At 68.9% G+C, this 46,307-nt stretch carries 40 protein-coding genes; 26 read left to right on the top strand and 14 right to left on the bottom strand.

Going from position 1 to position 46,307, the window contains the following annotated elements; translation table 11 throughout:
* Positions 1–161: 161 nt before the first annotated feature.
* A complete protein-coding gene (locus ACIOHP_RS46470) occupies positions 162–3,080 on the bottom strand; it encodes a glycoside hydrolase family 48 protein (protein ID WP_401897382.1) in 2,919 nt (972 codons plus the stop codon).
* Positions 3,081–3,753: 673 nt separating this feature from the next.
* Between ACIOHP_RS46470 and ACIOHP_RS46465 the strand changes: the two genes are divergently transcribed.
* From ACIOHP_RS46465 to ACIOHP_RS46415, 11 genes are all read left to right on the top strand, one after another.
* Positions 3,754–5,499 (top strand): glycoside hydrolase family 6 protein, encoded by a 1,746-nt coding sequence (locus tag ACIOHP_RS46465; protein WP_401897379.1) that lies wholly within the window; start codon positions 3,754–3,756, stop codon positions 5,497–5,499.
* A 203-nt stretch (positions 5,500–5,702) separates the two neighbouring features.
* Positions 5,703–6,626, top strand: coding sequence for a polyphosphate polymerase domain-containing protein (locus ACIOHP_RS46460; protein ID WP_401897376.1), 924 nt, complete (start codon positions 5,703–5,705; stop codon positions 6,624–6,626).
* The gene (locus tag ACIOHP_RS46455) at positions 6,623–7,300 is read left to right on the top strand and encodes a DUF4956 domain-containing protein (protein WP_361489896.1); all 678 of its coding nucleotides are present in this window, start codon (positions 6,623–6,625) and stop codon (positions 7,298–7,300) included. The genes ACIOHP_RS46460 and ACIOHP_RS46455 overlap by 4 nt, the downstream gene beginning before the upstream one ends.
* On the top strand, positions 7,300–9,012 hold the full coding sequence (locus ACIOHP_RS46450) for a CotH kinase family protein (protein ID WP_401897374.1): 1,713 nt from the start codon (positions 7,300–7,302) through the stop codon (positions 9,010–9,012). The genes ACIOHP_RS46455 and ACIOHP_RS46450 overlap by 1 nt, the downstream gene beginning before the upstream one ends.
* Positions 9,013–9,105: 93 nt before the next feature.
* Entirely contained in the window at positions 9,106–9,852 is a 747-nt protein-coding gene (locus ACIOHP_RS46445) for a response regulator transcription factor (RefSeq protein ID WP_401897371.1), read from the top strand.
* Entirely contained in the window at positions 9,849–11,453 is a 1,605-nt protein-coding gene (locus tag ACIOHP_RS46440) for a sensor histidine kinase (RefSeq protein WP_401897368.1), read from the top strand. Before ACIOHP_RS46445 ends, ACIOHP_RS46440 begins: the two co-directional genes overlap by 4 nt.
* A 44-nt stretch (positions 11,454–11,497) precedes the next feature.
* On the top strand, positions 11,498–12,325 hold the full coding sequence (locus ACIOHP_RS46435; RefSeq protein ID WP_401897365.1) for a fumarylacetoacetate hydrolase family protein: 828 nt from the start codon (positions 11,498–11,500) through the stop codon (positions 12,323–12,325).
* A gap of 153 nt (positions 12,326–12,478) precedes the next feature.
* Positions 12,479–13,768 carry a glycosyltransferase gene (locus ACIOHP_RS46430; RefSeq protein ID WP_401897363.1) on the top strand — a complete coding sequence of 430 codons (1,290 nt, stop codon included), beginning with the start codon at positions 12,479–12,481 and terminating at the stop codon, positions 13,766–13,768.
* Between the two features lie 17 nt (positions 13,769–13,785).
* Entirely contained in the window at positions 13,786–15,996 is a 2,211-nt protein-coding gene (locus ACIOHP_RS46425; RefSeq protein WP_401897361.1) for a glycosyltransferase family 39 protein, read from the top strand.
* A 50-nt stretch (positions 15,997–16,046) separates the two neighbouring features.
* Positions 16,047–16,790: a response regulator transcription factor gene (locus tag ACIOHP_RS46420; protein WP_401897359.1), complete on the top strand. Its 744-nt coding sequence runs from the start codon at positions 16,047–16,049 to the stop codon at positions 16,788–16,790.
* Entirely contained in the window at positions 16,787–18,325 is a 1,539-nt protein-coding gene (locus ACIOHP_RS46415) for a sensor histidine kinase (protein WP_401897357.1), read from the top strand. Before ACIOHP_RS46420 ends, ACIOHP_RS46415 begins: the two co-directional genes overlap by 4 nt.
* A gap of 33 nt (positions 18,326–18,358) precedes the next feature.
* Here the strand turns inward: ACIOHP_RS46415 and ACIOHP_RS46410 are convergent, their stop codons facing one another.
* Both ACIOHP_RS46410 and ACIOHP_RS46405 read right to left on the bottom strand, forming a co-directional pair.
* Positions 18,359–19,990 (bottom strand): hypothetical protein, encoded by a 1,632-nt coding sequence (locus ACIOHP_RS46410; RefSeq protein ID WP_401897356.1) that lies wholly within the window; start codon positions 19,988–19,990, stop codon positions 18,359–18,361.
* Positions 19,987–20,349 carry a hypothetical protein gene (locus tag ACIOHP_RS46405; RefSeq protein ID WP_401897353.1) on the bottom strand — a complete coding sequence of 121 codons (363 nt, stop codon included), beginning with the start codon at positions 20,347–20,349 and terminating at the stop codon, positions 19,987–19,989. The genes ACIOHP_RS46410 and ACIOHP_RS46405 overlap by 4 nt, the downstream gene beginning before the upstream one ends.
* A gap of 680 nt (positions 20,350–21,029) precedes the next feature.
* On the opposite strand from ACIOHP_RS46405, the gene ACIOHP_RS46400 reads away from it, so the two are divergent.
* On the top strand, positions 21,030–21,860 hold the full coding sequence (locus tag ACIOHP_RS46400) for a hypothetical protein (RefSeq protein WP_401897351.1): 831 nt from the start codon (positions 21,030–21,032) through the stop codon (positions 21,858–21,860).
* Positions 21,861–22,027: 167 nt separating this feature from the next.
* Here the strand turns inward: ACIOHP_RS46400 and ACIOHP_RS46395 are convergent, their stop codons facing one another.
* From ACIOHP_RS46395 to ACIOHP_RS46375, 5 genes are all read right to left on the bottom strand, one after another.
* Positions 22,028–22,816, bottom strand: coding sequence for an IclR family transcriptional regulator (locus tag ACIOHP_RS46395; protein ID WP_401897350.1), 789 nt, complete (start codon positions 22,814–22,816; stop codon positions 22,028–22,030).
* Between the two features lie 41 nt (positions 22,817–22,857).
* The gene (locus ACIOHP_RS46390; RefSeq protein ID WP_401897347.1) at positions 22,858–23,712 is read right to left on the bottom strand and encodes a fumarylacetoacetate hydrolase family protein; all 855 of its coding nucleotides are present in this window, start codon (positions 23,710–23,712) and stop codon (positions 22,858–22,860) included.
* Between the two features lie 196 nt (positions 23,713–23,908).
* Positions 23,909–24,403 carry a VOC family protein gene (locus tag ACIOHP_RS46385; protein ID WP_401897345.1) on the bottom strand — a complete coding sequence of 165 codons (495 nt, stop codon included), beginning with the start codon at positions 24,401–24,403 and terminating at the stop codon, positions 23,909–23,911.
* 39 nt (positions 24,404–24,442) lie between these two features.
* The gene (locus tag ACIOHP_RS46380; RefSeq protein WP_401897342.1) at positions 24,443–25,996 is read right to left on the bottom strand and encodes a carotenoid oxygenase family protein; all 1,554 of its coding nucleotides are present in this window, start codon (positions 25,994–25,996) and stop codon (positions 24,443–24,445) included.
* A gap of 49 nt (positions 25,997–26,045) precedes the next feature.
* Entirely contained in the window at positions 26,046–27,509 is a 1,464-nt protein-coding gene (locus ACIOHP_RS46375) for a benzaldehyde dehydrogenase (protein ID WP_401897339.1), read from the bottom strand.
* A gap of 148 nt (positions 27,510–27,657) precedes the next feature.
* On the opposite strand from ACIOHP_RS46375, the gene ACIOHP_RS46370 reads away from it, so the two are divergent.
* On the top strand, positions 27,658–28,542 hold the full coding sequence (locus ACIOHP_RS46370) for a nuclear transport factor 2 family protein (protein ID WP_401897338.1): 885 nt from the start codon (positions 27,658–27,660) through the stop codon (positions 28,540–28,542).
* Between the two features lie 63 nt (positions 28,543–28,605).
* The gene (locus tag ACIOHP_RS46365) at positions 28,606–29,223 is read left to right on the top strand and encodes an NADPH-dependent FMN reductase (protein ID WP_401897337.1); all 618 of its coding nucleotides are present in this window, start codon (positions 28,606–28,608) and stop codon (positions 29,221–29,223) included.
* A gap of 352 nt (positions 29,224–29,575) precedes the next feature.
* Here ACIOHP_RS46365 and ACIOHP_RS46360 read toward each other — a convergent pair whose 3' ends face one another.
* From ACIOHP_RS46360 to ACIOHP_RS46345, 4 genes are all read right to left on the bottom strand, one after another.
* On the bottom strand, positions 29,576–30,931 hold the full coding sequence (locus tag ACIOHP_RS46360) for an MFS transporter (protein ID WP_401897334.1): 1,356 nt from the start codon (positions 30,929–30,931) through the stop codon (positions 29,576–29,578).
* A gap of 248 nt (positions 30,932–31,179) precedes the next feature.
* The gene (locus tag ACIOHP_RS46355; protein WP_401897332.1) at positions 31,180–31,683 is read right to left on the bottom strand and encodes a hypothetical protein; all 504 of its coding nucleotides are present in this window, start codon (positions 31,681–31,683) and stop codon (positions 31,180–31,182) included.
* A 122-nt stretch (positions 31,684–31,805) separates the two neighbouring features.
* Positions 31,806–33,194: an MFS transporter gene (locus ACIOHP_RS46350; protein WP_401897329.1), complete on the bottom strand. Its 1,389-nt coding sequence runs from the start codon at positions 33,192–33,194 to the stop codon at positions 31,806–31,808.
* Positions 33,195–33,487: 293 nt separating this feature from the next.
* A complete protein-coding gene (locus ACIOHP_RS46345) occupies positions 33,488–34,189 on the bottom strand; it encodes a TetR/AcrR family transcriptional regulator (RefSeq protein WP_401897328.1) in 702 nt (233 codons plus the stop codon).
* A 129-nt stretch (positions 34,190–34,318) separates the two neighbouring features.
* On the opposite strand from ACIOHP_RS46345, the gene ACIOHP_RS46340 reads away from it, so the two are divergent.
* From ACIOHP_RS46340 to ACIOHP_RS46290, 11 genes are all read left to right on the top strand, one after another.
* A complete protein-coding gene (locus tag ACIOHP_RS46340) occupies positions 34,319–35,563 on the top strand; it encodes an acyl-CoA dehydrogenase family protein (RefSeq protein WP_401897326.1) in 1,245 nt (414 codons plus the stop codon).
* Positions 35,564–35,680: 117 nt separating this feature from the next.
* The gene (locus ACIOHP_RS46335; RefSeq protein WP_401897324.1) at positions 35,681–36,175 is read left to right on the top strand and encodes a flavin reductase family protein; all 495 of its coding nucleotides are present in this window, start codon (positions 35,681–35,683) and stop codon (positions 36,173–36,175) included.
* Positions 36,176–36,249: 74 nt separating this feature from the next.
* A complete protein-coding gene (locus ACIOHP_RS46330) occupies positions 36,250–37,548 on the top strand; it encodes an acyl-CoA dehydrogenase family protein (RefSeq protein WP_401897323.1) in 1,299 nt (432 codons plus the stop codon).
* 45 nt (positions 37,549–37,593) lie between these two features.
* Entirely contained in the window at positions 37,594–38,151 is a 558-nt protein-coding gene (locus ACIOHP_RS46325; RefSeq protein WP_401897385.1) for an acyl-CoA dehydrogenase family protein, read from the top strand.
* Positions 38,148–38,663, top strand: a complete 516-nt coding sequence (locus ACIOHP_RS46320) for a nuclear transport factor 2 family protein (protein WP_401897321.1) — start codon at positions 38,148–38,150, stop codon at positions 38,661–38,663. The genes ACIOHP_RS46325 and ACIOHP_RS46320 overlap by 4 nt, the downstream gene beginning before the upstream one ends.
* Positions 38,664–38,825: 162 nt before the next feature.
* Positions 38,826–40,157: an acyl-CoA dehydrogenase family protein gene (locus ACIOHP_RS46315; protein WP_401897320.1), complete on the top strand. Its 1,332-nt coding sequence runs from the start codon at positions 38,826–38,828 to the stop codon at positions 40,155–40,157.
* A 330-nt stretch (positions 40,158–40,487) separates the two neighbouring features.
* Positions 40,488–42,086, top strand: a complete 1,599-nt coding sequence (locus ACIOHP_RS46310; protein ID WP_401897318.1) for an MDR family MFS transporter — start codon at positions 40,488–40,490, stop codon at positions 42,084–42,086.
* 143 nt (positions 42,087–42,229) lie between these two features.
* On the top strand, positions 42,230–42,553 hold the full coding sequence (locus ACIOHP_RS46305) for a hypothetical protein (RefSeq protein WP_401897315.1): 324 nt from the start codon (positions 42,230–42,232) through the stop codon (positions 42,551–42,553).
* A 137-nt stretch (positions 42,554–42,690) separates the two neighbouring features.
* A complete protein-coding gene (locus ACIOHP_RS46300; RefSeq protein ID WP_361555983.1) occupies positions 42,691–42,840 on the top strand; it encodes a hypothetical protein in 150 nt (49 codons plus the stop codon).
* Between the two features lie 150 nt (positions 42,841–42,990).
* On the top strand, positions 42,991–43,410 hold the full coding sequence (locus ACIOHP_RS46295) for a hypothetical protein (RefSeq protein ID WP_361555986.1): 420 nt from the start codon (positions 42,991–42,993) through the stop codon (positions 43,408–43,410).
* 167 nt (positions 43,411–43,577) lie between these two features.
* Positions 43,578–44,543 (top strand): YihY/virulence factor BrkB family protein, encoded by a 966-nt coding sequence (locus ACIOHP_RS46290; RefSeq protein WP_401897313.1) that lies wholly within the window; start codon positions 43,578–43,580, stop codon positions 44,541–44,543.
* A 16-nt stretch (positions 44,544–44,559) separates the two neighbouring features.
* On the opposite strand, the gene ACIOHP_RS46285 is transcribed toward ACIOHP_RS46290, so the two are convergent.
* Both ACIOHP_RS46285 and ACIOHP_RS46280 read right to left on the bottom strand, forming a co-directional pair.
* Entirely contained in the window at positions 44,560–45,210 is a 651-nt protein-coding gene (locus tag ACIOHP_RS46285) for a uridine kinase (RefSeq protein ID WP_401897311.1), read from the bottom strand.
* A gap of 60 nt (positions 45,211–45,270) precedes the next feature.
* Positions 45,271–45,705 carry an ATP-binding protein gene (locus ACIOHP_RS46280; RefSeq protein ID WP_401897310.1) on the bottom strand — a complete coding sequence of 145 codons (435 nt, stop codon included), beginning with the start codon at positions 45,703–45,705 and terminating at the stop codon, positions 45,271–45,273.
* A gap of 207 nt (positions 45,706–45,912) precedes the next feature.
* Between ACIOHP_RS46280 and ACIOHP_RS46275 the strand changes: the two genes are divergently transcribed.
* Positions 45,913–46,278 (top strand): STAS domain-containing protein, encoded by a 366-nt coding sequence (locus ACIOHP_RS46275; protein ID WP_401897309.1) that lies wholly within the window; start codon positions 45,913–45,915, stop codon positions 46,276–46,278.
* The last annotated feature ends 29 nt before the right edge of the window (positions 46,279–46,307 follow it).

The raw sequence follows: 46,307 nt of genomic DNA, 5'->3' as shown, positions 1-46,307 counted from the left end.
CCACCCCCCAGGCCATGCGTTCGACAGGGGGAGAAAGTCATGCCAACTCCGGAGGCCGGGCGCCCCATTGCGGGGCCACGAAGAAGGTAATGGGGTGTGGGGCCGCCCGGCCGGGTGACCCGTCGCCGTGCGACGGGTCGTGTACGCGGAGCCCCGGGGGGCTACTCGAGGAGTTCCGCGTACGAGCCCATGGCCAGGGCGATGTCCGCCTGGGCCCAGAACCGGTGATAGGTGAAGACGGGCGCGGCGCCGCCCTTGAGGTAGGCCTCGATCTTCGAAAAGGCCGGGTCGTTCTTGTAGAAGGACCGGATCGAGGAGAACGTCGAGGACGAGTTGATGGCCTCGCCGTTGGGCATCGTGCCGGTCCAGCCGCTCGGCACGTAGACGCTGTCGTCGAACCGGCTGTAGTCGCTGCGGGTCTCGGGAACGGCGATGCCGAGGCTGTCCTGGTAGTTGCCCCACATGCCGTCCAGCAGCGCCTTCGCCGTCGACTTCGACGCCGCGTCACCGGACTTGGCGCCGTAGTACGCGAGTGTCTTGGCGTACGCGGCCGCCACGCCCACGTCGTTGGTGTAGTCGGCGACGGTGACGTGAAGTCCGCTGTTGGAGCCGGGACTTGATGCGTTCCAGGTGTCGGGCTGGCCCGACCACTGGAGGGTCGAGGGGATCTGGTAGCTGCCGTCCGGGTTGATCGTGGTCTTGGACAGCGCCCACTTCACCCACTTGTCGAGGACCGCCTTGGCCTGCGCGTTCCCGGTCTGCTGGTAGTACTCGGCGACCCGCTCCATCGACCATGCCTGGAAGCCGAACCACTGGTTGGACGGCGGGTCGTGGTAGACGGGCTGCTGGTCGTAGTACATGCCGTAGAAGGTGGACTTGCCGGCCGGCGGGGTCGCGTAACGGCCGGCCCAGCTGTTGGTCGAGCCGCCGGCGATCGCTCCCTCGTCCGACTGGAGCCATCGGTAGAACTCCATCTGCCGCTGGAGCGACTTGCTCCAGTCGGCCGCGCCGGTCGACGACTTGGGCTTCAGGTCGGCGTGCGAGCTGAGCGCGTACGCGGCCAGCGGGTTCTGGTAGCCGCTGTGGGCGTAGCTGGATCCGATGCGCCAGGCCCAGCCTCCACCGGTGTCGGTGGAGCCGCCCCAGGCGTAGTACCAGGACAGCAGGTAGTGCGAGGAGTCCTTGCCGGTGCCGGCCGGGCAGGACGAGGCCCCCACGCAGTTGCCGATCTTCTTGAAGTACTTGTCGTACATCGCGTATCGCAGGTAGTCGCCCATCTTGGCCGCCTTGGCGACCGTGCCTGACACGGCCGATCCCTTGCCCTGCTGCTTCGCCCACAGGTCCGCCCAGTAGGCGGCCTGCACCGCGCGGGCGTCGGCGTCCGGGGCGGTGGTGTACTTCCACTGCTTGGCGTACGACTTGTCCCCGGTGAACAGGTCCAGGTAGCCGTTCCTGCCGCCGTACTTGAAGGCGTCGCAGGTCGGCTGCGGCACCGTCTCCCACACCGATTCCTGCGGGCCGCGCTGGAAGGTGTTGATGTACGAGGGCCCGGTCTCCGTCGGGCCGGCCTCGCACTTGCCGCCCGGGGTGTTGCCGAAACCGTAGGTGTTGTCGACGTCCTGGATCCAGTGCATGCCGTAGACGTCGTCCGTGCTGTACGCCGACTTCAGCTCACCGGCGAGCGGGTCCGAGCCGACGGGTACGGACGGGTCGAGCGCGGTCGGATACTGGTTCGGCGTGTCCTCCTCGGGCCCGTATGTCGCCGGTTTGGACGCGCTGTAGAAGGAGTTGGTGGGCTGGTCGGCATGGGTGGGGATCATGTACTTCTCCATGATGTCCCAGGCACCGTTGAACTTGGTCCAGTCGCCGGTCACCTTGCCGTACATGGCCTGGAGCCAGAGCAGGTAGCTGTAGGCCTCCGACGTGGTCTCGTGACCGTGGTCCGGGGCCTCGACGATCAGTGTCTCCACCGAGTGATAGGGGATGCCCTCGGGTGAGAAGTAGCCGTTCGCCGGGTTGGTGATCTTGCCGTACAGCTCAAGGAAGCGGGCGTTGTACGTGCCCGTCGCCGCGATCTGGGTGACCGTCACCGTCGCCTTGCCGTGCCCGGCGGCTGTGGACTCGAAGGTCGCGGCGCCCGTGCCGGAGGAGTCCGCCGTGACGGTCACCTTCTGCGCGGTGTTCCAGTTCGACGGGGTGAAGGTGAGCGAGGCGCCGGCGGTCACGGACAGGCCCGTGTTGCCGCCGGTCCGGGTGGTTGCCACGGTCACCTCGGCCGATGGCTGGGTCGAGAGTGTGATGTCGTACGTCGCCGTCCTGCCCTGCTGGACCGCGAGTTGGGTGGTCGAGGCCACCACGGCGGGACCCGCGGCGACCGTGATGCCGACCGGGGTGGACTCCGCGGACGCGCCCAGGCTGTCGTACGCCTTCGCCAGCAGCGAATGACTGCCCACGGTCAAACTGGAGGCGGAGAGCGAGTACGGCGATGTCGTGTCGGTGCCGAGCAGCGTGGTGTCGTCGTAGAACTCCACCTTGCTGACCGTCGCGCCGTCCGCGGCCGCCGCGGTCGCCGCGAGGGGCACGGAGTCGCCGCGCGAGTAGACCGCGCCGGCGGCCGGACTGGTCAGCACGGTGATCGGCGGCTGGTGGGCGCCGGTGCAACTGGTGCCGTTGATCGCGAAGTCGGTCGGTGCGGCGTTGGTGCCGGTGTAGCTGAACTGCGCTCCCGAGGAGACGGCGCCGCCCGGGGCGATGGTGCCGTTGTACGGGGCGTTCTTGACGGTGACGGTCCGACCGGTCTGCGACCAGGTGCCGTTCCACCCGTTCGCGAGTTTCTGGTTGCCGCCATAGCCGTAGGTCAGGGTCCAGCCGTCGATCGCGGCGGTGCCGCGGTTGGTGAGGGTGAGGTCGGCGGTGAAGCCGGAACCCCAGTCGTTGGTCCTGTAGTCGACGCTGCACTGCACGGCCGCCGCGTTGGCGGTGGTCGTGCCGGTGGCGAGCATCGACAGGGGAAGGGCGAACGCGACGGCGACGGCGCTCCAAACCCGCCGTACGGATCTGCGTTTGCGTCCGGGATCCATGTGCTGTTCCTCCTTGCGTCATGCGACTCACGGAGAGGTGCCAAGGTCTGAATCCAGTGGGAGCGCTCCCATCGTGGGGATGGAGGCAAGTGCCGTCAAGACGTTGGGGAGTTCAAAGTTCGAACTGGGCCGACGGGGGCGAAAAGTTTCGCAAGGGCCCTATGAAAGCTCGTCGGCTGGCGCTAGCTTCCTCCTCACCAGTGGGAGCGCTTCCATCACTCGACGCGTCCGTAGCGACGCGCCAGGCTGTGAGGACTCGCTCATGAGACACCCCCCGCATTCAGTACTTTTAGCCAGCACCGCTCGCTGCCGCACTGCCGAGGTCCTGGCGGTCCGCGGCGAGACGTACGCCATGAAGCGCTCCGCTCGCCGCACCGGCCTCCGGGACTCCACGCTTGCCCAGGCGTGGCTCAAGTCCCCTTTGCAGCCGGGGAGTTCGCTGAATTCGCACGATCGCGCCTGATCGCCCTCCCTTGTCGCCCGGGGAGTGACGTGGCGCGACGACCGTGAGTTCGTCCTGCCCGGACAGACCTGGCACGCGCAGGAACGCTCGTCTGCTCCCTCCTTGATCTCCGCCCACGACGGCACTGCCCCCGCGTAGGCCGTCGACTCGCGCGACTGCTCGCGCTCCCTCCGTCTGTAAGTCCACTCCGAGAGAAGGAAACCCGCACTCATGAGTCACACCAGGACATCGCTGCTCGCCGCCCTGGCGCTGGTCGCCGGGGTGTCGGGGACGGCGCTCGTCGTCGGCCAGGCCGGGGCCGCCACCTCGGCCGTCCCCTGCACCGTCGACTACAAGGTGCAGAGCCAGTGGGACACCGGCTTCACCGCCGCCGTGACCATCACCAACAACGCCGCCGCCAAGTCGGGTTGGTCGGTGAAGTGGTCGTACGCCGGCAACCAGAAGGTCACGAACGCCTGGAACGCGAAGGTCAGTCAGAGCGGTGCCGACGTCACCGCCGCCAACGAGAGCTACAACGGCACGCTCGCGAGCGGTGGTTCGGTCAGCTTCGGCTTCAACGGCTCCTACAGCGGCAGCAACGGCGTGCCCGCCACGTTCACGCTCGACGGCGTCACCTGCAACGTCGGCGGCGGCCCCACCGACCCCGGACCCACCGATCCCGGACCCACCGACCCGGGACCGACCGACCCCGGCACCCCCTCCGGCAAGGCCAACAACCCCTACACCGGCGCAAAGGTGTACGTGAACCCCGAGTGGTCCGCCAAGGCCGCCGCCGAACCGGGTGGCAGCAAGATCGCCAACCAGCCCACCGCCGTCTGGCTCGACCGCATCGTCGCCATCAACGGCGTCAACGGCGGCATGGGCCTGCGCGCCCACCTCGACGAAGCACTGAAGCAGAAGGGCTCCGGCGACCTCGTCGTCCAGATCGTCATCTACGACCTGCCCGGCCGCGACTGTGCCGCACTCGCCTCCAACGGCGAGCTCGGACCCAACGACCTCGACAAGTACAAGTCCCAGTACATCGACCCCATCGCGTCGATCCTGTCCGAATCCAAGTACGCGGGCCTGCGGATCGCCACCGTCATCGAGCCCGACTCGCTGCCCAACCTGGTCACCAACGCCGGCGGCACACCCACCACCACCGACGCCTGCGTGACCATGAAGGCCAACGGCAACTACGAGAAGGGCGTCGGCTACGCCCTCGACAAGCTGGGTGCCATCCCCAATGTCTACAACTACATCGACGCCGCCCACCACGGCTGGCTCGGCTGGGACAGCAACCTCGGCCCCGCGGTCCAGCAGTTCCACAAGGTCGCGACGTCCAACGGGGCGAGCGTGAACGACGTGGCCGGCTTCATCGTCAACACCGCGAACTACAGCCCCACCAAGGAGCCGTATCTCAAGGTCACCGACACGGTGAACGGTCAGACCGTACGTCAGTCGAAGTGGGTGGACTGGAACCAGTACGTGGACGAGCAGTCCTTCGCCCAGGCACTGCGTGACAAGCTCGTCGCGGCCGGCTTCGACTCCGGGCTCGGCATGCTGATCGACACCTCGCGCAACGGCTGGGGCGGGTCCGCCCGGCCCACCGGTCCCGGAACGCAGACCACCGTGGACGGATACGTCGACGCCACCCGTATCGACCGGCGCATCCACGCCGGCAACTGGTGCAACCAGAGCGGCGCGGGCATCGGTGAACGGCCGACCGCGGCTCCGGCCGCCGGCATCGACGCCTATGTGTGGGTCAAGCCGCCGGGGGAGTCGGACGGCAACAGCGCCGCCATTCCCAACGACGAAGGCAAGGGCTTCGACCGGATGTGCGACCCGACGTACGGCGGCAACGCCCGCAACGGCAACAACCCCACGGGCGCGCTGTCGAACTCGCCGCTGGCCGGGCGCTGGTTCTCCGCCCAGTTCCAGCAGTTGGTCCAGAACGCGTACCCGCCGCTGTCATGACCTGCTGACGCGGTGCATGACCGCCGGGATCCGTCCCTCGGCCCGGCCGAGGGACGGATCCCGGCTGATCCCGTGCTCGGCCAGTTCACTTTCTGGACACCTCAAATACTCCTGGAATTACCCCGCAATTCTCAGCGGCTTCTCACGTCCCGCCGGTTTCGTGTGCGGTGTCGCCCGACCGGGCCGTACGACGAAGGAGGCGCATGGTGGTGCTACCGGTGACCACATGGCGGAAGTCCCCGAGCCGGGAGGAGGACCAGGACCCGGCGGGGGAACAGCCGTTGCACGTGGCCAGCAGGCTGCACGCGTTCAATCGGTTCGAGCTGAAGTACCTCGTTCCGGTCGAGGAGGCGGCCGAGATCCGGGACGAGCTGGCCGAGCGGATGGACCGCGATCTGAACAGCCCGGTCGGAGGCTACGGCGTCTGGAGTCTCTACTACGACACCCCGCAGCTGCGGTTCTACTGGGAGAAGATCGAGGGACTGAAGTTCCGGCGCAAGCTGCGCATCCGCCACTACGGGGACCTGGACGGCGTCACGGACGAGTCCCCGGTCTGCGTGGAGATCAAGCAGCGCGTCAACCGGGTCACACAGAAGCGCCGCATCACTCTCCCCTACGGCACCGCCAGGCAGCTGTGCGACGGCCGTGAGCTGGTGGAGCACTCACCCCGGGAACGTGCCTTCATCCACGAGGTGCTCGAACTGGTCGTACGGCTCAACCTCCAGCCCACCGCGATCACCGGCTACCAGCGCGAGGCCCTGGTCGGCCGCCACGCGGACACCGGACTGCGGGTCACGTTCGACCGGCGTATCCGCGGCCGGGACCGGGACTTCCACTTCGGCATCGCCACGCCCGAGAACCGGTTCACCATCCCACCCCACATGTCGGTGATGGAGATCAAGGTCAACGAGCGCACCCCGCACTGGATCACGGACCTCGCGGCCCGGCGGAACCTCAACCTCATCCGGGTCTCCAAGTACGTGCAGTCCGTCGAGGCGTTCGGGCTGGCGCCCCGGTCCGTCTTCCACGTCAACGAGGCGGACTGTCCGCCGCCCCACCCCACCGAACAGTCGCTGCCCCAGCAGCGGTCGGCGCCCGATGCGCCCTTGAAAGCAGGAGCACAGTGAACTTCGATCTGCAGGAACTCAGCGGTACGTTCAGCGTCACCGACGTGGTCGTGGCCATGGCGCTGTCGTTCATCCTGAGCACGATGATCGGTTACGTGTACCGGTACACGCACCGCAACGTCTCCTACAGCCAGTCCTACGTCCAGACCCTCGTCATCGTGGGCATGATCGTCGCGCTGATCATGCTGGTCGTCGGGTCCAACCTGGCCCGCGCGTTCTCCCTGGTCGGCGCACTGTCCGTGGTCCGGTTCCGGAACGCGGTCAAGGAGACCAGGGACGTCGGCTTCATCTTCCTGGCGATGGCCGTGGGCATGGCCGCCGGCGCCCGTTTCTACACCCTCGCCGCGGTCGCAGCGGTGGTCATCTGCGCCGTCATCATCGTGATGTTCAAGTTCAACTGGTTCGCGCTCAACGTCCAGCGCCAGGTCGTCAAGGTCCAGGTGCCGGCCGGGGAGGACTACTCGTCGGACATCCGCGACGTCCTCATCCGCTACACCAGTGAGTTCGAGCTGGTGAGCACGGAGACGATCCGGGGCGGGGCACTGACCGAGGTGTTCTACACAGTGCGCATGAAGAAGGGCACCGAACCCAGCGACCTGGTGACCGCGTTGCAGGAACGCACTTCGGGCCAGCGGGTGACCGTCCTGACCGGTTACGACACGACCGACCTGTGATGGGCGACGGCGCGACGGTACGCAGGCCGCGGCGTCTGCGGGACCGCGTCCCCGTACGGTTGCGGCACCACTGGAAGCCGGCCGCGGCCCTGTGTGCGGGTCTGGCGACGATGGTCTACTTCTTCGGCGACGCCCGCATATCGCCGTATGTCACCTCGTCCTCCGTCGTGGAGGCCGACGCGATCACGGACAACGTACAGGGGACGGTCGATCTGTACGACACGTCCGCGTCCCACTCCGTCCAACTCGAGTACGACCAGACCGAGTTCGACAAGATGATGAAGGAGTTCCGGGAGGACGGCACCAAGGAGTACATCGAGGCCGACCTCACCATCGACGGCGTGTATCTCGAGGACGTCGGGATCCGTCTCAAAGGGAACTCCACCCTGATGTCCCTGCGCGGAACCGGCCAGGGCATGGCCGGTGGCGGCCGGACCATGCCTGACGGAGCCGCGCAGGGCGACCCGGCCCCGTCGCAGGACGACGGGGCCGGGGGCCGGGACCGCGGCCAGGACAACGGCGGCGGTCCCGGCGGAGCCGGTGGCGCCATGGGCGGGATCACGCAGTACGACCTCTCCGAGAAGAAGCCCGAGGAACTGCCCTGGCTCATCAAGATCGACGAGTACGTCGAGGGCCGCGCCTACCAGGGTGAGCGGGAGATCTCACTGCGTCCCGGCAGCAACGGCCAGGTACCGGTGAACGAGGCCCTCTCGCTGAGCCTGGCGGACACCACCGGTCAGAAGAGCGAGCGGTACGCCTTCACGTCGGTGAAGGTCAACAACCGTCCGCTCGCCACCCGGTTGATGGTCGAGAGCCCGGACACGGAGTACGCCGAGTCCATCGGTGACGGCAACGGAATCCTGTACAAGGCGCGGGCCGGCGGCAGCTTCGCGTACAAGGGCGACGACCCGACCGACTACGAGGAGTCGTTCGAACAGCTCAACAAGGTCGGCAGCCAGGACCTGGAACCGGTCATGAAGCTCATCAAGTGGGCTGACGAGGCATCGGACGAGGAATTCGAGGAGGAACTCGGCCAGCACGTGGACGTCGAGTCGCTGGCCACGTACCTCGCGGCGCAGAACCTGCTGATGAACTTCGACGACATGGCCGGACCGGGCAAGAACTACCTGCTCTGGTACGACCTGGACACCAAGAAGTTCTCGGTCCTCGGATGGGACTACAACCTCACCTTCAGCGGCGACGCGACGGCGGGCCCGGACGACGACATGGGCATGGGTGGCGCCGTCGGTGGCGGTGGAGGAGGAGCCGGAATGCCGACCGGGATGCCCGAGGGAATGCCGTCGGGGATGCCCGAAGAGCTGCCCGACGGAATGCCGTCGGGAATGCCCGAAGAGCTGCCGGAGGGAATGCCGTCGGGAATGCCTTCAGGCATGCCGGGCGGTCAGGAGGGCCAAGGCGGTCAGGGCGGGGAGGGAGACGGCGGCGGGTTCGGCAGCATGATGGGCCACCCGCTCAAGGAGCGCTTCCTGGACTCGGACGCCTTCGATCCCGTCTACAAGGCGGCCTACAAGGAGCTGTACGAGAAGTTCTACGGCTCGGGGAAGGCCCTGAATGCGCTGAACGGCATCGCCGAACAGGCGGTGAAGGCCGGTGCCGACGGGAAAGAGCTGGACTCCGCCGTCGAGAAGTTGCGCACCACGGTCACCGAGCGCACCACGGCGCTGAGCAAGAACAAGGAGGTGACCGGCTGATCTCCGGCGCCCCGGACGGCAGTTCCTTCCCCCGTGGGACGCCGTCCGGGGCGTTCGGTGGAATCCGACCCCCGCACCGACGAAGGAAACACCATGCCCGTCGCGCCGTCGGCTCCCGCGCCGCCCCGACACAACGTGCTCGTCGTCGAGGACGACCCCAGCATCCGCACCCTGCTCACGTCCGCTCTGCACGCCGCCGGATACGCGGTGCACACCGCCGACACCGGCCGGACGGCCATGTTCGAGGCGGGCCGCCGTCAGCCGGACCTGATCCTGCTGGACGTGGGTCTCCCGGACATCGACGGCTTCACGGTGACCCGTCACCTGCGTGCGGAGGGCGTCTACACACCCGTGCTGTTCCTGACGGCCCGAACCGATGTCGAGGACCGCATCATCGGCCTCAGCGCCGGCGGGGACGACTACGTCACCAAGCCCTTCCACGTACAGGAGGTGCTGCTGCGCATCCGTGCCATCCTGCGGCGCAGTGACATGCCGCCGGGTGCCGGGGCCAGGCGGCCGCCCCTGCGGTACGCCGATCTGGTGCTGGACGAGCAGACGCACGAGGTGTCACGGGCGGGCCTGCCGGTCCAGCTGTCGCCCACCGAGTTCCGGCTGCTGGTCTGTCTGCTGACACAGCCGGAACGGGTGGTGGGCAAGAAGGAGATCCTGTCCGAGGTCTGGCACTACGACTTCGCGGGAGACGCCCGGATCGTCGACACCTACGTACGCAATCTGCGGCGCAAGATCGACCGGTTCGAGCCCCAGCTCATCCAGACGATCCGCGGTGTCGGCTACTGTCTGCGCGCCGCCCGTCCCGGACCGGGGGCGGCGGCGTCGTGAGGCAGCGGCTGAGGCGACTGCAACCGCGCTCTCTGCGCGCACGGTTGGTTCTCGGTGCCACTCTGCTGGCCACCTCGGCGGTTCTGCTCTGTCAGGCGGCGGGGCTGGTCGTGCTCCATACCTGGCTCACGGACCAGGTCGACGGGCGGCTCGGCCGTTTCCAGCCGGTGGCCGAGGTGGGCCAGGACATCGTTGACGGACGGGCGCCGGCGGGGGCGCCCGGCGGGAACAGCGATGTTCTTCCCTCGGACTACCGGGTGTACTTCTACGACAGTGACGGACACCGACTGGCCAGGTCCCTGGGCGGTGAAGAGGGCGGTGCCGGGCCGCGGTTGCCCTCGTCGGAGTCGGCTCTCGGCCTGCACGACGGCCGGCCCGCCACGCTCGCCGCGACCGACGGTGGCAGCGCCTGGCGGGTGATCGCCCGATCCGGAGCCGACGGCACGAGGGTCGTGGTGGCGCTGCCCCTGGACGAGGTGGACGCCGCGACCGTCAGAATGCTGTGGTTCAGCCTTGCCGTGGGGGTGGCTGTCGCGGTCGGTGTCATCCTCTTCGGCAGCGTCGTCGTGCGCGTGGGGCTGCGGCCGCTGGCCGGGGTCGAGCGCACCGCCCGGCGCATCGCCGACGGCGAGTTGGAGCTGTGTGTTCCGGACCGGCAGGTGGTCACCGAGGTCGGCCACCTCAGTCGTGCCCTCAACACCATGCTGGATCGGCTGCGCACCGCGTTGCACCGCGCAGAGGCGTCCGAACAGCGATTGCGTCACTTCCTGGCGGACGCCGGTCATGAACTGCGCACGCCTCTGACCTCCTTGCAGGGGTTCGCCGAACTCCTCGTGCAGGAACCGGGGATGAGTCCGGAACGGCGCCATGAGGCGCAGCAGCTGATCGTGCGGAACGCGGAGCGGATGAGTCGCCTCGTCGACAGCCTGTCCCAGCTGGCCAAGCTGGGTGATGTGCCCGCGACGCAATGGCAGCCGGTCGACCTGCTGTCCCTGGCCGCGGACAGCGTCGCCGCCGTCGCCGTGCAGTACCCCGACCGGAGCATCGGCCTGGGCTCCCTCACCGACACCGAGGGCGATCCCCAGGAAGCCGAACTCGATGTCGTCGACGCCCTCGGTGATCCGCATCAGCTGACGCAGATCCTGTTCAACCTGCTGACCAACGCGTGTGTCCACACCCCGCCCGGGACGCACGTCCGGGTGCGCGTCGGCACCCTCCGCGTCCGCCCGGACGGTCAGGGCACGGACGGGGATGGCCGCACCAGTGGCAACCCTCCCTTTGCCCCCGGAACTCCGGTGTGTGCCATTGAGGTGGCCGATGACGGGATCGGCCTCGCCGCGTCGGACGCGCGGCGTGTGTTCGAACGCTTCTATCGCGCCGGTTCCGCTGAACGGGCGGCGGCTGGTTCCGGTCTGGGTCTGGCGATCGCCTCCAGCGCCGCGGAGGCCCACGGCGGGCGTCTGGAGCTCGACACCCGGCCGGGCGACGGCTGCACATTCCGCTTGCTTCTGCCGCACCGGCCCACTGGCGCAGCTACGGACCACCTCGAAAGACGGTCCCGTCCGCTGCTGTCCGCCCCGGCTGCCGGTGTCGGCGGATGACCTTTGCCCGACACGTTCTCAGCACTACCGAAGGAGTTTCGCCGGTGAAGCTCAGCACCGTACGACTGGGACAGCACCGTACGGCCGCCGCGCGTCTGCAGAAGAAGCACTGCGTGCTGCTGCCGTACCCGGACGTCGGGGCGCTGATCGCGTCCGGCGAAGACTGGTGGGAGCGGGCCGGTGCCGATACCGGTGAGCGTCACAGGCTGGACGACATCTCCTACGCACCACTGATCGTCCGGCCGGGCAAGATGGTTGCCGTCGGCCCCAACCATGCCGTCCGAGTAAGGGAGTTGGGGTGCGCCGTCCCTGCCGCGCCGGAGTTCTCCGTACGCGACGGCGGCCATGTCGTCGTCGGTGCCGAGGACGACATCCGGGTGCACGCCGAGGGGCAGGACGTGTTCTGGGGTGTGGAGTTGGGCGTGGTGATCGGGCGAAGGGCCCGGGATGTGACGGCCCGAACAGCCCTGAGGCATGTCGCGGGCTACACCGTGGTCAACGACATCGCTGTGCAAGACGGCCCTGAGGGCGTCCCCTCGGCTGCCGTCGCCACTGTGGTGGGGCCCGCCCTGGTCACCACCGACGAGGTGCCGATCGGCGCCCGCGGCCTGACGATGAACTGTGTCGTCGACGGACGCGTCCGGCAGAAGGCGAGCACCTCGGAACTGCTCTTCGACGTCGCCACCGTCATCGCGCATGTCAGCGGATCCGTCACCCTGCTGCCCGGCGACCTGATCACGACCGGAACGCCGACCGGAACGGGTACCGGCCACGAACGCGAGGTGCCCCCTCGGTCAAGAACGCAGGTGACCAGTGTGATCAGAGGCGTCGGCGAACTCCGCAACGCCGTGATACGGCCGAGCCCACAGTGAGTCGTGGGAGCGCTTTCGGCCATTGATCTGACTCCCCGTCAGTTCTCGGTATTCTCCCCCTACCCCCACAGGCGGGACGGCAACAGTGAGGCCGTGGCCCTGGACCAGGGCCTGTGAGCCGCAGTCTGCCGTCCCCTCATGCCTGAGGAAGCCATGACTCCCACCCCCCACCTCACCGACCACGCCGCCCGCCTGGCGCGGCCGGCCCCGTTCCAGCCCGTCGACCGCTCACTCCTCCCGGACGCCGGTACCGCGACGGTCGACATCGTCGTCCCGGTCTACAACGAGGAACGCGCCCTGCCCGGGTGCCTGCACACCCTCCACGCACGTCTGTCCGAGGGCTTCCCCTTCCCCTGGCGGATCACGGTCGCCGACAACGCCAGCACCGACCAGACCCTCGCCACCGCCCGCCGCCTCGCCGATGAACTGCCCGGGGTGGGCGTCGTCCACCTGGATCGCAAGGGGCGCGGGCTGGCCCTGCGCACCGTCTGGGGCGCCAGCGACGCGGACATCGTGGCGTACATGGACGTGGACCTGTCCACCGGTCTCGACGGACTGCTCCCGTTGGTGGCCCCGCTGGCCAGTGGCCACTCCGACCTCGCCATCGGCTCCCGGCTGGCGCCCGGCGCGCGTACGGTGCGCGGGCCGCGCCGCGAGTTCGTCTCCCGCTGCTACAACGGCATCATCCGGCTCACCCACGGCGTCCGCTTCACCGACGCCCAGTGCGGGTTCAAGGCGGCCCGCACGGAGGTGCTCCGGCCGCTGCTCGAGGTGACCCGCGACGACGCGTGGTTCTTCGACACCGAGCTGCTGCTGCTCGCCGAGCACAACGGACTGCGCGTCCACGAGGTGCCGGTCGACTGGGTCGAGGACGTCGACACCCGGGTGGACGTGGTGAGCACCGCCACCGACGACCTGCGCGGCCTGTGGCGCATGGCGCGCCTCAAGGCCTCCGGGGGTGCCCGCGTCGCCGTACGACCGCGCCCCGCACCGGCCGCCGAGCACCCCGACGCCGTCCTCGCACCCGCCACGCGACGCGGTGTGCTGTCGTGGGAGGTCGGCTGCTTCCTCGCGATCGGCGTCGTCTCCACGGTCGGACAGGCTTTGCTGTACTGGCTGTTGCGCGGCTGGTGGACGCCTGCCGTCGCCAACCTGGTCTCGCTGTTCGTCCTCACCGTCCTCAACACCGAGGCGAACCGGCGATTCACCTTCCGGTACTCCACCACCCCGCCCGCCCGTGCCCACCTCGGTGCCGGGGGCCTGTTCGTCCTCGGCTACCTGGTCACCTCCGGGGCGGTGCTGTGGTTCAAGTGGCTCGATCCCGGCGCCACACCGGCCGCCGAGACCGCGGTCCTGGCCGTGGCGTCCGTCGCCGTCACCGGCGTCCGCTTCGCCGTCCTGCGCCTGGCCGTCTTCGCCGACCGCCGCAGCCGTACCAGCTGACGAGAGCGAAACCAGACATGAGCAACTACGCGCACATCACGTCCGTACCGGCGGCGTCGACGAACACCGGGAGGCACACGTCCGCCCGCGCGCTGCCCACCTGGGCGGCACCCGCGGCACTCGGAGCCGTCCTGGTGCTCTCGGCAGTCCTGTACGGATGGGCACTCGGCTCCCTGGGCTGGGGCAACAGCTACTACTCGGCGGCCGTGAAGTCGATGGGGCAGAGCTGGACCAACTTCCTTTTCGGCTCCTTCGACCCGGCCGGCGTGGTCACGGTCGACAAGCCGCCGGCCGCGCTGTGGCCGCAGGTGATCAGCAGCAAGATCTTCGGCATGCACGGGTGGGCCCTGATCCTGCCGCAGGTGCTCGAAGGAGTGGCCACGGTGCTGGTGCTGCACCGCACCGTGCGTCGCTGGGCGGGGGAGGGCGCGGCGCTGGTCGCCGCCCTGGTCCTCACCCTCACGCCCATCACCGTGGCCATCAACCGGGACAACAACCCCGACACCCTGCTGGTCCTGCTGCTGGTGTCCGCGGCGTACGCGCTCACCCGCGCGCTGCAGGACGAGGGCAGGGCCGCGACCTGGTGGCTGTGTGCGAGCGGCTTCCTGATCGGGTGCGGATTCCTCACCAAAATGCTCGCCGCCTGGATGGTCGTCCCCGCGTTCGCTGTCGCCTGGCTCGTGGGAGGAAGCGGCGCCTGGATACCGCGAGTGCGGCGTCTGCTGGGCGCGGGAGCCATCCTGGCGGCGTCCTCCTTGTGGTGGGTCGCCATGGTCGCCCTGTGGCCGGGCGACCGCCCCTACATCGGAGGCAGTGAGGACGGCTCGGCCTGGGACCTCGTGATCGGCTACAACGGGCTGGGGCGGGTCTTCGGCTCCAGTGACGGAGCACCCCAGGGCATGGGAGGCGGAGGCGGATTCGCCGGCGGGTTCGGCGGTGAGTACGGCCTGACCCGGATGTTCGACACACAGGTGGGCGGTCAGATCAGCTGGCTGCTGCCGCTGTGCGCCGTGGCCATGGTCGTCGCCGTCGTCCTTGCGGTACTGCACCGGCGCGGGAAGCTGCCCGCCACCGCCCCGCTGCCGGCTTCCGGCTGGCTGCTGTGGGGATCCTGGCTGGTGGTCTGCGCCGCTGTGTACTCGTCGCAGAAGGGCATCTTCCACCCCTACTACACCACCCAACTCGCGCCCGCCATCGGCGCTCTGTGCGGTGGGCTGACGGCCGCCCTGGCCCGCGTGCACCGTGCGGGCCTGCGCTGGGCGCCCCTGGCCGGCGTGGCCGGGGTGGCGGTGAGCGTGGTCTGGGCGGTGGTGCTGATCCGCCGTGAACCCGACTGGAACGGCTGGCTGGTGTGGCCGGTGCTGCTCGTGGGCTGCGCCGCTGTCGCCCTGCTGGTGCTGTCTCGACGGCACGGCCGGTTGCTGACGGTCGCCGTGGGCGCGGCGCTGGCGTCGGTTCTGGTGGCCCCGGGAGCCTGGGCGGTGAGCGTGCCGGGCTCCACCAGCATGGGCGGTTCCAACCCGACGGCCGGTCCGCAGACGCTCGGCTTCGGCGGAGGCGGCGGCATGCCGCGGCAGAGCGGCAACGGCGGAGGCCTTCCGTCGGGTATGCCGTCCGGGATGCCGTCGAACATGCCGGGTCTCCCCGGTACCGGCGGGTCCTCGGGCCGGCCCGATGAACCCCCGTCCGGCGGGATGCCGTCCGGCATGCCCTCAGGGATGCCTTCCGGGATGCCCACGGGAGGAGCGAACGGCATGCCCGGTGCCGGCTCGGGAGGTGCCCCGGGCGGGCGCGCCGGTCTCGGCAGCGGGGAACTCACCGCCGACCAGCGCAAGATCCTCAAGTACGCCGTCGAGCACGCACCCGACGCACGCATCAAGCTCGCCGTCGAGGGCGGCGCCCTGTCCGCCAGCGGCTTCATCCTGGGCACCGACGAGACCGTCATCGGCATGGGCGGCTTCACGAACAGCGACAACGCGCCGTCGGTGGCCCAGTTGAAGGAGTGGACCGAGAACGGCGAACTACGCTACATCCTGGGTTCCGACACCAGCGGTGGCGGCCGGCCGGGGATGTCGGGCGGATACACCGAGCAGCGCTCCGACTGGATCGGCGACAACTGCACGAAGGTTCCGGCCTCGTCGTACGGCGGGACCTCCTCCCAGGCGGACGACGACGGTGCGACGGGACTCATGGGAGGCAACGTGCTCTACGACTGCGCCGCCAAGTAACCCCGGCCGGAGCAAGCGCCGCCAGATGGCAGAACGGATCAGCAGACGTCATGACCGAGCAGCCCGCAGCGGCGACGCCCGGATACCGGCTCCTCGTGGTCGAGGACGAGCCCAGCATCCGCACTCTGCTGGAGGCGACGCTTCGCCTGACCGGATACGAGGTGAGCAGCACCGACACCGGACAGTCGGCCCTCCTGGAGGTCGAACGCCTGGAACCGCATCTGGTGCTGCTCGACGTGATGCTGCCCGACCTGGACGGCTTCGAGGTGACCCGCAGACTGCGGGCGGCAGGCAACGACTGTCCCGTCCTGTTCCTGACCGCCCGCACCGGCACCGACGACCGCATCAGCGGGCTGCGTGTCGGCGGGGACGACTATGTCTCCAAACCGTTCGACATCGAGGAGGTGCTGCTGCGCATCGAGGCCATCCTGCGCCGAACGGCGCCGGCCATCACGCCGCAAGCGGTGCCGAGCGTCCTGAGCTACGCCGACCTGGAACTCGACGAGGGCGCCCACGAGGTGCGTCGCGCGGGGGAGTACATCGCGCTGTCACCCACCGAGTTCAAGCTCCTGGCCTACCTCCTGGCGAACGCCGGGCAGGTGGTGAGCAAGATCCAGATCCTCGACCATGTCTGGAGCTACGACTTCGCGGGCGACGTCCGGATCATCGAGACGTACGTCCGCTACCTGCGCAAGAAGATCGACCGCTTCGATCCGCCGCTCATCCAGACCGTGCGCGGGGTCGGCTACAGCCTCCGTCTTCCCCGCGACCACGGAGGGGTGCCGGAGCAGTGATCCGCCTTCTGACCCGGCAGCCCGGGTCACTGAGACGACGCCTTGTCCTCGGCGTCACCGTCCTCGCCACCGCGGCCGTCCTGGCCTCCCAGGCCATCGGCTACGTGGTGCTGCGATCCTGGCTGCTTGACCGCGTCGACGAGCAGCTCGTCGAGTTCCACCCCCCGGCACCGGCCTTCTACGACGCCCTCGCCGGAACACTCCCGGCGCCCGGGGAACGCCCGGACATGCTGCCCTCGGACTTCCACATCTACTTCTACGACGCCTCCGGGCAGCTACTGAACGACTCCCTCGGCTCCCGGACGAAGCCAGGACCCCGGCTGTCCGATGACGTCCAGGACCTCGGCCTACGGGACGGACATCCCGAGACCGTGCCCGCCACGAGTGGTGACGGACGCTGGCGAGTGATGCTCAACCCCGGCCCGCAGGGCATGACCGCGGTGGTCACGCTGCCGCTCGACACCGTCGACGGCGCCACCTCGAAGATCCTGTGGCTGAGCGCGGTCCTGCTCGTCGTCACGGTCGTCGCCCTGCTCGCCCTGGGCCGCTGGGTGGTCCGACTCGGCCTGTTGCCGCTGACCAGAATGGAGAGCACCGCCCAGGACATCACCGCGGGCCGGCTCAACCTGCGGTTGCCCGACACCGATCCGCGCACCGAGATCGGACGGCTCGGCAAGGTACTGAACTCCATGCTCGACCGTCTCCAGAAGGCGCTGCTGGCCCGCGAGGCCTCCGAGACCCGGCTGCGCCGGTTCGTCGCCGACGCGGGGCACGAACTGCGCACCCCGCTCACCGCGATCCAGGGCTACGCCCAACTCGCCCTGCGACCTGAGCAACGCCCGGCGCGGGAACTGCGCGACGCCAACCGATTCATCGTGCAGAACGCGGAGCGCATGAGCCTGCTCGTCGACGACCTTCAGCTGCTCGCCACCCTGGACAAGGAGCCCTCGTACCTGAGGGAACGGGTAGACCTGCTGTCCCTCGCGGCCGACGCCGTCAGCGCGGCTGCCGTCCACAGCGCGTCCCACCCCGTCGACCTCGGCCCGTTGCACACCCTGGCCGATCCCATCGGAGCCCGGAAGCTCGACGTCGCGGAGACCGTCGGTGACCCGAACCGGCTGCGCCAGATCCTCGAGAACCTCCTCTCCAACGCCCGTATCCACACCCCGGAGGGCACCCGGGTCCACGTCCGCGTCGGCGGGACCGAGGCGGGACCGGAAACAGGCGGCACCGACCGACCCGGGCGCACCAGCGCCTCACCGGCCCTCTCGGAGCGCCTCCCGATCAGCGTGATCGAGGTGGCGGACGAAGGACCGGGCCTCGAACCCGTCGACGCCGAGCACGTCTTCGAGCGCTTCTACCGCGCCGACCCCGCCCGCTCCCGCCTCCACGGCGGCAGCGGCCTCGGCCTCGCCATCGCCGCGACCATCGCCGAGGGCCACGGCGGCCGCCTCGAACTCGACACGACCCCCGGCCGAGGCTGCATCTTCCGCCTGGTCCTGCCCGCGGCCGACTCCGGCCAGGAAGCCAGCTGATCCCGCCGTTACGGTGTTTCAGGTGTACGGCCCTCAGGGACCGAGCGGCCGACCGGCCAACAGGAGTGCTTCGACGGCGAGCGGATCCTCCTCCGGAGCCCCGGCCGGTCCGCTACGACGCCGCCCCACCAGGCTGCCCGCCCATCCCAGAAGGAATGCCGCGGGCACGGAGACCGCGGCGGGGCTGGTCCGGCCGAACCACGCGAAGTCGGCGGTAGGGATCAGTGCCGTCGGGCTGCCCGACACGGCAGTGGAGAACAGGTACAGGCCGATCGTCAGCGTTGTGCCGCCGTAGACCGTCCACAGCAGCCCCGTCCGGTTGAAGCGGCGCCAGTAGAAGGTGTACAGCAGGGCCGGTGTGACGGCCGACGCGGCTACGGCGGTGGCGAGTTGGGCCAGGAAGCCGGCGGAGTGGCCCTGGACGATCACCGCGAGCGCGATAGCAAGGGCGCCGAAGAGTGCCACGGCGACGCGGGCGGTGAACAGCTCGTCCGACGAGTCCGACCGCTTGTGCCGCGCGATGCAGTGGTAGGAATCCCGGGCCAGGGCGCCGGCGGCTGCCAGTGTGGTGCCGCCGACGACCGAGAGCACGGAAAGGAACAGGGCGCATGCCACAGCGGCGAACATCAGGTCGCCGAGCCCGTTCCCAGCACCTCCTGTCAGGCTCCGTGCCAGGAGCATCAGCGCGCCGTCGGAGTGAGCCTCCCCGCTGAAGATCTCACGCGTGCCGATCCGTGCCGCGGCCGTGAATCCCAGCAGTATCAGGGCGGCGCAAAGGAAGGCGACGATACCGGCCGCGTAGCGGATGGAACGTCGAGCGGTCGCCGGGTCCTTCATCGAGTAGACCCGGCTCAGGACGTGCGGCATGCAGGTGCTGCCCAGGACCAGCGCGAGCTGACCTCCGGCGAAGTCGAGGCGTGAGCTGCTCCCGATGCCGATCGTGCCGCCGGGGGACAGGTACTGGCGCGGATGGTCACTGCCCTGTGCGGCGGCACCGATCAGGGTGTCGACGTCGCCGTGGAAGGCCTGGATGGCGTAGATGCACATCACGAGGATTGCCGTGCTGATCACCGTGACCGCCAATACCTGCACCGAGGTGAGCCCCTTGGCGCCGCTGAGGACACCGCAGGCGACGACCAGACAGCCGATCAGTACCGTGCAGATCTTCTGGACGCCGATCCCGGTGAAACCGAGCAGGGAGGCGGTGATGTTGCCTGCTGCCATCAGCTGCACGACCAGGAACGGTCCTGCCATGGCGAGCGTGGCCACCGCGGCGGCGATCCGGGGAGCCGTTCCGGACACCCGCACGGACAGGAGCTCGCCCAGAGTGCAGGCGCCGCTCAGCTGGATCGGCCGGGCGAGGAGAAGGAGCACCCCGAGAGAGAGGAACATGCTGGTGGCCGTGGTGATGCCATCGAAGCCCGCGGTCGCCACCACTCCGGTGACGGTGAGCAGCAGGGCTGTCGATGTGAAGCTCCCGGCCAGCGCCATCCCGCTCTTCCACGCCGGCAGTGTTCGGTCGCCGGTGTAGAACTCCCGCGCGGAGTGCTCGTCCAGGCTGGAGAAGACCGTCAGGAACAGGGTCAGCATCATGAACAGCATGAAGCCGATCAGGACATGATTCGGGCTGGCGGAAACGGCCAGGTGCAATGTCCCACCGGTCATCTCGCGTCCGTCGCAATGCCGTTGGCCGCTCCAGCACCGGGCTGCCCGTACGCCTGCTGCCGGGGATCCAGCAGACGGGTGCAGCGCCGGTCGAACCGCCGGGCTGTCGCCAGCAGAAGGGCCACCTGGGCCAGGCAGAGCACCAGCCCCACGGTCACCTGCGTGCCGGGCAGCCTGAGGGCCAACAGATCGCCGGCCGTCGCGCCCAGACACAACGTGACGACGAGGCCGATCCCGTTGGACGTCAGAAAGGCCCGGTCCAGTCGCAGGGCCTGCTGCCGCGTGTATTGCAGAGCCGACGGACCTCTCTGTGCGTCGCGGTGAGCCGGGGACGCGGACGGGTCGGGTCTGTGGCGCATCGGGTCTTCTCCTGGTGGGTGAGCGAATCGCAGGGTCGAGGGACGCAGGGCGAGGGTGGTCATACGCAGACGGTGGGTTCTTCCGTCCGGTGTGCTGTCGGGGGGATCCGATCCAACTCCGGGGCAGCGGTGGGACTTTCGCCCTTGGGGCGGCCAGAGACATCGGCGTGCTTCGTAGGTTGAGCTGGGTGCCCGGCGCGGGGCGCGTCGAGTAGTGAACTGTACGGTTCAGTTTATGTTGCGCGTCAAGGTCTGTGCGTCATGGTTTTCGCGGGCCCTGACGAGGCGGTGCTCCCGGACCGCGCCCGCCGAACTCCCGGCCGCCCGCGGTCAGTCCGAGTCGCCGGTCCGACGCCGTAGCGCATCAAGGGTGCACTGTGGCGATATGGACTCCTTGTACGCAAGGAAAATCATGGCGAACTGGTGAAGGATTGACGGGAGTTGTGAAAGATCGCAAGAATGCAGCTCGCTTCGCTGCGTCTGCGGCGAGCGAAGTGACGCGAGCGGTCTGATCGCGCACGCCTTCGAACGTCCCCCCGCGTCCGCCCACCGCTCGCACACTGCCACCTCCCACACCTTCATCCCCACAGAGGCTCGTCTTGTCGCGTTCGCAACATCTCAGAAGTCTGCCCGCGCTCGCAGTAACCGTTCTTGCCGCCATCCCGGTTTTCGGAGCCGGCGTGGCCAGCGCAACACCCTCCGGCGGGTGTGAGTCCGCCACGGTGCAGTACCGCATCGTCGGTGCCGACGGGAACGTCGTCGGCGCCGACTGGACCTCCCAGGGTGGGCTCTACCTCTGGAAGACCGCTCCCGGAACCGTCGAGGTCCGACTCGCTCCCGGCCAGACCGTCGGTGATGGCTGTAAGTACCCTGTCTCCCTCGCCGAATACACCACCGAGGGGCCCGACTGGTACACCTCCGGTCGTCAGGCACTGGTCGACAAAGCCACTGTCTACCTCACTGCCGCCGACGTCGCGAGCACGGACGGCACCAAGCAGTCCTGGCAGAAGCTGAGCGTGAAGACGCCTGACTGCTACGGCCAGATCGACCTGTACGGCGACGACGTCACCTACGACGGCGGTACGGGTGAAGGCCACGGCCCGGCACCCTACGAGCCGGACGGCGTCGTCACCCCCTATCACCTGATAGCGGCGTGGAACGGAGGCGAGAAGGCGTGCACTCCCAGCACGCCCGACAGTCCCAGTCCGTCCCCGTCGGAGCCGACGGCGCCGAGCACCCCCACGACCCCCGCGGACAGTACTCCGCCCACCGGCACGACGGCCCCGCCGACGACCCCCAACCCGTCTTCGACGCCTCCCACGACACCTGACGTCCCTCCGCTGGAGTCGACGCCGCCCGCTACCCCGCAGCCGACGCCCAGCGACAGCACACCGCCGCTGGCCGAGACCGGTTCCAGCGCGCCCGTCGGTCTGATCGCGGGAGGTGCGGCTCTGGTGGTCGCCATCGGAGCCGGGGCGGTGTTCATGGCCGGCCGCGCGCGCCGCTCGTGACAAGGATGTGAGAGTCGCCGGCGGCACCAACGCGAACGAGGGCCGTCGGCGTCTCGATAAGTAGTGCAAAAGTCCTGAAAGAAGAGACCAGCCTGTGCCGGAAGGTGGCCGCAGTGCTCGCAGGGCGGACCATCGACCGGCTCCTCGGCATGGAGCGCCTGGGGTTCTCAGCCTCCGACGGCGATCAGGCGGTCAGTGATCTTCTGAGCCGTGGTCAGCACCTTCTGAGCCAGTTCCGCCTCCGCCTCGGGAAACACCCTGGAGGCGAGCGCGGCGACGCTCACGGCGGCGACCACCCTGTGCCGGTCGTCGTGGATCGGTGCGGCCACGCCCGTCACGTCGGGGTCGAGTTCGCCGCGCGTGACGGAATACCCGGCGCGACGGATATGCCTGAGCCGGTCCAAGAGTGTGTCCACGTCGGTGATCGTGGCCGGCGTGAAGCGCCTCAGCTCTGCTGCTTCCAGCAGTCGGCGCGCTTCGTCCTGCGGGATCCAGGCCAGCAGGACGAGCGCGGAGGCCCCGGCGTTGAGCGGGAGGGTGCTGCCACGCTCGTAGGCGATCCGCACGGCCCGTTCGCCGGCCTCCGCACGGTCCACACAGACGACCAGTTCCCCGGCACGACGGGTCAGGAGAACCGTCTCGCGCACGTCCTCGGACAGTTCGGTCATCGCCGGAACAGCGATCTCGGACAGTCCGTAGCTGCGCCGTGCCAGTCGGCCGATCTCCAGGACGCGCAGCCCGAGCCGGAAACCACCGCCCGGCGCCTCCTCCAGGAACCTGCTGCTCACCAGGGACTGCAGATATCGGTAGGCGGTCGAACGGGCGACCCCCAGACGCTCGGCGACCGCGCTACCGGAAATGACGAGTCGGGTGTCGTCGAACATCGTCAGGATGTCCAGGGCCCGATCGGCCGTGGAATTGCGCTCGCGATAGCTGGGGGACGCTGATCCTGACATAAGAGACACCCTACCGGGCGGATGCCTCCCGGCGACCGAGGTCACAGCCGGTCCTTGACGACGGTGTTGCGCAGTTCGCCGACCCCCTCTACGAAGGTGACCAGCTGCTGCCCGGGGCGCAGGAAGACCTTGGGGTCGCGTCCCGCCCCCACCCCGCCCGGTGTTCCGGTGGCGATCAGATCACCCGGCAGGAGCGTGATGATGGTGCTGATGTAGGCGATGGTCGTGGCAACGTCGAAGAGCAGGTCGGATGTGCTGGACTTCTGCATGGTGTGACCGTCCACACTGCATCCGACCGTCAACCCCGAGGCGCCCGCGGGGAGTTCGTCCGGAGTGACGAGAGACGGCCCGACCGGCGTGGTCGCCTCGAACGTCTTCCCGGAGAGGAACTCCCGGGTGCGATGCTGCCAGTCCCGTACGGTCACGTCGTTGACGACGGTGTATCCGCCCACACAGGCGAGCGCTTCGTCCCGGGCGACGTGCCTGGCCCGCCGTCCGATCACGACACCGAGCTCGGCCTCCCAGTCGAGGTCGTCGCTGACCGGCGGCATATGGATGTCGTCGTGGGCCCCGACCAAGGACCCGTCGTACTTGGCGAAGAGCGTCGGGTGGGCCGGAGTGGGCCTGCCCATCTCCTTGATGTGGGTGGCGTAGTTCAGGCCGAGGCACACGATCTTGTTGGGGTGCGGGACGACCGGGGCGAGGGACGCCCCCTGCGAAGGCACCCGCTTGCCGTCGGCCGCCGCGGCGCGCTGCTGCCAGTCCTCCCCGCTCGCCAGCAGCGCTCCGACGTCCGGGTACGGCAGCAGGACCAGCTCGTCGGCCTCATGGCGGGCGGCAGCACTGATCAGCCCGTCGGAATCGGGGACGGACAGACGGACGGTGCTCAGTCTCATGACGGTTCTCCGGAGGACGGGGACGAAACGGCGGCCGGCGCCGGCTCTTCGGCCCAAGTCGTAGGTGTGCAACTGAAGGTGGGGAGGGATCGGGGCACGGAGCGTTCGGCGACGAGAGCGGCGGCCCTAGGTGCCGACGCCGCAGGCCCGCGGCTGCGCCCCGGAATCCCGGGGCGCAGCCGTCGCGAGGACACCGTCACTGGACGGGCTGGTAGGCCGGGCCGCCCTCGGTCAGCAGCCGCTCGGCCTCGGCGAAGATCTCCTCCGGGGGCAGGTCGAGGTTGAGCGACTTGCGGAAGGGCTGGCGTACGTCGCGCTCCATCCGGAGGTAGACCTCGTTGCGGTTGCCCTCGGGATCGAAGAAGTAGATCCCGATCGCGTTGCCGTGGGTGACTTCCTGCTGGACCTCGATGCCTTCGGCACGGAACCGGTGATGGAAGTCGATGATTGCCTCCAGCGAGTCGACCCTCCACGACACCTGATGGGTGAGCTTGGCGCCGGGAGGGGCGGTGCGGCCGCGCTGGAGAACGAACTCGTGGTGCTCCTCCTCGGGACGCGAGGAGAAGAACACGATGCCCCGCTCCTCGTCCTCGTCGGTCACAGTCAGCTCCATGACCCGGGTGTAGAAGTCACGCATCGTCTCCAGGTCGTCCACCCAGAAGCCGGTGTGTCCGAGGCCGGTGATAGCCATGGACCTCTCCTTTCAGAACACGCAGTACAGGAAGCGGGGTCAGTTCGCGTCGCCGTGGGCGGCCACAGCTTGGTCGAGCGTGATGTGGTCGGCCCAGTTGCCGTGGAAGCCGAAGGGCACGCGGCTGGGCAGCTTCACCCTGGCCAGAGGCGTGCGTCGCAGATCGGCGGCATCGTGGATGAGCAGTTCGCTCAGGCCGGTCTCGCGGTTCCACCACAGAGTGAGCAGGTAGCCGTCGTCCTCGGCGACGGCGTTCTCGCGGGCGACGAAGACCGGCTCGCCGGGGTTGGTGAGGTGGTCCGGTCCCTCGACGACCGTGGTGGAGTCGCGCAAGGCGTCGTGCTTGGCGAGACCGTCACTCATGGTGTCGTCGGCCAGGTAGCGGGTGGTGACGAAATATCCGTAGCGATGACGCCGGCCGGTGAAGGCGTCATTGATCCTCGGGAACTCACCGGCGACGCCGCCGATCAGCTCCTCCGTCGCCCGGCCGGTGGCCAGGTCCACACGCCAGCGGTGGGGCACCGACGGCGGGAACCAGGAGTGGGACGTCACCGGAGTGTCCAGCCGGTCGGCCGGGGTGCCCAGGCGGGTGATGCGGTGGCCGTCGATGACGACGTGGCCGTTGTCCTCGTAGGCGTTGTAGAAGTGGGTGTTGGCCCAGTGGCCGCCCACCTCGTGCCAACTGACGGCGTGTGTCTGCCGGTTCATGAGTACGATCTGCACGCCGTGCGGCAGTGACGCCTCGTCCCAGACCACGCCCGGCTCGCCCCGCATGATGTGGTCGAGGCGGAACTGCGCCGGGGTGACGAAGAAGATCGCGTAGTTGTCGGTGACGGCGAAGTCGTGCATCAGCACCGGCACGTTGATGTCGAAGCTGTGGCTGTCGACGACGTGCCCGGTCTTCACGTCCGCCCGGTACCAGGTGATCGTCGGCCCGGTGGCGGCGAAGAAGAGCATGTCGCCGCTGCCGGGATCGGTCTTGTAGTGGGCGGTGCACAGGACGTCGATGCCGCCGTGGAAGTCGTAAGTGCCGTACGTCTCCAGGGTTTCCGGGTGCATCGAGTACGGCAGTCCGCCTTCGAAGTACACCAGCAGGTGGTCGTCAAAGATGCCGACGTTGGTGTTGGCGACGTTCTTCGCGGGCGGAGCGCCGTGGGGGAGTGGCGCCGTACTGCCGCCGTTGGCGAAGCCGCTGTAGACCGCCTCGCCCTGCTCGACCTCGAACTTCATGGAGTCGGTCATCACCCAGCGGGTCCGATAGGCGGCCCGGCCGTCGCGCAGGTAGATGCCGCAGACCATGCCGTCGCCTTCCCACCAGTGGTAGCGGTTGGGATCGCGCGGCTGGAAGCGGGGGTTGGAGGAGATACGGAACAGCGCCCCGGCGAGGTCACCCGGGATCTGCCCGTCCACCTCCAGGTCGTACGCGCCGCTCTCCTCGGTCCAGGGAGTGAACGGGCCTTCCAGGAATTTGTTGCCGGGCGCCCAGCCGGCAGCGTCCTGGGCGACCTGTGGGGTGGGTGGATGCGGGGTGGTGCGCGGCGCGATGGTCATGGGGTCGGGCAGGGGCGGGCCCTGCCGCGAAGGAAGTGTCATCTGCGTGCTCCAAGTGCTGGCGAAGCGGGGGAGAGAGACCAGAGCGGGGTCAGAAGGGGTAGTCGGGGATCTCGCCGCGGACGGTGACCCACTGCTGTTCGGTGAAGGCCTCGAGGTTGGCGACGGTCCCTCCGTGGCGGGAGCCGTTGCCGGACTCACCGACGCCGCCGAACGGGATGGTCGCCTCGTCGTTCACGGTCTGGTCGTTGATGTGGACCAGTCCGGTGGGGATACGGTCGGCCAGTGCCAGGCCCTTGGCCACGTCCCGGGTCATGATGCCCAGCGACAGTCCGTACTCGGTGTCGGTCGCCAGCCGAACGGCCTCGTCGAGGTCCTGGAAGGGCACGACCGGGGCGACCGGGCCGAAGATCTCCTCCGCGTAGGCGCGGGCGTCGAGCGGGACGTCGGTCAGCACCGTCGGCCGGTAGAACAGGCCCTCGTAGGTGCCGCCGGCCGCCAGTCGCGCACCGCTCGCCACGCTGTCGGTGACGATGGAGTGGGCGGCCTGGAGCTGCCGTTCGTCGATCATCGGACCGAGTGCGACCTGCCCGGTGGCCGGGTCGCCGACCGGGGCGGCGTCGGCGTGCTGGGCCAGCAGCTCGGTGTACTCCTCGACGACCGAGGCGTGCACCAGGTGGCGGCTGGAGGCCATGCAGACCTGTCCGGCGTGGTGGAAGGAGCCGAACGCGCCGGCGGAGACGGCCTTCTCCAGGTCCGCGTCGTCGAGGACTATCAGCGCCGAGTTGCCGCCGAGCTCCAGGTGGACGCGCTTGAGCCGCTGTGCCGCCACGGTGGCGATCGCCTTTCCGGCGCGGGTGGAGCCGGTGAACGCTATGACGGGCACGCGCGGGTCATCCACCAGCGCGGCACCGACGTCGGCGCCGCCCGGCAGCATGTGCAGCACGCCCGCGGGCAGGCCCGCCTCCTCGAAGACGCGGGCGATGGTGACGCCTGCGCAGATGGCGGTGCGCGGGTCGGGCTTGAGCACGACCGCGTTGCCCAGCGCCAGAGCGGGGGCGACGGCGCGCATGGCCAGCACCATCGGCGCGTTGAACGGGGCGATCACCCCGACCACGCCGACCGGGCGGCGCCGCGCGAACGACAGTCGGTCCTCGATGGACCGCAGCACTTCTCCGTACGGAGCCGCCGCCAGCGCCGCGGCCTCGTAGCACTCCTCGGCCGCCCCGTTCGAGGTCTGGAAGTCGGCGAACGGCCGCAGAGTACCGGCCTCCCGCACGATCCACTCCGCGATCTCGGCCTGGTGCTCCTCGAAAAGCCGCGCCGCTCGCCGCAGTACCTGAGCCCGCTCGATGTACGGCCGTGCCGCCCAGTCGCGCTGAGCCTGCGCCGCTCGCTCCACGGCCCGCTCCAGGTCGGCGGGGGTGGCGGCGCCGACTCGGCCGAGCGTCTTGCCGGTGGCCGGCTCGATGGAGTCGTACGTCTCTCCCGCCGCCTTGATCCATTCCCCGGAGAAGATCTGCTCCTGCCAGTCGCTGGCATCCAGGAAAGTCATGGTGTCGTGTCCCCTTCTCTGCGGGACAAGCTGTCAGCGTCCCGTTATTCCGAACAGGTTGTTCACTATCCAGGACACTCCCTTTTGGTCGAGGGAGATGTCAAGGGTCATGTTGACGTGCACTGTACGGTACAGTTTAGTTGAGCGCATGGCTACATCAACCGAGCAAGAGCCACGCATCAACAAGCTCCTGGTCGACCGGTTCCTCACTGATGTCTTCGGCGCGAGAAACGCCGACGCGGTCGCCGACCACGTCACCCCGGACCTGGTCCAGCACGGTGCCGACACCCCCAACGGGGCGCAGGCGTTCGCCGAACTCCTGCACCGCGAGTTCGACCGTGGACCGACAGGGGGCCAGGACGCGGCCGATGCCTCCGGGCCGCGGGAGCCGGTGTTCGTCGTGGGGGAGAACGACCTGGTCTGTGTCTGCCACTACATGCCGCAACCGGACCCGGACGCCCCCGGCTCCACCTTCGACTACTACGCGTTCACCACCTACCGGATCCGCGACGGACGGATCGCCGAACGGTGGCCGTCCCTCAACAAGATCGCCCCACCGCGGTCACCCGCACCGGGTACGCCGACACGGGCGACCACCGTCTCGTCATCGCCTTCGATCGACATCGAGGCGAACAAGCGCCTGGTGGGGGACTTCTACCGCTGCGTCTTCGACGCGCAGAACCCGGACGCGGTCAAGGACTTCGTCTCCGAGGACTACCTCCAACATGTCTCCCACTACCCGCCCGGCAGAGCGGGTCTGGAGGAGTTCGTGCGCAGCCGATTCCCCGACGGTCCTGTTCCCCCGCCCGCCGAGCCCCTCATCCCGCCCGCGCTGATCGTCGCCGAGGGCGACATCGTCGTCATCTCCGCACTGCTTCCGCAGGTCGAACCCGACGGAAGCGGCGCGCTCTACCCGTACTACGCCTACGACGCCTACCGCGTGCGCGGGCAGCTGCTCGTGGAGCACTGGAGCGGCATCACCAAGACCGCCCCGCCCAAGCCCCCCGGCCCGCCGCCCGCCGCCGGCACCTGATCGGCCGTCGGTTCCCTCGTCCTGCTCGTACTCGAACCCATACATACTCAGGAAGGCTCACCCATGCCGAAACTGCACGTTGTCATCGGAAGCACCCGTCCCGGCCGACTGGGACTGCCCATCGGTCAGTGGGCGGCCCAGTCCGCGAAGGAGCACGGGGGCTTCGACGTCGAACTCGTCGATCTCGCCGAGCTCGGCCTCCCGCTCCTCGACGAACCCGGTCATCCGCGTGCGGGTCGGTACGCCCACGAGCACACGCTCAGGTGGAGCGCCTCGGTGGACGAGGCCGACGCCTTCCTCTTCGTCACGCCCGAATACAACTCCGGTCCTCCTGCTGCGCTGCTCAACGCTCTTTCCTTCCTGTACCGGGAGTGGCTGTACAAGCCCGTCGGATTCGTCAGCTACGGCGGCGTCGCGGCCGGCCTGCGCTCCGTGCAGGTGCTCAAGGAGATCGCGACGGCTCTCAAGATGATGCCGATTCCCGAGGGCGTGGCCATACCGTTCGTCTTCAAGCTCATGGGGGAGGGTGGTTTCCGGGCCGACGAGCCGCTGGAGGCCGCAGCCACGATGATGCTGGACGAGCTGCTGCGCTGGAGCGAGGCCTTGGAGCCCCTGCGCCTGAACCCGCCGTCGGCCCCCGCCGGGCCGCCGGTGCCGGGAGTACCCGTGCCGCGGGTCTAGCTCCGGCTGAGCCCCAGTCAACGCCCGGGAGGGCACGCGCATCGCGTGCCCTCCCGGGATCTTTTGTGCAGTCGGCTGTTGCCACGGCGTGTATCGAAAGTGCCGCCAGGACCTGAGCTGTGACGCGGCGATCGACTGCGGGTATGCCTGCGATCTTGCTCGGTTCCGGAACAGGAAGTCCGACCGAGCCGCCATGAACTTCTGACGCTCACGCGCCGTCATGGCCGGTTCCGTAGGCGGTTGGTCACAGCCGCTCGTTGATGGCTGTGACGAGAACGGTCACTTCGCAGCGGCGGCGGGCTTGCCGACCGGGCGGCCGGCGCCCGGTACATCGTGAGCCGGCCGGCTTGTGTCAGACCGCTTCCGACCGTGCTGTCTCGTCCGCTGCCGCGGGTTCGCGCTTGTCGTCGGCCGGGTAGCGCGGGAGCAGGAAGACGAGTGCCAGGGTGAGCACGCTGGCCGCGGTCAGGGCGATCAGGGGCGCGTTGTAGCTGCCCGTGGCCTCGGCGGCCGCCTGAACAAGGGTCGGGGTCAAGCCGACACCCAGAAGCGTGATGATGATCAGCGTGATGCCCTGGACCTGCGCGAAGGCGCGCATGCCGAAGTACCGGCCCGCCAGGTAGGGCGCGACCGACGACTCTGCGCCCATCACCACGCCGAGCAGTCCCATGGCCAGAAGCAGTGCCCAGGTGCCTCCCTTGGCGGCGAAGATCGCGACCGTGCCGACCACGAGGCACGCGACGAACGGCACGAAGGCGCGTGGGCTCCTCGAACGGTCCATGGCCACACCGGCGAGGAACATTCCGACGAAGGAGGCCACGAGCAGTACCGACAGCGACAGGGACACGGTCGTCGGCGAATAGCCACGCTCGCCGAACAGGGAGACGGCGTTCGACCGCACGCTCGTCGCCACGCCCGCGGTCAGGACGATGGCCGCCACCGTGATCAGCCAGGCCCGGGTGCGCAGCACGGAGCTGAGCGGCATGCCGGGCAGTTCCTTCGCGCTCCGTCCGTCCTTCTTTGCCGCGAGGTCTGCGGGATCCCGCGTCGGCTCGGAGAGCAGGAAGTACTGGGCGGGGAAGACGATCCCGAGGATGCACAGGGCGAACAGGAGGTAGGTCTGGCGCCAGCCGAAACCGTCGATGGACAGCTGGCACAGTGGAGCGATGACCGCTCCGCCCAGGCTGGTGGCGCCGCCGATGAACAGCGAGTAGCCCATTCCCCGGTGTCGGGGGAACCACTCTGCGATGACCTTGTAGGTCAGGCCCATGATGCCGATGTATCCGCAGAGGGCGGAAGCCAGCATCGGCAGGAGCAGGAGCACGGCGTTGCCGTCGGCGAGTGCGATCGCCGCGGTGAAGACGCCGTACAGCGCGACGCACGGTACCGCCACGGCGCGGGTGCCCCAGCGGTCGACCCAGCGGCCGGCCAGCGGCAGGACGAGGGGAGCGGCGATGATCGGGATGTTGAGAATCGTCAGCGTGTGCGACTGTGACCAGCCGAAGTCCCGAGCGACGGGCCCGACGAAGAACGTGATGGTCGCGCTGGAGGCGGCCGGGCTCAGGGCCATGGCCAGTACGCAGGCGATCGCTGCCTTCCAGGCGGGGGCCGGATAGCCCCGCAGGGAGGTCACGTACCCCCGCAGGGAGCCTGTGGTGAGGGTCGGCTTGTCGGGTGCCGTGAGGTCGGCATGAGGGTTCGGGGACATCGTCGTCCTTTTCTTCCGTACGCGAGGTGTGACGCACGCCCGCGTTCGGTCTGGGGCCGGTGCGATGCGCAAGAGGGCTGCGTGACGACACCCAGCGTCTTGGATGGTGCGATACTGTACGGTCCAGTTCATATTGCGAGTCAAGAGGTCTGCGTGACTGACCTGGACGTCGGCAAAGCGCGAGTCGGTTATCCGGTCGCCGCGGTTTGTCGGCATCCAGGCGCGGGGCGCCAGGGCCTGTGCGCGTACTACTCCGGCGCCGGCCCGGCGTCGTGGCCGCCCTTCTTGTACGAGCCCCAGTGTTCGGCCAGCTTCCCGTCCCTGATTCGGAAGACGGTGGGGATGAACCAGTCGTACGTCGCGCCGGGGGCGGTCGGGTCGGGCCACGGCTTCTGCATCAGCAGGCAGACGAGGTCGCCTTCGACGATCAACGCGACCGGAGGGGGCGGCGCGTCCAAGGTCAAGGGGATCTTGCGGAATCCGTCGGCCAGGAACGCACGCCCGTTGCCGGGCACGTTCGGGTCGTTCTGGATGTAGTCGTCGGCGATGAACTTCTCGAGGATGTCGTCCACCTGCTCGTCGACCCGGCCGCTCAGCATCATGCGGGCGAGAGCCGCTTCGAACTCGATGACCAGGCGCTTCATCGCGGTCACCTCGGCTGTCGGCGACTGCGACAGTGTGTCGACGAAGTCGTCGCGGTACATCCATGCCTCGAAAAAAGCGGGGTCATGGACCTGTGCAACCTCGCCCATGATCGTGTACTCCTGCAAGGTTTCCTCCGGTGGCTCGGTCGTGAGAATTCCGTACTGTACGGTTCAGTGCAGTCAATACTGCACGGTTCAGTCCTGTCAACAACGACGGCCGGTGTCCAGGGTCAGTAGTTGCCCATGCGCTCATCGGCGCCGGCGGGCTCGGGCTCGCCGGCGCCCGGGCTTTGGGCGGGGCTCGGATAGCGAGGCAGGAAGACCGACAGAACAAGGACGATCAGGCCCGCGGCGGTGAGCGCGACGAGCGTCGCGGTGTATCCGCCCGTGCTCTCCGCGGCCCCCTGCGCCAGCACCGGGAAGACTCCGATGCCGACGAGGCTGACGATGCCCAGGGTGATGCCCTGGATCTGGGCGAAGGCCCGCATGCCGAAGTAGCACCCCACGAGGTACGGCCCGGTGGTGGACTCCGCGCCGGTCACGACACCGAGAAGGGCCATGGTGAGGAACAGGGCCCACATGCCTCCCGTGGCGGCGAAGACTGTGAGCATGCCGAGCATCAGACACACCATGAACGGCACGAAGGCGCGTGGGGTGCGCGACCGGTCGAGGACCATGCCGGCGAGGATCTGCCCGGCTACGGATGCCACCAGCATGACCGACACCGACAGGGACACCTCGGTGGCCGAATAGCCTTGCTCGCCGAAGAGTGACACAGCGTTCAGGCGCACACTCATCGCCACACCTGCGGCCAGGGTCAGCACCAGCACCGTGTACCACCAGGCCCGCGTCTTCAGTGCCCGGCCCAAGGGGAGGCCCGGCAGCTCCCGGTGCGCCGACCGACCCTCTCTCTTCGGCGCGACGGCGTTCTCAGGGGTGAGCGGTGCCGACGCGGGCTCGTACATCAGGAAGTACTGGGCAGGGAACACGATGAGCAGGATGCATCCACCGATCAGCAGGTAGGTGGTCCTCCAGCCGGAGTGGTCGATGGACAACTGGCTCAGAGGTGAGAGGGCGGCACCGGCAAGGCTGGAGGTCGCACCGATGAGCAGGGAGTAGCCCAGCCCGCGGTGCTGGGGGAACCACTCCGCGACGACCTTGTAGACCACGCCGAGAATCGAGGTGTATCCCAGAGCCGTGCTCACCAGCAGGACCGCCGTCAATACGACGCCGTTCGCGTCTACGAGCGCCACTGCGGCCGTCGAGAGCGCGTAGAGGGCGGTGCCCGGAACGGCGATCGCCCGGGCGCCCCAGCGGTCGACCAGGCGGCCGGCCAGTGGCAGCACGAAGGGGGCGGCCACGGTGGGGATGTTGAAGATGGTCAGGGTTTCCGAGTGGGACCAGCCGAAGTCCTTGGCGACCGGGTCGATAAGGAACGTGACGGCTGTGACGAGAGCCGGGGGACTCAGGATCATGGCGAGCACGCAGGCGATCGCTGCTCTCCAGGCCGGTGTGGGATAGCCGCGCAATGCGGACAAGGACTCCCGCAGGGAGGCGGGGGCAGGAGCACCCGGCTGGCCGGGCGGAGCGAATTCCGTGTGGGGCTGGGGCGGGGACATCGTCGTCCTTCTTCCTCGCGCAAGGCGATGACGGCCGCCGGCTGAGCGGGCGGGGCGATCTCGTGCTGCCAGTGGCTCGCCGAGGAACGCCGAGCGCCGAGCGGCACTCCGATCGATGAACTGTACGGTTCAGTGCATTCCATAGGTCAAGAGGGCTGCACGAATCGAAGTGTCATCGCCGCTGCGAAAGGAGAGCTCGGGGAGAGGGCCGAGCGTGCGGTGTCCGGGCGCCCCGCAGGGTGCTCGGGAGTGCCGTGGCGCGGAAGGTCCCGCCTCCCGCGCCACGGTGCGTGTCAGGAGTTCGCCCGCGACAGCCAGGGGAAGACCTGGTGGATCGCCGTATCGGGTACGTCCGGCCGGTCGTCGGCGCTCAGGCCCCGCAGGAAGATGGCCGTCGTCCATCTGGCGTACGCCTCGAGGTGGGCCGGGTCGCGGTCGGCCTCCAGGTCCAGCAGCGCGTCCATCTGCGGTCCGGCTGCCGTCATGCGTACGAACAGTCCGGCGTAGGCCTCCGGGTCGGTGAGGGCGTAGCCGCGCTGCCGCGCATCCTCGCGGAGCGCCACGGCCACCAGGTCGACGACATGGGGTACGCCGAGGGATCGCAGTGTCTCCGTCAGCTCGGGGCGGCGGGCCGCCTCGACCGTCAGGACGCGAATGAAGGCCAGGTAGTTCGGGGCGGTCGTGGCCTCGAGAAGCTTCAGGGCGATGCGTGACAGCCGCTCCTGGGGATCGTCCACGGAGGCGAGCATCGTCTGGTCCAGATCGAAGTCGAGGGAGTCTCCTCCGCGTGCGATCACCGCGCGGAACAGCTCCAGCTTGTCGCCGAAGTGGGCGTAGACGGTCGTCTTCGAGACGCCGGCCCGTGCCGCCACGGCGTCCATCGACGTCTGGTCGAAGCCGAGTTCCAGGAACAGCTCGACGGCCGCGTCGAGAATGGATCCCCGCTTGCCCCGCCCGCCCGCGCCCGTGCGCTGGGGACGCCCCTGCTCAGCCATCTCACTCCTTGTTGAGTCCCGGCCCCGCTCGGAGCCGGTACACATCTCGTCTCTTGACCTTTCACTGAACCCTACCGTACGGTTCAACTGAACTGGACAGTGCAGTACAGTTAGTCGTGAAGGAGCCCCATGAGCAAGCCACCCTCGGTGCACCTCAGTGACCGCGGCCGGCAGATACGGGACGAGGCGCGCGCCCTCATCCCCCTGCTGCGTGAGGAAGCACGGGAAGGAGAAGAGCTCGGCGCCCTGCCTCCGGAGACGTTGAGGGCGATCCACGAAGCGGGTGTCTTCAAGACCGCGTTGCCCGTCGAGCTGGGCGGCTACGCCCTCGGGGCGAGGGACGTCGTGGAGATCATCACGGCGCTCGGCGAAGGCGACGGATCCGCCGCCTGGACGGTCTTCGTGGCCGGCGGCATCCGCAATGTCCTCGGCTTCCCCCAGCAGACCGTCGACGAGATCTTCAAGGAGATCGACACCTGGATCGGCCCTTTGGTCGTCGGTGCCTCCGTCTTCTCCACGAGTGTGGGATCGGCCCGCCGGGCCGACGGCGGGTGGCTGGTCTCCGGGAAGTGGGCCTTCGGCAGCGGCTGCAAGCACGCGGCCTGGGCGGCCGTGGGCGTGACCTACGAGGACTCGGAAGGCCGGCCGGGCCGGGGGATGGCACTGCTGAGCCGCGAGCAGTACACGATCCTGGACGACTGGAAGGTCATGGGGCTGAAGGCCACCTCCAGCAACAGCATCACCGCCGAGGAGGAGGCGTTCGTCCCTGACCACCGGTTCGTCGACCTGGCCGACTTCCCCGCGGTCATGGACAGCGTGCGGGACCGCTACGCCGGCATCGGGTTCCGCAACGACACCCGCGCGCTCATGCTGATCACCTGTCTCAGCAACGTGGCCGTGGCACTCGGCATGGCCCGCGGCACCCTGGACTGCTTCGTCGAGCAGGCGAAGGCCCGCAAGCCGTTCAACCTGCCCTACCCCACCGTCGCGGACATGCCGTCGACGCAGGTGGCCGCCGGTACGGCCCGAGCGATGATCAACGCCGCGGAGGCGACCATCCTGGGCCATGCCGACGAGGTGGACCGCCGCGCCCTGGCCGGCATCGAGTTCACGGGGGCCGAGGAGTCCGAGATCACGATGGACCTCGTCTACGCGGTGCGGCTGTGCGCGGAGGCCATCGACAAGCTCCAACTCGCCCTGGGTTCCTCCACGGTGAGCCTCAAGAACCCGATCCAGCGTTTCGCGCGGGACGTGCGCGTGCTGGCTACCCATGGCGCGATCCGCTTCGACCCGTTGGCCGAGCTCAGCGGGCGCCAACTGCTCGGATTCGAGCCGTTTCCCATGTTCGCCGGCGGCGTGCCCCAGGTGGGCTGAGCCGACCGCCTCGCAGGAAGAAAGAAGGTGAGGACCATGTCGATCGATGAGCACAGGCCCCGGAGGCTCAGGAATGCCGGCTCCGGTCTCGAGTCGCAGCCCACACTGGTGGCACCGATGGACGCGCAGGCTCTGCGAGAAGCGTTCGGCCGTTTCCCGAGCGGGGTGATCGCGGTGTGCGCGATGGTGGACGACCGCCCCCTCGGAATGGCGGTGAGCTCCTTCACCTCCGTATCGCTGGCCCCGCCCCTCGTCTCGGTGTGCATGCAGACCTCGTCCCGCACCTGGCCGAAGCTCAGGCAGCTGCCCCGTCTGGGCCTGAGTGTCCTGGGCGAGCAGCAGGGAGAGGTGTGCCGCGCCCTCGCAGGTGCGGAGGAGAACCGGTTCGCGGAGGTGCACTGGGAGACGACCGGAGAAGGCGCGGTGGTCCTTCCTGGAGCGGTCACCTGGTACACCTGCACGCTCCGCGCCGAACTCCCGGCGGGCGACCACACCATCGCCCTGCTGGAGATCGACCGCCTGTGGACGCTGCCGTCGGCCGAACCCCTGGTCTTCCACGGAAGCCGCTTCCGGCGGCTCGACGACGGCGACAGGTCGGCAGTCCCCGCCTGAGAGGTGCCTTTACCAACTCGCCCCACTTACAGATCAGTTCATTGTCTTTTGCTCAATCTCAGCGAGGAGAAACGATGTTCAAACACGTCGCCCCGGAGTTCGGGGCTGTGGAATCGCCGTGGCTGACCGATGCCGGACGTGAGCTGCGCGATCGAATCCGCGAACTCAGGCCGCTGATCCGGGAGCGGGCCAGCGAAGGGGAGCGGATCGGGGCGTTGACTCCGGATGTGCTGAAGGCGCTCGACGGGGCCGGCATCTACCGGATGACGATGCCGGTCGAGTGGGGTGGCACCGCTCTGGGCGCGCGGGACCTGGTCGAGGTGGTCGCGGCCCTGGGGGAGGGCGACGGCTCGGCGGCCTGGAGTGCCTTCGTCGGTGTCGGGCTGCGTAACTTCCTCGGGCTCCAGCCGGAGTTGATCGAGGAGATCCGCAAGGATGTCGAGGGCTGGGTGGGTCCCGCCCTCGTGGGTGCCTCGGTGTTCGCGACCACCGTGGGGGACGCCCGCAAGGTCGACGGCGGTTGGATGGTGAGCGGCCGTTGGGCGTTCGGCAGCGGCTGCAAGCACGCCCGCTGGGCGATGGTCGGGGTCGCCTTCGACCCGGCGGAGGCCGGCGGCACCGGCCGCGGCGTGGTGGTGCTGGAGCGGGAGCAGTTCGAGATCCTCGACGACTGGCATGTGATGGGGCTCTCCGGAACGTCCAGCAACAGCTTGCGGGTCATCGAGGAGATCTTCGTCCCCGACTACCGCTTCCTCGATCTCGCCGAGTTCCCGCCGCGGCTCGACCAGATCCGGCACCACTACACTGGCGCAGCCTTCAAGCAGAGCGGTCGGGCGCTGTTGATGACTGTGGCGCTGAGCAGCACCGCGATCACGCTGGGCATGGCCCGTGGCGCACTGTCGTGCTTCGCCGAGCAGGCGGTCAAGCGCAAGCCGTTCACCCTGCCCTACCCGAGCGTCGCCGACATGGCCTCGGCTCAGGTGGCCACCGGGCGCGCGCAGGCGATGATCGTTCTCGCCGGGTCGACGATCGAACGCTTCGCGGACCAGGTGGACGCGCGCACCGAGGCCGGCCTCGAGTTCACCGACGAGGAGGAGTCGGAGATCAGTCTCGCGCTCGCGTACGCGGCGAACCTGTGCGAGGACGCCATCAACCTGCTCCAGAAGACCCTTGGTTCCTCGACCATCCTGCTGTCCAACCCGATCCAGCGCTTCGTGCGCGACGCGCGCGTGGTCACCTCGCACGGCGCGATCCGCGTCGACCCGCTCGCCGAGCAGAACGGCCGGCGCATCCTCGGGCTCGAGCCCTTCCCCATGGTCGGTGCCGCAGTGCCCCAGCGCGGCGTCAACGCCCCTGGCCCTCCGCTGGGTTGAGGGCGGCGCCGCTGGGCGACCAGGCGCTTAGCTTCCCGATCAGCCCTGGCGCTGCTGCTCCGCGCGATTCCGGCAAACCTCGCGATCACCCTGGGCATGGCGCGGGCAGCGCTCGACTGCTTCACCGAGCAGGCGAACAAGCGCAAGCCCGTCACCCTGCCTTACCCCACGATCGGCGCCACGGCGTCCGCCCAGGTCGTGGCGGGCAAGGCACTCGCGATGATCAATGTCGCCGCCGCGACGATCGAGGACGCAGCCGACCAGATCGACGCGCGGACCGCGGAGGGCCTCGACTTCACCCCGCCGGAGGAGTCCGGGATCAGCCTCGCCATCGCCTGCACGGCGAACCTGTGCGAGGACGCGATCAGCCTGCTGCAGAAGACGATCGGCTCGTCCACCGTGAGCCTGTCGAACCCGATCCAGCGGTTCGTCCGCGACGCCCGCGTACTCACCTCGCACGGCGTGATCCGTATCGACCCGTCGGCGGAGGAGAACGGGCGCCGGCTCCTGGGCCTGCCCCTCTTCGCCACGATCGGCGACGCCGTCCCCGACCGCCGCGCCTCAACAGATTCCTCCCGAGACAAGGAGCCCATCCGCACATGAACGACTTCAGCATCATCGACGGCATCGCGCACATCACCGATCCCGAGCTGTACGAGACCTGGTTCGACCGCGAGGACTACAAGGCCGCCGTCGCACAGGCCGACACACCCGAGCGGGCCGCCGTCAAGCGCCTGCTGGTCGACTTCGAGGCGGACCTCGCGCGCATGGTCCGCGACGACACCGTGCAGGAGAACGTCGTCGACGTGATGAAGCGTTACATCGTCGAGGACTACGTCCAGCACGACCCGAACGCGCCCGGCAACGGCCGGGACAACACCATCGAGCACTTCCGCCACGTCCCGACCGGCAACGGCACTCCGCCGCCGGTGGTCAACGTGACCGTGGAGGGCGAGCTGGCCTGCGTCATGATGAAAGCGCCGACGCCGGACCCGACGAACCCCGGCGAGACCTACGACTGGTACATCCTGACGGTCTTCCGTGTACGCGACGGCAAGCTCGCCGAGCACTGGAGTGCGTTCCGGAAGATGGCCGCGCCCCTGCCGGGGAACTGAGCGGCGCGCCCGGCCCGGTCACAGATCGTTCCCGCGACACCCGGCCGCCCGTAGTCGACACCGTCGGGCCGAGGCGCTCCCCCCTGCATCGCAATCCGCCGCCGCGCGTGCGCGGTGATGAACGCGGCCGGCGATGCCCAAGGTCGAAGAAAGAGAACTGAGATGACAATGACGTCGCCCAAGGCGGGCAGGTTTCCCGAATCTCCCTATCTCAGCGAGGAGGGACGGCGGATGCGCGACGCGGTGCGCATGGCCGCGCCCGGCCTTGCCGAACGTGCCCGCGAGGGTGAGCTCCACGGCGCACTCGCCCCCGAGACGGTCTCGGTACTGCACGAGATCGGGGTGTTCCGCATCACCGTCCCGGTGGAGCTGGGCGGGTTCGCATCCGGTGCACGCGACACCGTGGAGGTCGTACGTGAGCTCGGACGTGTCGACGCGTCGGCCGGCTGGACGGTGATCGTCTCCAGCGCGACCCGAAGCGCGCTCACCTTCAACGACCGTGTGAGGGACGAGGTCTTCGCCGACGTCAAGACCTGGCAGGGACCACTCCTGTTCGGTGCCACCGTTTTCGCACCGAAGGTCGGCGACGGACGCAGGGTCGAGAGCGGCTACATGGTGAAGGGGAAATGGTCCTTCGGGAGTGGCTGCAAGATCGCGAAGTGGGCCTCGGTCGGATTCGAGTACGAGGACCCGGACACCGGAGAACGGCGTCGTGCGATGGGACTCCTCACCCCGGACCAGTACACGATCGTCGACGACTGGCACGTCATGGGCCTGAGTGCCACGTCGAGCAACAGTGTGCGGGCCGACGAGGAGGTGTTCGTCCCCACGGACCGGGTCGTCCACACCATGGACATGCTCGGGCGCATGGAGGCCCTGCGCGGCAAGTACCAGGGACTCGGATTCATGCACTCCTCGATCGGAACCATGGTCGCCACCACGGCGGGGTTCGCGGCGCTCGCCCTGGGCATGGCCGAGGGTGCTTTCAAGGCCTTCGTCGAGCAGGCGGCGAAGCGGCCGCCATTCAACCTGCCGTATCCGACCATGGCCGATATGGCCTCGACCCAGGTCGTGGCTGGCAAGGCGAGGGCCGTCATCAACACGGCCGCGGCGGTCATCGAGCGGCAGACCGACGAGATCGACCGGCGCGCGCTGGCGGGCGAGGACTTCCACCCGTCGGAGGAACCGGAGATCACGATGGACTTCGTCCATCAGATCCACGCCTGTCTCCAGGTGATCGACGGGCTGCAACTCGCACTGGGTTCCTCGACCGTCGGCCTCTCCAACCCGATCCAGCGCTTCGTCCGGGACATCCACGTGCTGGCGACCCACGGCGCGTTCCGGATCGACCCGATGGCGGAGATCAACGGTCGGGACATCTTCGGGCTGGAGCCGCTGCCGATGATGGCCGCCCTCAGTTCGCCCCCTCCCGGGAAGACGCCTCCACAGGCGGCCAACGGCAAGCTCCCGGGCCCGGTGCCGCACCCTGCGTGACCCGATTTCCACGTGAGTGGTTGTCACCCCGTCCCGTGACGGTGCCCGGTCGGGCCCAACGGACTCCCAAAAACAGGGAGTTGACACCGGCTGCGTCCCGAGAGCCGGCGACGGGCACGGTCGACGCCGGCACCTCCGAGTGTCGTGCCGGCGTCGACCGCCCCTCTGCGCCCGTTCCGGCGCCGCGACCAGCCTGTGACCACGGCTCGACAGAATCGCCCTCGAGAAGATCAGGGTGAAGGCGGACGCGCCCGAGGGATGTGCCCGCCGCCTCGGCCGGTCACAGATCCGCCGGGCTCTGAACTCACCTCTCCCAAAACCGGAGAACTGATGAGTGACTCCCTTTCCGTGGCGCGCTCGCCGGAGGAAAAGCGGCACTCCTCCGACGGGCGGAGCCGGTTCGGACTCATATACGCCGGGCTGATGGCCGTGATGCTGCTCGCCTCGCTCGACCAGACCATCGTCAGCACCGCATTGCCCACCATCGTCGGCGAACTGCACGGTGTGACACACATGGCGTGGGTGACCACGGCCTACATTCTGGCCGCCACGGTCGTGATGCCCGTCTACGGCCGCCTCGGTGATCTGCTCGGCCGTAAGAGGCTCTACACCGGCGGCATCGTCATCTTCCTGGCAGGGTCCGCGATCGCCGGATCCGCGCAGGACATGGCGATGCTGATCATCGGCCGGGCCGTCCAGGGCCTGGGTGGCGGCGGGCTGATGATCACCTCACAGGCGATCGTGGCCGACCTGGTCCCACCCCGCCGGCGCGCGAAGTGCATGGCTCCGATCGGTGTCATCTTCGCGCTGGCATCTGTCGTAGGCCCGCTGCTCGGCGGTTGGTTCACCGACAGCATCGGATGGCGCTGGTGCTTCTGGATCAATCTGCCGGTGGGTCTGGTCGCACTCGCCGTGTGTGCCGTGGCGCTGCACCTGCCGCGCAAGGCAGCCAAGGCCACGATCGACTACATCGGCATCCCCCTCATGACGGTGGCCGTCGCCTGCACCGTCCTGGTCGCGGACTGGGGCGGCACCGACTACGCCTGGAGCGACCCGCTCATCCTCGGCCTGGCCGGTGCTGGCATCGGATCCTGGATGCTGTTCGTCTACTCGCAGAGCCGCGTGGCCGAACCGATCATCCCGCTACGCCTGTTCCGCAGCCCGATCTTCGTCATCGCCACCCTCGTCGGCATGATGGTGATCGGTGTCGGGATGTTCGCGGTCCTCAGCTACATGCCGACGTACGTGCAGATGGTCTACGGCGCCACCGCCGCGCAGTCCGGCTGGCTGCTGCTGCCGATGGTGGTCGGCCTGATGGGCGCGAGCCTGCCGGTCGGCCATCGGATGAGCCGGACCGGCCGCTACAAGATCTACCCGATCGCCGGCTCGCTCGTCATCGCCATCACGACCCTGATGCTCTCCACCCTCGATGTGGACACCCCCCTCGCTCTGCTCTGCGGGTACCTCTTCCTGATGGGCGTGGGCATCGGCCTCATGTCCCAGACCCTCGTCCTGGCCGTGCAGAACGCCTTCCCGGCCGCGGACGTGGGCACCGCGACCGCGGCCAACAACTTCTTCCGCGAGATCGGCGCGACGGTCGGGACCGCCGCAGTCGGCGCGGTCTTCACCAGCCGTCTCACCGATCAGCTCAGCACGCGGCTGTCGTCGAGCGGCCTCGACACGGTCGGCGACACGAACTCCCTGACCCCCGCGCTGGTTCATGCCCTGCCGACCCAGGTCCGGGACGCCGTGGTCGCGGCCTACCAGAACGCTCTGACTCCGGTTTTCGGCTACCTCGTCCCGCTGTTCCTCGTCGGTCTCGTGCTGTCCTTCGCGCTTCCCGAGAAGCGGCTCTCCGGGGGCGACTCCCACAGGACGGACGGGGAGACACCGGGGGTGCACGGAGACCCGGAGACGAAGGCGAGTTGAGCGGACCGGCGACACAACGTCGGGCGTCGGAACGTCATTGTGCTGAAGCCACCGACGCGCACGGCGGGAGCGCCACACGCGACTGACGCCTGAGGGCCGAGGACCGGTAGTGTCGAGCTGGTGCAAGGGACAAGGGAGCTCTCATGTCGGCCAGCTGGGCGTTGCTGATACCCGTCGCCGCTCTCGTGGTGATCGTGCTCGGCGGAATGGCCGTGATGCGGCTGCAAAAGACCTCGCTGGGGCCCGACGAGCTCAGGTCTGCGAGGGCACCGGGCTCCGCGGCTTCGACCGGGTCCCATGACTCGGCGCAGGAGAGCCGGGAGGAGTTCGTGCGGAGGCACTGGCAGCGCCCCGGCGTGGTGGCCAACGGTGTGACGCTGGTCGATCTCTACGACCGTATCCGCGCCCTTGAGGAACGCGTCGCCAGAGCCGAGCAGTCGGCCGCGTCACCACCCCCGCACGACTGAGCCAGGAGCCTGTGTGCCGCAGGGCACGTTCCTGCCGTCGATGCCGACAGGGGTGAGGCGGCCGGGGCGGGGTAACCGCGTCCGTACGAACTCCTTGTCACCGAGGAGTTGTCGCCGACCGTGTGAGGAGGACAGTCGTGCCAGGCATGTTTGCCAAGATCAAGCAGTTCAGCAGGAGTCCGCAGGGACGACGCGCCGCGGAGCAGGTCCGGCGTGCCTCTGCCGATCCACGCCGCCGGGCCCAGGCTCAGCGGCTGCTCGGCAAGTTGCGGGGACGGCGCCACTGAAACAGTGCTGCGGGGCCCGGGGCGATCGGGTCGCGGGGCCGCAGTGCCGCACTGTCAGTGGCAGGCGCCAGAATGCGGACCAGCAAGATCAACATTGGACCTGAACGAGGCGAACGGTGTCCGTTCCTCCGCCCTGGAAAGGCTGCACCGATGCCCCCGACCTCCTCCCACGCCCCGCACCGCAGAGAGCGCGACCTGCCTGAACGGACGGCACGTACGGACTTCACCCGCCTGCGGGCGGCCTCCCTTCTGCACCCGCCCAGATCCACGACACCGCTCGACGCCCCCGCGGCCGACGTGCTGCGCATCGTGTCCGACTCCCGCACGCCCGTCTTCGTCACCGTCCACGCCGGCGGACGGATCCGTTACGGCTACTGGCGCCCCGTCGACTCCGCCAGTGGCAGGGGCGGTTGCTACGTCGCTCTGCCGACCGACGTGTGCGAGGAACTGCGCTCGGGCGGGCGTATCGCATGGGGCGAACCCGTCACCGATCCGTCGAAGACCACCTGCCGGGTGACGCTGGCCCACACTCCGGCGAGGGCGGGACGCGAAGAGGGCAGCGCAGCATGAGCGGCTGAGGCGCCCAGCCGTTGTCACCGTGATCGCCATCCCGTCCCACCGTCCCCTGTTCGCGGCGATCCGGTCCGGCACGGGAGCCCCGTCGAGTGCGAGGTGGGAGTGAGGGGCTACGGTGCGCTGGGGCACAGAGCCGCCGTACGACGAGGAGCGTCCACGCCATGGGTACCGCTGTCCATGTCCCGCAGACCCGGGACATGATCGGGGAGGAGCTCTCCGGGGACGAGGCGTTCACCGCCCTGCGCCACTACGGGAGTCTGCGGCTGCTGACGGACTCCGTCGCCCGCTTCCGCTACGCCGACGGTTTCAGCAACGCGCGGGCCCTCGCCTTTCAGGTGGTGCTCGGGCTGGTTCCGTGCACCGTGGCATTGGTCGGGCTGGCCACGACGGTGCACACGGAGAGCCTGGGCCGGGTCATCGAGCTCACGCTCGGACGGATCGTGCCCGGCGCCAGTGCCGAGATCGTCGAGGACGCCCTCGACGGGGCACGGCGCACCGCGCACGGCGACGTCTGGAGCACCCTCGCTCTGTGGCTCGGCACCGGCTTCGCGTTGTTGAACCTCGCCTCGGCCATGGGCCAGATCGAGCGTGGCGCGAACCGTATCTACGGCATCGAACGGGACCGTCCCTTCCTGCACAAGTACGCGCGGGCGATCGTTCTCGCGTTCGCCGCCGGCCTGCCCCTGATGCTGGGTTTCGTCGTACTGGTCACCGGCCGGGCGGTGGGCGAAGCGGTGGCGGACACCGCCGGTTGGGACGGGAGCGGGGCGCGCTGGTGGGGTGCGCTCTGCATCCCCGTGGGGCTCGTACTGGCCTGGGTGGCCTCCGCCGTGATCTTCCGCTGGTCGCCGCGCCGGCGCCAACCCGGCTACACCTGGCTGGCGTTCGGGTCCGCCGTGCACCTCCTGCTGTGGGTGTCGGCCACCTGGCTGCTCGCCCTGTACGTCGATGGAAGCGGTGCCTTCGGAGCGGTGTACGGTCCGCTCACCGCGTTCATCGCCCTGCTGCTGTGGGCCAACCTCACCGCCGTCGCGCTGTTCCTGGGCATCGCGTTCGCCGCCCAGCTGGAAGCGGCCCGGGCCGGCATCGAATCGGCCGTCCATCCGGACCCCGGACCGGGGCCGTGAACGTACTGTCCCCGCCCTAGCCCCTGGTCGGCGGAGCGACGACCAACTCGGTGCCCGGGTCGTGGTCGAGCCGCGGAGGGCCGCCGACGATCATGGTGGCTCGGGCCCAGGGCTGTTCGCGCGACACGAACGGCAGTTCCTCCAGCAGCCAGGCCGCCACATGTTCCCGCTGCCCGGGGGAGTCGCCGTCACGGACGGTCAACAAGCGCCTCTGTTCGTCGAGGTCGCCCTGCATCCACACCGAGGCGTCCAGCCATGGGGCCAGCTCTTCGCGGATGACACCGGTGCCCTCGACCCAGACGAAGTCCGCACCGGCGGGGACGGTGATCGATCCGGGCCGGTCGTGGGCGACCCAGGCGTCAGGGCGGAAGTCCACCGCCTCCCCCCGGTGCAAGGGCCGCAGGATGTTTTCGACGAGTACGGCGCCCCAGTCGAAGCAGGCGTGGTTCCAGGCGATGTCGTCGGTGTGCACGACGGCGGAGCCGGGCACGCCCCTGCGCAGCCGCTCGGCCAGGGTCGTCTTGCCGGCGCCGCCCCGGCCGTCGATCGCGACCACCCGCGGACGTCCGGTGACGGCGGGTGATGCGTCGCGCAGCTGCCGGACGGCGTCGAGCAGGGGCACCGCCCGCCAGCCGACGGCCTCGGTCTCTCCCGGATGCAGATGCATCGGCACCCCCACTCCCGAGGTGAGGGAGCGTGTCCGTCCGTTGTCGGTGTAAGCGTCGTTTCAGCCGTCGAAATCCAGGAGTGGATCGTCGAGCAGCGCGAGTCGGCCGGTGATCCGCTTCCCGACGGGCTCGCGGTGCGCCTCGAAGCCCTGGACCACGGCCATCACGATCTCCAGGCCGTGCTGGCCCACCCGCCCGGCGTCGGCGCTGCGGGCCGTCGGGAGCGTCGGGTCGGTGTCCCACACGGTGATCTCCACCGAGCCGCCGGTGATGCGCAACTGCAGCATCACCGGTCCGGGCGCGTATTTGAGCGCGTTGGTGACCAGCTCGCTGACCACCAGCTGCGTCAGATCCATGGTGCGTGCCGACACCGGTAGACCGTGTTCGCGCTGGGCCCGTGTCAGGAACTCGGACGCGCTGCTCCTCGCGTCGGCGATACAGCCGACGGCTCCGTCAAGAGCCACAGTCATCTCGGCAGGTGCGTCATCCGGCATCCGGGAACACTCCTCGCGCGGGACAGGTTCCCTGCCGACGATCTCCAATACCCCGTTCATGAGCGCGCGAATACCCCGTAAATCCCGTATCACTCCTGTGTCGCGAACCTATGAATGGCTGATCTGCGCGCATCGCGGGCGGGGGAGCGGGGCAACGTTCGCAAAAACGGAGACGTGGCTCAGCCCCCGAGCGTGCAGAGGATACGAGTGGCAGACAACCAGGAAACAGTGGGTCAGGGCCGGCTGTCCGTGGTCCGGTCTGACGTCGAGGGCGTCACCGTCCTCAGCCTCCACGGTGAAGTGGACTACCAGAGTGTGACGGCTCTCACCCGCTTCGTGCCTCCGGCGGACGCGGCCGCCGGGCAGCGGGTCGTCGTCGATCTGAGCCGGGTGACGTTCATGGACTCCAGTGGGGTCAATGCCCTGGTCGCCACGTATCAGGCCACGCAGGCCGCGCGGGGATGGCTACGGCTGGTGGGGGTGCGGGGCGCCGTGCTGCGCACGGTGCAGCTCGTCGGGCTCGACACCCTCGTCGCCAGCTATCCGACCGTTCGGGATGCCCTCGGGCCATGACGGGCGATGTCGGAGCCGAACTTTGTCGA

This window comes from Streptomyces sp. NPDC087859 (genome assembly GCF_044742595.1).
GTDB lineage: Bacteria > Actinomycetota > Actinomycetes > Streptomycetales > Streptomycetaceae > Streptomyces > Streptomyces canus_F.
Note: the sequence above shows the minus strand (reverse complement) of the source record. Positions and strands in the feature narration are given on the sequence as shown.

Bases quoted from the DNA above. Each gene is read 5' to 3' on its own strand.
- ACIOHP_RS46470 (WP_401897382.1), bottom strand. From the start codon at position 3,080: ATGGATCCCGGACGCAAACGCAGATCCGTACGGCGGGTTTGGAGCGCC.
- ACIOHP_RS46465 (WP_401897379.1), top strand. From the start codon at position 3,754: ATGAGTCACACCAGGACATCGCTGCTCGCCGCCCTGGCGCTGGTCGCC.
- ACIOHP_RS46460 (WP_401897376.1), top strand. From the start codon at position 5,703: ATGGTGGTGCTACCGGTGACCACATGGCGGAAGTCCCCGAGCCGGGAG.
- ACIOHP_RS46450 (WP_401897374.1), top strand. From the start codon at position 7,300: ATGGGCGACGGCGCGACGGTACGCAGGCCGCGGCGTCTGCGGGACCGC.
- ACIOHP_RS46445 (WP_401897371.1), top strand. From the start codon at position 9,106: ATGCCCGTCGCGCCGTCGGCTCCCGCGCCGCCCCGACACAACGTGCTC.
- ACIOHP_RS46430 (WP_401897363.1), top strand. From the start codon at position 12,479: ATGACTCCCACCCCCCACCTCACCGACCACGCCGCCCGCCTGGCGCGG.
- ACIOHP_RS46425 (WP_401897361.1), top strand. From the start codon at position 13,786: ATGAGCAACTACGCGCACATCACGTCCGTACCGGCGGCGTCGACGAAC.
- ACIOHP_RS46420 (WP_401897359.1), top strand. From the start codon at position 16,047: ATGACCGAGCAGCCCGCAGCGGCGACGCCCGGATACCGGCTCCTCGTG.
- ACIOHP_RS46410 (WP_401897356.1), bottom strand. From the start codon at position 19,990: ATGACCGGTGGGACATTGCACCTGGCCGTTTCCGCCAGCCCGAATCAT.
- ACIOHP_RS46405 (WP_401897353.1), bottom strand. From the start codon at position 20,349: ATGCGCCACAGACCCGACCCGTCCGCGTCCCCGGCTCACCGCGACGCA.
- ACIOHP_RS46395 (WP_401897350.1), bottom strand. From the start codon at position 22,816: ATGTCAGGATCAGCGTCCCCCAGCTATCGCGAGCGCAATTCCACGGCC.
- ACIOHP_RS46390 (WP_401897347.1), bottom strand. From the start codon at position 23,712: ATGAGACTGAGCACCGTCCGTCTGTCCGTCCCCGATTCCGACGGGCTG.
- ACIOHP_RS46385 (WP_401897345.1), bottom strand. From the start codon at position 24,403: ATGGCTATCACCGGCCTCGGACACACCGGCTTCTGGGTGGACGACCTG.
- ACIOHP_RS46380 (WP_401897342.1), bottom strand. From the start codon at position 25,996: ATGACACTTCCTTCGCGGCAGGGCCCGCCCCTGCCCGACCCCATGACC.
- ACIOHP_RS46375 (WP_401897339.1), bottom strand. From the start codon at position 27,509: ATGACTTTCCTGGATGCCAGCGACTGGCAGGAGCAGATCTTCTCCGGG.
- ACIOHP_RS46370 (WP_401897338.1), top strand. From the start codon at position 27,658: ATGGCTACATCAACCGAGCAAGAGCCACGCATCAACAAGCTCCTGGTC.
- ACIOHP_RS46365 (WP_401897337.1), top strand. From the start codon at position 28,606: ATGCCGAAACTGCACGTTGTCATCGGAAGCACCCGTCCCGGCCGACTG.
- ACIOHP_RS46360 (WP_401897334.1), bottom strand. From the start codon at position 30,931: ATGTCCCCGAACCCTCATGCCGACCTCACGGCACCCGACAAGCCGACC.
- ACIOHP_RS46355 (WP_401897332.1), bottom strand. From the start codon at position 31,683: ATGGGCGAGGTTGCACAGGTCCATGACCCCGCTTTTTTCGAGGCATGG.
- ACIOHP_RS46350 (WP_401897329.1), bottom strand. From the start codon at position 33,194: ATGTCCCCGCCCCAGCCCCACACGGAATTCGCTCCGCCCGGCCAGCCG.
- ACIOHP_RS46345 (WP_401897328.1), bottom strand. From the start codon at position 34,189: ATGGCTGAGCAGGGGCGTCCCCAGCGCACGGGCGCGGGCGGGCGGGGC.
- ACIOHP_RS46340 (WP_401897326.1), top strand. From the start codon at position 34,319: ATGAGCAAGCCACCCTCGGTGCACCTCAGTGACCGCGGCCGGCAGATA.
- ACIOHP_RS46335 (WP_401897324.1), top strand. From the start codon at position 35,681: ATGGACGCGCAGGCTCTGCGAGAAGCGTTCGGCCGTTTCCCGAGCGGG.
- ACIOHP_RS46330 (WP_401897323.1), top strand. From the start codon at position 36,250: ATGTTCAAACACGTCGCCCCGGAGTTCGGGGCTGTGGAATCGCCGTGG.
- ACIOHP_RS46320 (WP_401897321.1), top strand. From the start codon at position 38,148: ATGAACGACTTCAGCATCATCGACGGCATCGCGCACATCACCGATCCC.
- ACIOHP_RS46315 (WP_401897320.1), top strand. From the start codon at position 38,826: ATGACAATGACGTCGCCCAAGGCGGGCAGGTTTCCCGAATCTCCCTAT.
- ACIOHP_RS46310 (WP_401897318.1), top strand. From the start codon at position 40,488: ATGAGTGACTCCCTTTCCGTGGCGCGCTCGCCGGAGGAAAAGCGGCAC.
- ACIOHP_RS46305 (WP_401897315.1), top strand. From the start codon at position 42,230: ATGTCGGCCAGCTGGGCGTTGCTGATACCCGTCGCCGCTCTCGTGGTG.
- ACIOHP_RS46295 (WP_361555986.1), top strand. From the start codon at position 42,991: ATGCCCCCGACCTCCTCCCACGCCCCGCACCGCAGAGAGCGCGACCTG.
- ACIOHP_RS46290 (WP_401897313.1), top strand. From the start codon at position 43,578: ATGGGTACCGCTGTCCATGTCCCGCAGACCCGGGACATGATCGGGGAG.
- ACIOHP_RS46285 (WP_401897311.1), bottom strand. From the start codon at position 45,210: ATGCATCTGCATCCGGGAGAGACCGAGGCCGTCGGCTGGCGGGCGGTG.
- ACIOHP_RS46280 (WP_401897310.1), bottom strand. From the start codon at position 45,705: ATGCCGGATGACGCACCTGCCGAGATGACTGTGGCTCTTGACGGAGCC.